Origin of the sequence: Peribacillus deserti (assembly GCF_002863585.1) — a bacterium.
Taxonomy (GTDB): domain Bacteria; phylum Bacillota; class Bacilli; order Bacillales; family DSM-1321; genus Paraperibacillus; species Paraperibacillus deserti_A.
Map to the genome: position 1 here is coordinate 1 of NZ_PGUY01000002.1, position 57,671 is coordinate 57,671.

The 57,671-nt window shown below is 44.2% G+C and carries 50 protein-coding genes (1 of these 50 running past the window's edge); 46 read left to right on the top strand and 4 right to left on the bottom strand.

Features of this window, described 5'->3' with window-relative positions:
• The first annotated feature begins 237 nt into the window (after positions 1-237).
• Complete coding sequence (locus CUU66_RS00375) at positions 238-888, top strand: site-2 protease family protein (protein ID WP_101639891.1); 651 nt, start codon at positions 238-240, stop codon at positions 886-888.
• A gap of 224 nt (positions 889-1,112) precedes the next feature.
• Positions 1,113-1,625 (top strand): YwhD family protein, encoded by a 513-nt coding sequence (locus CUU66_RS00380; protein WP_101639705.1) that lies wholly within the window; start codon positions 1,113-1,115, stop codon positions 1,623-1,625.
• A gap of 140 nt (positions 1,626-1,765) precedes the next feature.
• Here the strand turns inward: CUU66_RS00380 and CUU66_RS00385 are convergent, their stop codons facing one another.
• Positions 1,766-3,829 (bottom strand): transglycosylase domain-containing protein, encoded by a 2,064-nt coding sequence (locus tag CUU66_RS00385; RefSeq protein ID WP_101639706.1) that lies wholly within the window; start codon positions 3,827-3,829, stop codon positions 1,766-1,768.
• 847 nt (positions 3,830-4,676) lie between these two features.
• On the opposite strand from CUU66_RS00385, the gene speE reads away from it, so the two are divergent.
• From speE to argS, 4 genes are all read left to right on the top strand, one after another.
• Complete coding sequence (gene speE, locus CUU66_RS00390) at positions 4,677-5,504, top strand: spermidine synthase (RefSeq protein WP_101639707.1); 828 nt, start codon at positions 4,677-4,679, stop codon at positions 5,502-5,504.
• 455 nt (positions 5,505-5,959) lie between these two features.
• A complete protein-coding gene (gene speB, locus CUU66_RS00395; RefSeq protein WP_101639708.1) occupies positions 5,960-6,835 on the top strand; it encodes an agmatinase in 876 nt (291 codons plus the stop codon).
• A gap of 157 nt (positions 6,836-6,992) precedes the next feature.
• Positions 6,993-7,433, top strand: a complete 441-nt coding sequence (locus CUU66_RS00400) for a DUF1934 domain-containing protein (protein ID WP_101639709.1) — start codon at positions 6,993-6,995, stop codon at positions 7,431-7,433.
• A 4-nt stretch (positions 7,434-7,437) separates the two neighbouring features.
• The gene (gene argS / locus CUU66_RS00405) at positions 7,438-9,111 is read left to right on the top strand and encodes an arginine--tRNA ligase (protein WP_101639710.1); all 1,674 of its coding nucleotides are present in this window, start codon (positions 7,438-7,440) and stop codon (positions 9,109-9,111) included.
• 828 nt (positions 9,112-9,939) lie between these two features.
• Here argS and uvsE read toward each other — a convergent pair.
• Together uvsE and cls are read right to left on the bottom strand one after the other, a co-directional pair.
• Positions 9,940-10,893 carry a UV DNA damage repair endonuclease UvsE gene (gene uvsE, locus CUU66_RS00410; protein ID WP_101639711.1) on the bottom strand — a complete coding sequence of 318 codons (954 nt, stop codon included), beginning with the start codon at positions 10,891-10,893 and terminating at the stop codon, positions 9,940-9,942.
• A gap of 60 nt (positions 10,894-10,953) precedes the next feature.
• A complete protein-coding gene (gene cls / locus CUU66_RS00415; protein ID WP_101639712.1) occupies positions 10,954-12,156 on the bottom strand; it encodes a cardiolipin synthase in 1,203 nt (400 codons plus the stop codon).
• Positions 12,157-12,368: 212 nt separating this feature from the next.
• Between cls and CUU66_RS00420 the strand changes: the two genes are divergently transcribed.
• From CUU66_RS00420 to CUU66_RS00465, 10 genes are all read left to right on the top strand, one after another.
• Positions 12,369-14,477, top strand: a complete 2,109-nt coding sequence (locus CUU66_RS00420; RefSeq protein ID WP_101639713.1) for a heterodisulfide reductase-related iron-sulfur binding cluster — start codon at positions 12,369-12,371, stop codon at positions 14,475-14,477.
• Positions 14,478-15,123: 646 nt separating this feature from the next.
• A complete protein-coding gene (locus CUU66_RS00425) occupies positions 15,124-16,314 on the top strand; it encodes an acetyl-CoA C-acetyltransferase (RefSeq protein WP_101639714.1) in 1,191 nt (396 codons plus the stop codon).
• Positions 16,315-16,348: 34 nt separating this feature from the next.
• Positions 16,349-17,200: a 3-hydroxybutyryl-CoA dehydrogenase gene (locus CUU66_RS00430; protein WP_101639715.1), complete on the top strand. Its 852-nt coding sequence runs from the start codon at positions 16,349-16,351 to the stop codon at positions 17,198-17,200.
• A 102-nt stretch (positions 17,201-17,302) separates the two neighbouring features.
• Entirely contained in the window at positions 17,303-18,433 is a 1,131-nt protein-coding gene (locus CUU66_RS00435; RefSeq protein WP_101639716.1) for an acyl-CoA dehydrogenase, read from the top strand.
• Between the two features lie 36 nt (positions 18,434-18,469).
• The gene (locus CUU66_RS00440) at positions 18,470-19,612 is read left to right on the top strand and encodes an acyl-CoA dehydrogenase (protein ID WP_101639717.1); all 1,143 of its coding nucleotides are present in this window, start codon (positions 18,470-18,472) and stop codon (positions 19,610-19,612) included.
• A 486-nt stretch (positions 19,613-20,098) separates the two neighbouring features.
• Positions 20,099-20,737, top strand: coding sequence for a TetR/AcrR family transcriptional regulator (locus CUU66_RS00445; protein ID WP_101639718.1), 639 nt, complete (start codon positions 20,099-20,101; stop codon positions 20,735-20,737).
• Positions 20,738-20,741: 4 nt separating this feature from the next.
• Entirely contained in the window at positions 20,742-24,002 is a 3,261-nt protein-coding gene (icmF, locus tag CUU66_RS00450; protein ID WP_101639719.1) for a fused isobutyryl-CoA mutase/GTPase IcmF, read from the top strand.
• Between the two features lie 291 nt (positions 24,003-24,293).
• Positions 24,294-24,509: a hypothetical protein gene (locus tag CUU66_RS00455; protein ID WP_257967857.1), complete on the top strand. Its 216-nt coding sequence runs from the start codon at positions 24,294-24,296 to the stop codon at positions 24,507-24,509.
• A 222-nt stretch (positions 24,510-24,731) separates the two neighbouring features.
• Positions 24,732-25,322, top strand: a complete 591-nt coding sequence (rpoE, locus tag CUU66_RS00460; protein ID WP_101639720.1) for a DNA-directed RNA polymerase subunit delta — start codon at positions 24,732-24,734, stop codon at positions 25,320-25,322.
• Positions 25,323-25,978: 656 nt separating this feature from the next.
• Positions 25,979-27,586 carry a CTP synthase gene (locus CUU66_RS00465; protein ID WP_101639721.1) on the top strand — a complete coding sequence of 536 codons (1,608 nt, stop codon included), beginning with the start codon at positions 25,979-25,981 and terminating at the stop codon, positions 27,584-27,586.
• Positions 27,587-27,789: 203 nt separating this feature from the next.
• Here CUU66_RS00465 and CUU66_RS00470 read toward each other — a convergent pair whose 3' ends face one another.
• Positions 27,790-28,317, bottom strand: a complete 528-nt coding sequence (locus CUU66_RS00470; RefSeq protein ID WP_101639722.1) for a DUF2529 domain-containing protein — start codon at positions 28,315-28,317, stop codon at positions 27,790-27,792.
• Positions 28,318-28,825: 508 nt separating this feature from the next.
• On the opposite strand from CUU66_RS00470, the gene CUU66_RS00475 reads away from it, so the two are divergent.
• From CUU66_RS00475 to atpA, 30 genes are all read left to right on the top strand, one after another.
• Positions 28,826-29,188, top strand: a complete 363-nt coding sequence (locus CUU66_RS00475; RefSeq protein WP_101639723.1) for a response regulator — start codon at positions 28,826-28,828, stop codon at positions 29,186-29,188.
• 238 nt (positions 29,189-29,426) lie between these two features.
• Complete coding sequence (locus CUU66_RS00480) at positions 29,427-30,284, top strand: class II fructose-bisphosphate aldolase (RefSeq protein ID WP_101639724.1); 858 nt, start codon at positions 29,427-29,429, stop codon at positions 30,282-30,284.
• Positions 30,285-30,414: 130 nt separating this feature from the next.
• Positions 30,415-31,065: a fructose-6-phosphate aldolase gene (gene fsa / locus CUU66_RS00485; protein WP_101639725.1), complete on the top strand. Its 651-nt coding sequence runs from the start codon at positions 30,415-30,417 to the stop codon at positions 31,063-31,065.
• A gap of 497 nt (positions 31,066-31,562) precedes the next feature.
• Positions 31,563-32,849: a UDP-N-acetylglucosamine 1-carboxyvinyltransferase gene (locus CUU66_RS00490; protein WP_101639726.1), complete on the top strand. Its 1,287-nt coding sequence runs from the start codon at positions 31,563-31,565 to the stop codon at positions 32,847-32,849.
• 95 nt (positions 32,850-32,944) lie between these two features.
• Positions 32,945-33,907 (top strand): class II fructose-bisphosphatase, encoded by a 963-nt coding sequence (gene glpX, locus CUU66_RS00495; protein ID WP_101639727.1) that lies wholly within the window; start codon positions 32,945-32,947, stop codon positions 33,905-33,907.
• 742 nt (positions 33,908-34,649) lie between these two features.
• Positions 34,650-35,936 (top strand): transcription termination factor Rho, encoded by a 1,287-nt coding sequence (gene rho, locus CUU66_RS00500; protein ID WP_101639728.1) that lies wholly within the window; start codon positions 34,650-34,652, stop codon positions 35,934-35,936.
• Positions 35,937-36,087: 151 nt separating this feature from the next.
• A complete protein-coding gene (gene rpmE / locus CUU66_RS00505) occupies positions 36,088-36,288 on the top strand; it encodes a 50S ribosomal protein L31 (protein ID WP_101639729.1) in 201 nt (66 codons plus the stop codon).
• Between the two features lie 280 nt (positions 36,289-36,568).
• Complete coding sequence (locus CUU66_RS00510; protein WP_101639730.1) at positions 36,569-37,186, top strand: thymidine kinase; 618 nt, start codon at positions 36,569-36,571, stop codon at positions 37,184-37,186.
• Positions 37,187-37,393: 207 nt separating this feature from the next.
• Positions 37,394-37,726 (top strand): hypothetical protein, encoded by a 333-nt coding sequence (locus CUU66_RS00515; RefSeq protein ID WP_101639731.1) that lies wholly within the window; start codon positions 37,394-37,396, stop codon positions 37,724-37,726.
• 153 nt (positions 37,727-37,879) lie between these two features.
• Positions 37,880-38,950 (top strand): peptide chain release factor 1, encoded by a 1,071-nt coding sequence (gene prfA, locus CUU66_RS00520; RefSeq protein ID WP_101639732.1) that lies wholly within the window; start codon positions 37,880-37,882, stop codon positions 38,948-38,950.
• Positions 38,937-39,821, top strand: coding sequence for a peptide chain release factor N(5)-glutamine methyltransferase (gene prmC, locus CUU66_RS00525; protein WP_101639733.1), 885 nt, complete (start codon positions 38,937-38,939; stop codon positions 39,819-39,821). Before prfA ends, prmC begins: the two co-directional genes overlap by 14 nt.
• Positions 39,822-40,957: 1,136 nt before the next feature.
• Positions 40,958-41,857 (top strand): stage II sporulation protein R, encoded by a 900-nt coding sequence (gene spoIIR, locus CUU66_RS00530; RefSeq protein ID WP_101639734.1) that lies wholly within the window; start codon positions 40,958-40,960, stop codon positions 41,855-41,857.
• A 113-nt stretch (positions 41,858-41,970) separates the two neighbouring features.
• The gene (locus tag CUU66_RS00535; protein ID WP_101639735.1) at positions 41,971-42,405 is read left to right on the top strand and encodes a GNAT family N-acetyltransferase; all 435 of its coding nucleotides are present in this window, start codon (positions 41,971-41,973) and stop codon (positions 42,403-42,405) included.
• A 199-nt stretch (positions 42,406-42,604) separates the two neighbouring features.
• Positions 42,605-43,651: an L-threonylcarbamoyladenylate synthase gene (locus CUU66_RS00540; protein WP_101639736.1), complete on the top strand. Its 1,047-nt coding sequence runs from the start codon at positions 42,605-42,607 to the stop codon at positions 43,649-43,651.
• Positions 43,652-44,044: 393 nt separating this feature from the next.
• A complete protein-coding gene (locus CUU66_RS00545; RefSeq protein WP_257967865.1) occupies positions 44,045-44,602 on the top strand; it encodes a manganese efflux pump MntP in 558 nt (185 codons plus the stop codon).
• 119 nt (positions 44,603-44,721) lie between these two features.
• The gene (locus CUU66_RS00550; RefSeq protein ID WP_101639737.1) at positions 44,722-45,162 is read left to right on the top strand and encodes a low molecular weight protein arginine phosphatase; all 441 of its coding nucleotides are present in this window, start codon (positions 44,722-44,724) and stop codon (positions 45,160-45,162) included.
• Between the two features lie 24 nt (positions 45,163-45,186).
• The gene (locus tag CUU66_RS00555) at positions 45,187-46,476 is read left to right on the top strand and encodes a methyl-accepting chemotaxis protein (RefSeq protein WP_101639738.1); all 1,290 of its coding nucleotides are present in this window, start codon (positions 45,187-45,189) and stop codon (positions 46,474-46,476) included.
• A gap of 147 nt (positions 46,477-46,623) precedes the next feature.
• Positions 46,624-47,070: a ribose 5-phosphate isomerase B gene (gene rpiB / locus CUU66_RS00560; RefSeq protein WP_101639739.1), complete on the top strand. Its 447-nt coding sequence runs from the start codon at positions 46,624-46,626 to the stop codon at positions 47,068-47,070.
• Positions 47,071-47,107: 37 nt separating this feature from the next.
• Positions 47,108-47,674, top strand: coding sequence for a TIGR01440 family protein (locus tag CUU66_RS00565; RefSeq protein WP_101639740.1), 567 nt, complete (start codon positions 47,108-47,110; stop codon positions 47,672-47,674).
• A gap of 169 nt (positions 47,675-47,843) precedes the next feature.
• The gene (gene glyA / locus CUU66_RS00570; protein WP_101639741.1) at positions 47,844-49,085 is read left to right on the top strand and encodes a serine hydroxymethyltransferase; all 1,242 of its coding nucleotides are present in this window, start codon (positions 47,844-47,846) and stop codon (positions 49,083-49,085) included.
• Positions 49,086-49,492: 407 nt separating this feature from the next.
• A complete protein-coding gene (upp, locus tag CUU66_RS00575) occupies positions 49,493-50,122 on the top strand; it encodes a uracil phosphoribosyltransferase (protein WP_101639742.1) in 630 nt (209 codons plus the stop codon).
• Positions 50,123-50,142: 20 nt separating this feature from the next.
• Positions 50,143-51,288: a non-hydrolyzing UDP-N-acetylglucosamine 2-epimerase gene (gene wecB, locus CUU66_RS00580; protein ID WP_101639743.1), complete on the top strand. Its 1,146-nt coding sequence runs from the start codon at positions 50,143-50,145 to the stop codon at positions 51,286-51,288.
• Between the two features lie 249 nt (positions 51,289-51,537).
• Positions 51,538-53,718: a S8 family serine peptidase gene (locus CUU66_RS00585; RefSeq protein WP_101639744.1), complete on the top strand. Its 2,181-nt coding sequence runs from the start codon at positions 51,538-51,540 to the stop codon at positions 53,716-53,718.
• 222 nt (positions 53,719-53,940) lie between these two features.
• The gene (locus CUU66_RS00590; protein WP_101639894.1) at positions 53,941-54,162 is read left to right on the top strand and encodes an AtpZ/AtpI family protein; all 222 of its coding nucleotides are present in this window, start codon (positions 53,941-53,943) and stop codon (positions 54,160-54,162) included.
• Positions 54,163-54,169: 7 nt separating this feature from the next.
• Complete coding sequence (locus CUU66_RS00595; protein WP_101639745.1) at positions 54,170-54,541, top strand: ATP synthase subunit I; 372 nt, start codon at positions 54,170-54,172, stop codon at positions 54,539-54,541.
• 19 nt (positions 54,542-54,560) lie between these two features.
• On the top strand, positions 54,561-55,271 hold the full coding sequence (atpB, locus tag CUU66_RS00600; protein WP_101639746.1) for a F0F1 ATP synthase subunit A: 711 nt from the start codon (positions 54,561-54,563) through the stop codon (positions 55,269-55,271).
• 79 nt (positions 55,272-55,350) lie between these two features.
• Positions 55,351-55,575: a F0F1 ATP synthase subunit C gene (atpE, locus tag CUU66_RS00605; protein WP_101639747.1), complete on the top strand. Its 225-nt coding sequence runs from the start codon at positions 55,351-55,353 to the stop codon at positions 55,573-55,575.
• Between the two features lie 165 nt (positions 55,576-55,740).
• Positions 55,741-56,259 (top strand): F0F1 ATP synthase subunit B, encoded by a 519-nt coding sequence (gene atpF / locus CUU66_RS00610; RefSeq protein WP_101639748.1) that lies wholly within the window; start codon positions 55,741-55,743, stop codon positions 56,257-56,259.
• Positions 56,256-56,792, top strand: coding sequence for a F0F1 ATP synthase subunit delta (locus tag CUU66_RS00615; protein WP_101639749.1), 537 nt, complete (start codon positions 56,256-56,258; stop codon positions 56,790-56,792). Before atpF ends, CUU66_RS00615 begins: the two co-directional genes overlap by 4 nt.
• A 24-nt stretch (positions 56,793-56,816) precedes the next feature.
• A protein-coding gene (gene atpA / locus CUU66_RS00620; protein WP_101639750.1) for a F0F1 ATP synthase subunit alpha crosses the window boundary here: on the top strand, positions 56,817-57,671 show its 5' portion. Its footprint extends 654 nt past the window's final position; 855 of the gene's 1,509 nt are visible here — the first part of the coding sequence; its start codon is at positions 56,817-56,819; the stop codon falls past the right edge of the window.

Genomic DNA, 57,671 nt, shown 5'->3' on the forward strand with positions numbered 1-57,671 from the left:
CAGCATAAGACGAGCGGGCCGTGAGAAGCGCTTTTTCTTCTCATGGACCGATTGGCTTATGACGGGAGGATGGCAGTTCGCAGCTAGATAGAAAGAAAAGCGGAGAACGGTACCTTCCGGAATGATCTAGCCGCAAACAGCATAACAAATAGATAAGTTTTCTACTTTTATAAATAAAATGGTACCACTCAGCTGTTAATCAGGATATAAAATGGGGGAAAATAATAAGTGGATACACTGCAAAGTTTTTTAAGATTTCCGTTAGAAGAAATACCATATGTTGTGGTAACTCTGATGATTGCTTTTACCCTCCATGAATTTGCACATGCCTACGTTGCCTATAAATTTGGCGATCCGACGGCGCAGAAGCAGGGCAGGCTTACCTTAAACCCGGCTGTTCATCTAGATCCGCTTGGAACACTGCTGCTGCTTATTGCAGGATTTGGGTGGGCCCGGCCGGTTCCTGTTAACCGGCATTATTTCAAAAATCCCAGGCTGGCCGGCATTCTCGTTTCGATAGCAGGGCCATTGAGTAATCTGCTCATTGCGGCTATTGGGTTTATGCTCTATTTTGGTTTTATGAGTGCAGGTATTCTGGGCAATGAATATGTTATTAATTTCTTACATACTCTGATTGAAATCAATGTGGTGCTGTTTGTTTTCAACCTCCTGCCGGTTCCTCCACTGGACGGCTACAGGGTACTTGAGGATCTGGCTCCGGATAATGTCCGTGCTAAAATGTCACAGTTTGAAATGTACGGGTCTCTGATTTTCCTGGTGATTGTCATTACTCCGCTTGGCGACTATATCATTACCCCAATCTTTCAAACAGTTATTCCGTTGATCTACAGTGTGTTAGCAAATTTCTTTTCAGGAATATTTCTATAAAAGGATGAGGCCTCTGCCGCTAGGCTTTGTCACAAATTTTACACAAGTTGATTGAAGTATAGGCGTGAGACTCCTGCGGGAAAGCAGGTCAAGGGAGACCCCGCAGGCGTCAAACGCCGAGCGCTCCCGGACCGCCCGCGGAAAGCGGGTGCCTGCAGCGGAAATAAACACCCATGTTTACAGAGGTTTTGTTTAAGCGACTAATTTTAAAGAAGGTGAATGTTTTGGAAGAAAAACCGAAAAAAAAGCTAGGGTTCAATATTATAAAAAATGATCCGACGGACGGGCACGGCGGGTATGGCACAGGTGCCCTGAGCCTTGAAAATGTTTCACCGGTCTTCGTGGATGTTGAAGAAGGGGAAGCATTCGTGGATATCGGAGCCATGCATGCAAGAAGTGCTGTCGAAAAAGGGATTAAGTTTCTAAAAAGTAAAGAAGAAGTCCCAAACGGAAAGCCTTACTGGCTTGTATGGGTCACCGTTGAAAGAAAGCCGGAAGGACCTTATTATGCAGGTGTAACGGCGTGCGAAATGACGGTTGACCGTTCGATCAGAAGAGGCTACAAATCTCTGCCTGAACACGTAAACCGCATGGATAAGTCCATGAAGCGCCATATTATTGTCGATCATATGGATGAAAAGTCAAAAGTGGTGCTGAGAGAATTCTTACAAAATCATAATCTTGATATGTGGAATAATTCAACTGCTGAATTAAAAAGTGCCCTTCTTGAAAATTGATGGATCATCCTCATGCAATTTGCACTTGTCGAATATTAAGAAAATAAGTAATATTATGTATAGCGAGTATCGCTGTAAAACAAGGACAGAAAAACCCCGGGGAACTGCTTCCCGGGGTTTTTCATTATGTTCCTAAGAATTTACTCATGCCCCCAAATACGTTTGTACCATGGGACCTTCTTTTCCTTATGGTGTTTTTCCTGCTTGGAATGCTTATCACCTAAATGCTCTGTGCAATATTCCGAAGGCTCTGTGCCTTTTACATAATAAGTAAGGCGGGAAACCGGGCAGTTCTCGGTTGCCAGCTTGCCGCTAGCCGGATTTACGTACACACCCACCACATTAGCCGATGGTTTAAATTTCTTCACTGGCTGATCAGCGAGGGCGTTTTCCATAAACCCGGCCCAGATGCTTTTCGAGTACCTTTTCTCTATTGAAGATACAATTTTCTTTGAATCATCATATCCGGTCCAGACGCCGGTTACCAGCTGGGGTGTGAAGCCGATCATCCAGCTGTCATATTCGGTGGAACCTGATTTTCCGGCGTACGGCCTTGTCAGCTGCGAAGCGATTGTACTGCCGGTTACCGACGAATAGCCATTTAGCTTTTGATCGAACATTCCAGTTAGAAGAGAAGTCATTTCAAATGCCAGGTCAGGATCAAGCACTTTCTCCTTTGCTGGGGTATGTTCGTAGATAATCTCACCTTTGTGATTCACAACTTTACTAATGAAAATAGGTTCGACTTTCTTTCCGCCATTCGCAAACATGCTATAGGCATTGACCATTTCCAGCACCTTGACTCCCGATGTGCCCAGAGCAAGGGAAGGAACGTTCGATAACGGAGATTCAATGCCGAAGCGGCGTGCCGTATTGATCAATGAGTTTTCCTTTAAAAATAAGTGTGTTTTAACGGCATAGACATTATCTGAAAGAGCCAGCGCCTGGGCCATGGTTATATCTTCATCGGCGTACTGATTATTAAAATTATGCGGTGTATAAGAAGATTTCCCTTCATCATATGTAAACGTCGTGAGCTCACTTCTGAGCTGAGTAGAGGGAGTGAATCCCTGCTCCAAAGCTGCATAATACAGGATTGGCTTCATGGTTGAACCAGGCTGTCTGGAAGCCTGTGTGGCCCTGTTGAACGAGCTCTGGCTATAATCCCTGCCGCCGACCATTGCTTTGACTTCCCCTGTTTTTGGGTTCATGGAAACAAGCGAGCCCTGTATGTCCGTGTTCTTCGAGATGACTTCCTCAAAGTTTTTTTCAGCCTCTTTTTGCATGTTAGCATCGAGGGTAGTATAAATGCTCAAACCGCCCAGTTCAATGCTTCTTTCATCCAAATGAAGCTGAGTTCTTAAGGCTTGTTTAACCGCATCCTGGAAATAGGGAGCAAACTGGTCATCAGCTGCTTCTTCCTGTCCCTTAAAATCCAGTTGTTCTGAATAAGCCTGTACGGTCTCGTTCTTGTTTAAGTAGCCATTACTTTGCATGGCTCCTAAGACAATTTTTTGCCGTTCTTTAGCATTTTGCTCAGACACAAAAGGGGAGTAGCGGGACGGGCCTTTCGGGATTCCGGCGAGCATGGATGCTTCAGCCACTGTAAGGTTCTCCGCAGCCTTGCCAAAATAATATTTGCTGGCTGCCTGGACCCCGTATGAGCCATGCCCGTAATAAATCGTATTTAAATATCCTTCCAGAATTTCTTCCTTGGAATAATTCATCTCAATCCTGATTGTATAAAACGCTTCTTCAAGCTTCCGCTTCCATGTCTTGTCATGCTGAAGAAATAAGTTCCGGGCATATTGCTGAGTGATGGTGCTGGCACCCTGCACCTTGGCCATAGCATGAAGATCGGCAAGGATGGCACCGGCGATCCGCTTAGGATCGAAGCCTCCATGCTCAAAAAAATGCTGGTCCTCAACGGATACGGTTGCTTCTACCAGTGCAGGGGAAATGTCTGATAGCTTCACCCAGTATCTTTTCTGCGAAGTATTCGTTTCGCCGAGGACAGAACCATCTGCCGAATAAAAAATAGAAGACTTCGGAACAGAAAGTGGCGGAGGTCCAAGCAGCTTGGCATAGCCAAGAATCGATAGATAAATCAAAAAGATAATCATTAGGGCTAATCCTGATAAGATAATGAAGGCCCTGATGTATTTAAAAGATTGCTTAAAACGCTGTCCTGTAATTGCTTCCATGTCATTCACCCCTAACAAATTAGTTCTTGATCCTGAACAAATTCTTTTTGAGATAAGCTCGGGCAGCCCTTTTTTCGAAGTGTTCCCAGGCGTCAAAATTTACGCTCTATGTTGATTGGAGTGGAAGGCGCGAGACTCCTGCGGGAAAAGCGTGTCAAGGGAGACCCCACAGGCGTATGAACGCCGAGGAGGCTCCCGGACCGCCCGCGGAAAGCGAGTGCCTGGAACGGAAATCAACAGGCGAGTTTAACAGAGCTATTTTAAAAAGGCTCATTTCTAAAAGATTGTTGTATTATAATAAGTTTTGTTACATAACCCTATTGTTAAATCAGGTTGATTGGAGCGGAAGGTGCGAGACTCCTGCGGGAGCAGCGGGACAGGTGAGACCCCGCAGGCGAAGACGAGGAGGCTCACCGTCCGCCCCGCGGAAAGCGAGCATCCTGAAGCGGAAATCAACCTCTTGTTCAATAGCAACAGAGTTTGCGAAAACAGCCTTTAAAAAAGAACCTAATACCTTTGTCCATCTATTTACAAAAACAACAATCTAGCGAAAAGAAGGAACGCAGTGTTTTAACAAAATTAATTAAGGTAATAGAGTATTAATCAGTATGAAAAAACAAATGCGTTTTTAAACATGCGAATCAAAAAAACTAAAAATTAATATTGCATTTTTGCTAGATTGTTCTATACTTTTTCTGATGTGGACTTTTAAAGAATAGAAGCCATGAGAGGAACTTATGGTTTAAAGTGGAAAAAATGATTTTTGTTAGGGAACTTTCAGCCGATTGGGGTATACTAACAAAAGATTTCAATAGCAGATAATCGATACACGGAAGGGATGATTTAAATGGGTTTATGGTTTACAGAAAAGCAGACTGAAAACTTTGGTATAACAATGAAAGTGAATAAAACTTTACATACAGAGCAAACCGAATTCCAGAAGCTTGATATGGTGGAAACAGAAGAATGGGGCAATATGCTTCTATTGGATGACATGGTCATGACATCTGTCCGGGATGAGTTTGTTTACCATGAAATGGTTGCACACGTACCGTTATTTACGCATCCAAATCCAGAAAACGTTCTTGTAGTAGGCGGCGGAGACGGCGGCGTCATCCGTGAAGTCCTTAAACACCCAAGCGTGAAAAAAGCGACTCTAGTAGAAATAGACGGAAAAGTGATCGAATATTCAAAGGAATACCTGCCTGAAATTGCAGGCATGCTTGAAGATCCCCGCGTAGAAGTAAAAGTGGATGACGGTTTCATGCATATCGCAAAAAGTGAGAATGTATATGACGTAATCATGGTAGATTCAACAGAGCCTGTTGGACCGGCTGTTAACTTATTCACTAAAGGCTTCTATGCAGGAATTGCAAAAGCGCTTAAAGAAGATGGGATCTTCGTTGCCCAGACGGACAACCCATGGTTCAAAGGAGATCTAATCACTGAAGTACAAAGAGACGTGAAAGAAATCTTCCCGATTACAAGCCTATATATAGCAAACATCCCGACATACCCAAGCGGCATGTGGACATTCACGATCGGATCCAAAGTCCATAACCCATTGGAAGTAAACGAAGAACGCTTCCATGAAATCGACACAAAGTACTACACAAAAGAACTTCACAAGGCAGCTTTCGTATTGCCGAAGTTTGTTCAAGACTTGATTAAATAATATCCGCCTTATCTTCAGGCAATTTAGAAGCCCGTTGTTGACTTCGCACTATGTTGATTGGAGCTGCAGGCGCGAGACTCTTTCGGGACAAGCGGGTATTGTCTAGCTACGGACTGACACCTTCGGTCATAAGCCAATCGCCATCAAAAGGCCAAAAGCGCCTTTCGCTGCCGCTCGTCTTATGTCTGTCAGGTGTCTGACTTTCCATATTATGTAGTTTTTTAAAAAGTTTGTTCATCACTGTTCCCTTATTAAAAAAGTACCTAGAAAGTCACCGTCCTCCACTTTTCTATTAAGGGAGATCCCACAGGCGGTTATAGCCGAGGAGGATCCCGGACCGCCCCGCGGAAAGCGAGTGCCTGCAGTGGAAATCAACAGACAAGTTTAAAAGAAATTATTTTTGAAAAAGGGGAGTCCATCTCCCCTGTTATTTTTTAAGAAATGGGGAATGCTCCTTGCGTTTTGATGAAGCGTATTCAGGTAATGTTTTTATAAAAAGCCATCCAAGTTTTGAGGATGCAGAGGCGGTCATCTACGGAATGCCGATGGACTGGACAGTCAGCTACCGTCCAGGCTCCCGTTTTGGTCCGGCGCGAATCCGTGAGGTATCGATTGGCCTTGAGGAATACAGCGCTTATTTAGATAAAGAGCTGGAAGAAGTGAAGTATTTCGATGCGGGCGACATTCCGCTTCCGTTCGGAAATGCACAGCGCAGTCTGGATTTAATCGAAGACTTTGCAGATAAAATCTTTGCAGAAGGTAAATTCCCGCTTGGGATGGGCGGAGAACATTTAGTTTCCTGGCCGGTTATGAAGGCAGCAGCTAAAAAGTACCCGAATCTTGCCATCATTCACATGGATGCTCATACAGATCTTCGTGAAGAGTATGAAGGAGAGCCTCTCTCTCATTCTACGCCGATCAGAAAAATCGCTGAACATATCGGGCCGAAGAATGTTTATTCCTTTGGCATTCGTTCAGGAATGAAAGAAGAGTTTCAATGGGCGAAGGAAAATGGCATGCACATTTCTAAATTCGAAGTGCTTGAGCCGTTAAAAGAAATTCTGCCGACGCTTGCTGGCAGACCTGTCTATGTGACGATCGATATCGATGTCCTGGATCCGGCGCATGCTCCAGGAACAGGTACGGTTGATGCCGGCGGAATCACATCTAAAGAATTGCTGGCTTCCATTCACGCTATTGCCAAATCAGATATAAACGTAATTGGCTGTGACCTTGTTGAGGTAGCTCCAGTCTATGACGTATCGGAACAAACGGCAAACACAGCCAGCAAATTAATCCGTGAAATGCTTTTAGGCTGGGTACAAAAATAATTCAATTTAAAGTCCAAATTCGATCAGAGTTTGGGCTTTTTCCCATTAAAGGTTATTTTTTAGCAGAAAAGCAGCAGGATCCTTGGGCCTGCTCTTGAATCTTGTGCCAGGAATCCTTATACTTATAGAGTTATTTTAAACTTGGAGGTGCTGATGAATGCACGAAACAGACTCCGGTAAAAGAAGTGTGAGAGTAACTGTTCATACGAAAATCACAAATGGATCAGAGACGGAAACCTTTGAATTGGTGACACTGGGACATTTACATAATAAAGCGAGTGCTGATTATCTTCAGTACGAGGAAAATGATGAGAACGGAATCATTAACACCTATGTAAAATTTACGGATACCGAGCTCATGCTGATGAGAAGCGGATCGGTGAAAATGAAGCAATATTTTCGTGAAAATGAAAAAACTTCAGGATATTATGAAAGTATGTATGGAAGACTGGAGATGCTGACTGATACAAAAAAGATTATAAGAGAATGGAATGAGCCCGCAAAAGAAGGGAAGCTTGCGCTTTATTATGATTTGAGCATGCAGGGAAACCGCTTGGGAAGCTATCAAATGACGATTATGTATAAGGAGGAAGCCTGAACGTATGAATGTGGCAGAGCAGGTTCAAGAAAAGATTAAGCAGGAAATCAAACAGGCAGTAATAAAGGGAAGTTTAGCAGCTGAAGAACAGATACCAAATGTGGTTTTAGAAGTACCGAAAGAAAAGGCACACGGAGATTATTCAACCAATATGGCTATGCAGCTGGCGAGGGTTGCCAAAAAAGCTCCAAGAGTCATTGCAGAAACTATTATTGAACATTTTGATGCTTCTAAAGCAAACATTGAAAAAATTGAAATAGCGGGACCTGGATTCATTAATTTCCATATGAATAATTCATACCTGACTGAAATTATCCCGGCTGTGCTGGAACAGGGCGACAGATATGGCGAAAGCAGCTTCGGCGGGAAAAAGAAGGTCCAGGTTGAGTTTGTTTCTGCCAATCCAACGGGAGATCTTCATTTAGGGCATGCAAGGGGAGCCGCTGTCGGTGACTCCTTATGTAATGTGCTCGAAAAAGCTGGCTTTGAGGTTTCGCGTGAGTATTATATCAATGATGCCGGAAATCAGATTAATAATCTTGCAAAATCCGTTGAAGCCCGCTATTTCCAAGCTCTTGGCAAGGACTTCCCGATGCCTGAGGACGGCTATCATGGTGAAGATATTATTGGAATTGGAAAGAAGCTGGCTGAAGACCATGGAGACAAATTGGCCGGCATGGACGAAAACGAACGGTTCGATTTCTTTAGAAAATACGGCCTTGAAGTTGAAATGGATAAGCTGAAGAAGGATCTAGAGAACTTCCGCGTGCGATTTGATGTATGGTATTCAGAAACCTCTCTTTACCATAACGGAAAAATAGATGATGCATTAAAGGTTCTTCGTGAAAGAGGGCATATTTACGAAGAAGATGGAGCTACCTGGTTCCGTTCTACGGAGCTTGGCGATGACAAAGACCGCGTGCTCATTAAACAGGACGGTTCATACACCTATTTAACTCCAGACCTGGCCTATCACCGAGATAAGCTCGAGCGTGGTTTTGAAACAATCATTAATATATGGGGAGCTGACCATCACGGCTATATCCCTAGAATGAAAGCAGCTATCGAGGCTCTTGGCTATAACCGGGAACAGCTTGAAGTGGAAATCATTCAGCTAGTGCATCTGTTTAAAAATGGTGAAAAGATGAAAATGTCTAAGCGTACCGGCAAGGCTGTTACGATGAGAGATTTGATCGAAGAAGTAGGTCTGGATGCAGTCCGTTATTTCTTTGCCATGAGAAGCGCTGATACCCATCTGGACTTTGATATGGATCTTGCCGTATCTGAATCAAACGAGAATCCGGTCTACTACGCTCAGTATGCACATGCGAGGATCGCAAGCATTCTTCGCCAGGGCAGCGAGCTTAAGCTCGATCATACATCTGGAGATATAGATTACAGCCTGATCTCTTCCGAAAAAGAATTTGATCTGCTTAAAAAGGTCGGGGACTTCCCGCAGGTCGTTGCGGAAGCAGCAGAGAAACGCATACCGCACCGCATCACTAACTATATCAACGAACTGGCAGCAACCTTCCACAGCTTCTACAATGCAGAAAAAGTACTGGAGCCGGAGCAGGCGGAACGAAGCAAAGCACGTTTAGCCCTTATCAAATCAGTTCAGATCACGATTAAAAATGCTTTATCACTAATTGGGGTATCTGCTCCAGAAAAAATGTAATATAAAAGCCGAATGGAGGGAGCTTCATTCGGCTTTTTTGCTGTGTATGAAGGTGGATTACTCAAATTAGGAACCGTTCGTTTAATAACCCTTAACAATGAAAAGCTACCTTAAAAGGAAATTGCTACGTTTAAATTTGAAAAGCCGCTCTTAGAAAATTCCGCACTTAAAATTGAAAAGTTGCTCTTAAAAAGAGAATTTCGCACTTAAATCTGAAAAGGCGCTCTTAAAAAGAGAATTTCGCACTTAAATCTGAAAAGCCGCTCTTAAAAAGAGAATTCCGCACTTAAATGTGAAAAACTGCTCTTAAAAAAGAATTCCGCATTTAACTTAAAAAGCCGCTCTTAAAAGAGAATTCTACACTTAAAATTGAAAAGCTGCTCTTAAAAAGAGAATACCGCACTTAAAATTGAAAAGCCGCTCTTAAAAAGGGAATTTCGCACTTAAATATGAAAATCCGCTCTTAAAAGAAAATTCCACACTTAACATTGAAATACTGCTCTTAAAAAGAAATTCCGCACATAAATATGAAAATCCATAATTCCGCCCTTAAATTAAAAAATCCGCTCTTAAAAACAGAATTCCGTTCTTAGATTTGAAAATGCGCTTTGAAAAGATAATACCGCACTTAAATATGAAATCCGCTCTTAAAAAGTGAAATCTACACTTAAATTTGAAAATCCACTCTTAAAATAAGAATTCTGCTCTTAAATTTGAAAATCCGCTCTTAAAAAGAAAATTCCGCACATAAATGTGAAAATCCGCTCTTAAAAAGAGAATTCCTTACTTACCTGAAAATCATAGATTACCAAAACTCGTAAATATCACTCACCACTTAATACTCGCCCCGCTTATCCGTTTGATCCCGCGGATTTTAGATACATCCTCGACAAGCTGCAGTGCGGCTTTGTCTTTCGTTTTTGCCTCAATCATAAAATCTACATCCAGGTCCATATCTTTTAATGTCTTTAAAAGAGGCATGATAAAGTCAAGATCCACATAATCTGCATGATGGCGATAATCTTTTTCGTTTTTAGGAGAGGAGATATGGATTTTGGGCACCCGCCCAGTCCGCTCCCATGTTTTAGATACTCTTCGGAGGATCTCTTCAATGGGCATGTCCGTTGGATTTGCCATATGGTGATGATAGTCAAAGGCGAGCGGTATGTCTTCTTTTTCACATACGGCCAGTGTTTCCTCGGTTGTGTAGGTTTTATCGTCATTTTCCAGGGTCATCGCCTCCTTAATATGATGGGGAAGGCTGACGATATTTTCATGGAATCTTTTCACACTTGCAATTTTATCTCCATAGGCACCGCCAACATGAATGTTAATATTAGAATCATTCTGGACTCCCATTGCCTCGAGCATCTGATAATGGTAGACCATATCTTTTACGGAATTAGCCGTAAGCTCCTCTCTGGTACTGGTAAAAAGCGTGTACTGGCTCGGATGGAAGCTCACACGCAGGGCATGTTCTTTAATCATGGTGCCCAGCTGTTTCCATTCTTCTTTGAAGGGAGTAACGAAGTCCCACATGATTTCGGGATGGGTCGCTAGCGGAACGAGCGAGCTGGATAAGCGGTACACCTCTATTTCATGGGCAATATTGTAGTGGAAAATTCGGAGTGTATTTCGTAAATTTTCCCGGGTGACCTCCAATAGCCTCCGGTCACCCTCTTCCTTTCCCAGTTGACCATATCTTTTAAAAGTAAGAGTCCTGGAGGGGGAAGCCTCCCAAAGATTAAGGGCGGTAGACACATAGCCAAATCTGATTTTCATAGGCTGCTCCTTTAAAGAATTAATACTTGTACATAGCCGTTTCGTTTGATGCCTAAACGTCTACAAGAAGTGGGAAATGGACGAGGCGATCCACTCTTTTACCGTTCTGGCCGGGTTGATATCGGAAATCTGCTTTAAATCCAATGGAGTTGAATTTTGCAGATCGTTCTGTATGGCCTTTTCAAGCTGGCTGATACAGTCAGGATCATAGATATAACAGTTCAGCTCGTGATTTAAAAACAGGCTTCTTTTATCAAAATTCGAAGTCCCGACATCGCATAGCTGGTTATCAACTAAGAGGATCTTTGGATGATAAAATCCGTTCTGAAACTGAAATACCTGGGCTCCCTTCGGAATGAGCTTTCGGAAATACTTATAGGAGGCCTCTTTGACAAAGGGGTGATCGGCTTTTCCCGGTACAATGACGGTTAAGTTGACTCCACTTTCCAGTGCCTTGCAAAGCTCAGAAAGCAATAGTTTGCTTGGGATAAAATAGGGTGTGCCTATGATGATCTTATCCTTTGCCATCCGGATGAGCTTTATATATCTTTCTTCTAAAAAAACTCCTTCATATGGAACGATAAGATGCTTGCATTTGCCTTTTTGAGGCTCTAAATGAAATAGATTTGTTTTACGGTAATCCTTGCCGGTAGCTTCAAACCAGTCCTCGAGGAATTCTTCCTGAAGATCACGTACTCCTTCACCAGATATTTTTAAATGGTAATCTCTCCACGGTGAAAGTTTCTTATCTTCATTGACATATTCTTTTCCAATATTAAATCCACCAAGATAAGCAATTTCTCCATCGATGACGGTGATTTTTCGGTGATTCCGCTCCTGGGATGAATAGAATAAGTAAGGAAGCTTTGGTACCTGACAGAATGAAATATCTATCCCGTACTTCCGAAGCTCGCGGATCGTTTTCTTCTTTAAGCCAAAACTGCCCATCCAGTCGAGAAGCAGCCGGACTTGGACTCCCTGGGCGGCTTTTTCCTTGAGGAGGCTGAGGAATTCCTTGCTGAAATGATCTTCTTTTACGATATAAAACAGAATATGGATATGAAATTCTGCCGCTCTTATTTCTGAAAACATATCCTTAAATAAGCTGATGCCATCCGTAAAGAGGCTGATGTCACTGTGACGGAAGGGGAAATCCCGTCTGTGTGCCTGCCTTAGATGCTGTTTGCGGCCTAGTTTAAAATCGATCCGAATCCATACAAGCAAGAGGAGTAAATAGAAGACTGAATATAAAAGTATTTTCAAAAATATCTCCTCCTAGTCTGCGTATATGTTATTTTAGTGTGGCACAAAGAGAGTGAAAGTATGATGGCAAAGAGGATAGAAGTGGAAATAAATCAGCTTTAGGAAGTTTTAGAAAAATAGTTGACTGAACGCTCATTCATTATATAATGGAAATAAGAATAAATTCAGAAAAATAACACTCTTCTGTCGTCTCAGAGAAAGGGGAAACACCGGTGAATATTTTACTATGGATTAACCTCATTGCCTTCCTTGTTGTAACCGCTTACGCTGTTAGTCTCTTTGTTTACCTGATCAAAACAAGGGTCGCATACATCAAGCTCGGAAAAAAAGAGGAATTTGACAGCAATGTGAAAGAGAGACTGCAAAAAGTCTGGGTCAACGTCTTCGGGCAGAAAAAACTCCTAAAGGATAAAAAGAGCGGAATCATCCATGTCATGTTTTTCTATGGCTTTATCCTTGTGCAGTTTGGTGCGATCGACTTCATTATTAAAGGGCTGGCTCCAGGTGCACATTTACCGCTTGGCCCATTATATCCAGGTTTTACGTTCTTTCAGGAAATTGTAACGCTGATGATATTGGTAGCCGTAGTATGGGCTTTCTACAGACGTTATATTGAAAAGCTTGTACGATTGAAAAGGGGTTTTAAGTCCGGTCTGGTTTTATTGTTTATCGGCGGTTTGATGCTCTCCGTACTTCTCGGAAACGGTATGTCATTAATCTGGCATGGCGAAGAAGGTTCGTGGACTGAACCCGTTGCATCCCTGATTGCCGTTGCATTTGGCTGGATAGGCAAAACAGGAGCGGTTGCTGTGTTTTACATCGCATGGTGGATCCACTTGATCTTCCTGCTGGCCTTCCTTGTATATGTACCGCAGTCCAAGCACGCCCATTTGATTGCTGGCCCTGCAAATACCTACTTCAATCGTACAACCACACCAGGAAAACTGCGTGCGGTAGACTTTGAAGATGAAACACAGGAATCCTTTGGAGCCGGGAAGATTGAAGATTTTACCCAGCTTCAGCTGATTGACTTGTACGCCTGTGTAGAATGCGGAAGATGTACCAATATGTGTCCGGCTACAGGGACAGGAAAAATGCTTTCCCCAATGGATATCATTCTTAAAATGAGAGATCACCTGACCAATAAAGGAGCAGCCATCACTTCCAGGCAGCCTTGGGTACCGGCACTGGCGTTTGCCAATACCAAGGGGAATCAGCTTGCGCTGGCGGGTGCTTCGCAGGGAGCAAAAGAAGCTGCGGCCACACTTGAGTACAATCCGGCTCTAGTCGGTGAAGTCATCACAGAGGAAGAGCTATGGGCCTGTACAACCTGCCGGAACTGTGAAGACCAGTGTCCAGTAATGAATGAACATGTCGATAAAATTATTGATATGCGCCGCTATCTGGTTCTGACAGAAGGGAAAATGAATCCTGATGCGCAAAGAGCCATGACCAATATCGAACGCCAGGGAAATCCATGGGGATTAAACCGCAAAGAGCGTGAAGACTGGCGTGAAGCACGCGAGGATGTCACAATCCCGACTGTAAAAGAAATGAAAAAAGCCGGTGAAGAATTCGAATATTTATTCTGGGTTGGATCCATGGGTTCATATGACAACCGAAGCCAGAAAATCGCGCTTTCCTTCGCTAAGCTGCTAAATGAAGCAGGGGTGAAGTTTGCGATTCTCGGCAACAAGGAAAAGAACTCCGGAGATACACCAAGAAGGCTTGGAAACGAGTTCCTATTCCAGGAGCTGGCCACGAAGAACATTGAAGAATTCGAGAAAAATGAAGTTGCGAAAATCGTAACCATTGACCCTCACGCCTATAATATTTTCAAAAATGAGTACCCAGACTTTGGCTTAAAGGCAGAAGTGTATCATCATACAGAACTGCTTGCCAGCCTTGTTAAAGAGGGCAGGCTGGTACCGACAAAAGAAGTGAACGAAACGATTACCTTCCATGACTCGTGCTACCTCGGAAGATACAACGAAGTGTATGATGCGCCACGCGATATTCTTCGGTCCATCCCAGGAGTCAAACTCGTGGAAATGGAACGAAACCGGGAAAATGGAATGTGCTGCGGAGCAGGCGGCGGCTTAATGTGGATGGAAGAAGAAACAGGCCACAGAATCAACGTAGCTCGCACAGAGCAGGCTTTGGCTGTCAATCCTTCTGTCATCAGCTCAGGCTGTCCTTACTGCCTGACCATGATCACAGATGGAACCAAGGCCAAAGAAGTAGAAGACGATGTGAAAACCTATGATGTAGCCGAACTTCTCGAAAAATCGATTATAGGTGAACAAACCACTGTCGCATAACATATAATTTGGAAAGCTGCCTGGAGAAATGCCGATGACGGAATGGTTCAGGCAGCTTTTTCTTATGATGCTGGGGGTGGCCTTGCATACCTAGGGCGGGAAGGAGCAATTGGAATTTAAGGCGCGCATAAAGTTGAAGGAAAACGCAATTACTGGATTTAAGCGCAATCGGTTACTTTGGGAACAAAGAGATGAACCAAACTGACCCTATTCTTGGTCATTTTTAACTGAACGCGCAATTAATTTTTTATGTGATGCAATTATTTTGTTATACGTTGCAATTAATTTCTTATGTGATGCAATTATTTTGTTATACGCTGCAATTAATTCTTTATGTGGTGCAATTATTTCGTTATGCGCTGCATTTAATGATTTATATGGTGCAATTCTGTGAGTGAACGAAGAAACGACGGTAGATCGGGCCTGACGTAAGAAAAGTTAAACCATCTTTGATCTAATTTTTTTACACCACTAGTTAATAAATATTTTGAATATCCTAATAAATCAGTTAAAATATGTATATAAAGCGCTTACATATTTTTTTGGACTCGCTATGAGCGAGCGTTCAGTCGTCAGCAGAACCGGAATCCAGAGTGACATATAAACACCACATATAAAACCAGAGGAAAGTATAGGAGGAATATGTATGGCAAAAACAGTTATCGTCAGCGGAGTCAGAACACCTTTTGGGAAATTTGGCGGAGGATTAAGCAGCTTCACAGCTTCTGAGCTTGGTGGAAAGGTGATTAAAGAGGCGATTAATAGAGCAGGCATTTCACCTGACTCCGTGGATGAGGTGATCATGGGGACGGTGCTGCAGGGCGGACAGGGACAGGTGCCTTCACGCCAGGCTGCACGTCATGCCGGCCTGTCCTGGAGCATAAAGACTGAAACGATTAACAAGGTTTGTGCATCCGGCATGAGGAGCGTTACGCTTGCGGATCAGATCATCCGCTCAGGAGATGAGGAGGTCATCGTGGCTGGCGGTATGGAATCAATGAGCAATGCGCCATATTTCGTGCCTAAAGCCAGATGGGGTCTGAGAATGGGCGATTCACCTATGAAGGATTTGATGATTCATGATGGCTTAAGCTGCAGCTTTACCGGAGCGCATATGGGCACATATGGAAACAGCACAGCTGTAGATTTAGAGATTTCGCGGGAAGAACAGGACCAATGGGCTTTCAGAAGCCATCAGAGGGCTATTCAGGCGATGGAAAATGGCATTTTCGCAGAGGAAATCATTCCTGTAGAGGTGCCGCAGCGCAAGGGAGAGCCGATCATCGTTTCAGATGACGAATCTCCTAGAAAAGATACATCCGTCGAAGTTCTTGCAAAGCTGAAGCCGGCCTTTGGTGCTGACGGAACGATCACAGCAGGTAATGCACCAGGAGTGAATGACGGTGCAGCTGCCCTTGTCCTCATGAGTGAGGAACGTGCGGAAAAAGAAGGCAGAACACCGATGGCATATATTATCGGCCATGCTGAAGTGGCTGTGGAAGCAAAAGATTTTCCGAAAACGCCGGGCCTTGTTATTAATGAAATTTTAAAGAAAACCAATAAGTCAGTTGAAGATATAGATTTGTTTGAAATAAATGAAGCATTTGCAGCAGTTTCTCTAGCAAGCAGTAAAATTGCCGGCCTTGACCATGAAAAGGTAAATGTGAACGGCGGAGCAGTGGCTTTAGGTCATCCTATCGGTGCCAGCGGTGGAAGGGTCATTATCACGCTGATTAATGAATTAAAACGCCGTGGGGGCGGAATTGGTGTGGCTGCCATCTGTTCAGGCAGCGGCCAGGGAGACGCGATCATGGTCGAGGTGCCTAAACAAGCGTAACAGATTACTAGAATGGTAGAGAGGCGGTAAGCATATGGGGATACAAAAGGTAATGGTGATCGGGGCTGGCCAGATGGGCTCCGGCATAGCCCAGGTTTGCGCTGCGAGCGGGTATTCAGTTGTATTGCATGATTTAAAAGAGGAATTTGTGGAACGCGGGATCAGCACCATTCATAAAAACCTGAACAGACAGGTGGATAAAGGGAAGCTTTCGCAGGAGGATATGGCTGAAACGGTGCAGAAGATCCAAAGATCGACCGACCTGCAGAATGCTAAGAATGTAGACTTGGTAATTGAAGCAGCTGTAGAAAATATGAGAATTAAGACAGAGCTGTTCGCCGAGCTGGATAAAATCTGTCCGGAAGGCACGATTTTAGCAACGAATACCTCATCACTCCCCATTACAGAAATAGCGGCCGCCACCAGCAGGCCGGAAAAGGTGATCGGCATGCACTTTATGAATCCGGTGCCGGTGATGAAGCTGGTTGAAATTATTAGAGGGCTTGCGACAGCTGATGAAGTGTACCAAACCGTAGAAGACATGGCAAAGGCACTGAATAAAGTGCCGGTCGAAGTCAATGATTTCCCTGGCTTTGTTTCTAACAGAATCTTAATGCCCATGATCAACGAAGCCATTTATACCCTTTATGAGGGGGTTGCCACGAAGGAAGCCATTGATGATGTGATGAAGCTGGGAATGAACCATCCGATGGGTCCGCTGACTCTGGCTGATTTTATCGGTCTGGATACCTGTCTGTATATCATGGAAACACTCCACGAAGGCTTCGGCGATGACAAATACCGTCCATGTCCGCTCCTAAGAAAGTATGTGAAAGCAGGCTGGCTTGGCCGTAAATCCGGAAGAGGATTTTATAGCTATAGTTAATCAATGAACGCAAAGGCATACCAGTCGTTACCGAGGATCCAGAGGTTGCAGAAATGCTAATAAAAGTATGTTTAACAAGAACGAACTCCAGGAGGAGCCAGCATGAACTTTCGGTTTACTGAAGAACAAGAAATGATGCGGAAGATGGTTCGGGATTTTGCGCAGGCGGAGATCGCCCCGTTTATAGAGAAGATGGAGCAGGGGCATTTTCCAAGAGAGATTATTAGGAAAATGGGAGAACTGGGGCTGATGGGAATACCGATCCCTGAAAAATATAATGGCTCAGAAATGGACTACATTTCTTATATTATCGCCGTTAACGAAATATCCAAGGTGAGTGCGACAGTCGGCGTGATATTGTCCGTCCATACGTCTGTGGGTACGAACCCGATTCTGTACTTTGGTACAGAGGATCAGAAGAACAAGTATATTCCTAAGCTTGCCACAGGGGAGTATCTTGGTGCGTTCGCACTGACTGAACCTTCAGCAGGTTCAGATGCCGGCAGCTTAAAGACTAGGGCAGTAAGGGATGGCGGGCATTACATCTTAAATGGCTCTAAGATGTTTATTACGAACGGCGGTGAAGCAGATACGTATATTACCTTTGCTTCAACCAGTCCGGAAAAAGGATCTAAAGGAATCACGGCATTTATTTTAGAAAAAGACACTCCAGGCCTCATTATCGGTAAGAACGAGCATAAGATGGGTCTTCATGGTTCCCAAACGGTTTCACTGACCTTTGAAGATATGCGGGTTCCGGCCGAAAATGTGCTGGGTGATGTAGATGAGGGTATGAAGGTCGCTATGGCAAACCTGGAGGCAGGGAGAATCGGGATAGCCGCTCAGGCCCTTGGTATTGCAGAGGGAGCCTTTGCACATGCGGTGAAGTACGCAAAAGAACGGCATCAATTCGGCAGACCAATTGCGGCCCAGCAGGGAATTGCCTTCAAGCTTGCTGAAATGGCCACTAATATTGAAGCCTCCCGTATGCTTTTGTATCGGGCAGCCTATCTGCGGTCGGAAGGGATACCATGCCGGAAAGAAGCTTCCATGGCAAAATTGACGGCATCAAAGACGGCGATGGAGACAGCCATAGAGGCCGTCCAGATCTTCGGCGGCTACGGCTATACAGAAGAATATCCGGTAGAACGGTATTTCCGGGACGCTAAAATTACGGAAATATATGAGGGAACCAGTGAAATTCAGCGAATTGTGATCAGCAAGGAGCTATAAAGCGACTAATACAGAACGAAAGCTGGGGGATTATCCATGCAATTTAAACTAACAGAAGAACATGAAATGATCAGAAAAATGGTCCGCGACTTTGCAAAAAACGAAGTAGCTCCCACTGCGGCTGAACGTGATGAAGAAGAGCGGTTCGACCGTGAAATTTTCGATAAGATGGCTGAACTTGGGCTCACGGGAATTCCTTGGCCAGAAGAATATGGCGGCATCGGCAGTGATTATTTAGCTTATTGTATCGCTATTGAAGAGCTTTCACGGGTATGCGCATCAACGGGTGTGACACTTTCCGCTCATACATCGCTTGCCGGCTGGCCGATTTACAAATTCGGGTCAGAGGAACAGAAACAGAAATATCTGCGTCCAATGGCAGAAGGAAAGAAAATCGGTGCTTACGGATTAACGGAGCCCGGCTCAGGGTCTGATGCTGGCGGGATGAGAACAACAGCTAGACTTGAGGGTGACCACTATATCCTTAACGGTTCAAAAATCTTTATTACGAATGGCGGGATCGCTGATACGTACGTGGTATTCGCACTGACGGACCCAAGCTCCAAACAAAAAGGAACAAGCGCCTTTATCATTGAAAAGGATTTTGAAGGCTTCAGTGTCGGCAAGAAGGAAAAGAAATTAGGAATCCGTTCATCTCCTACAACAGAAATTATTTTTGAAGACTGTAAGGTTCCTAAGGAAAATCTACTTGGCAAAGAAGGTGAGGGCTTTAAGGTTGCCATGATGACCCTGGACGGAGGAAGAAACGGCATTGCGGCACAGGCAGTAGGGATTGCCCAGGGAGCACTCGATGCTTCCGTTGCCTATGCAAAGGAACGCCATCAATTTGGCAAACCAATCGCGGCCCAGCAGGGTATCGGCTTTAAGCTTGCAGATATGGCCACACAGGTGGAAGCGTCCAGACTGTTAACCTACCAGGCGGCATGGCTTGAATCAGAAGGCCTTCCGTATGGCAAAGAATCTGCCATGTCAAAGCTGTTTGCCGGGGATGCAGCCATGAAGGTGACCACTGAGGCTGTACAGGTATTTGGCGGCTATGGCTATACAAAAGACTATCCGGTTGAACGCTATATGAGGGATGCGAAAATCACCCAAATCTATGAAGGCACACAGGAGATACAGAAGCTCGTCATCTCCAGAATGATTACAAAAGATTAAAGACAAGGGGAAGGATATGATTTCAATGTCTTTCCCTTTTTAAAGATGGCTTTGCTAATGCTCTATGCTGTTTTTTCACTGTGTTGATTGGAACGGAAAGCGCGAACTCCTGCGGGAAAAGCGAGTCTTGTCTAGCTGCGGACTTACACCTTCGGACATAAACCAATCGCCATCAAAAGGCCAAAAGCGCCTTTCGCTGACGCTCGTCTTATGTCGGTCAGGTGTCTGACTTTTAATAATATTGTTTTATTAATGAGTTTGAGTATCACAGTTTTTTAAAAAAAATATCTTAAAAGTCACCGTCCTCCGCTTTTCTATAAGGGAGACCCCACAGGCGCGTAGTGCCCCGAGGAGGCTCCCGGACCGCCCGCGGAAAGCGAGTGCCCTTCGCTGCAATCAACAGGCAGATTTAACAGAGATAAAGGATGCAAAAATCTCTGTGTAGGGATGGAAATGCACAGAAACTAGCATAAAGGCGGGGTAACCATGAAAAGGGACGTTCACGCCACGGTCAAAGATGAGCGGCTCATTCTGAAAAGAAGAAATGAGATGATCAGAGGTGCCGTTACACTGTTTAAGGAAAAAGGCTTTCACCGCACCACCACCAGGGAAATTGCCAAAGCAGCGGGGTTCAGCATCGGCACGCTCTATGAATATATTAGAACAAAGGAAGATATTCTCTACCTTGTCTGCGACCATATCTATGAGGAAGTCAGAGACCGGCTTCAGAAGGACGTGGATACCAGTAAGGGTACACTGGAATCGCTTAAATTAGGTATTTATAACTTTTTTAAAGTGATGGATGACATGCAGGACGAGGTACTGGTGATGTACCAGGAAGTCAAGTCGCTGACTCGTGATGCTCTTCCCTATGTCTTAAAAAAAGAAATGGAAATGGTCGCGATGTTTGAGCAGATTATTCACCTCTGTAGAGAAAATGGGGAGATCGACTTGACCGAGTCTGAAATCAAAATGATTGCCCATAACATTTTTGTCCAGGGACAGATGTGGAGTTTTAGAAGGTGGGCTCTGCGGAAAATGTTCACACTTGAGGAATATGTGGAGCATCAGACTAAGCTGTTGTTTCACGGGCTGCTTGCGGGCCGGAAACAGGAGGGGAGATAAAATAATGGCAGAAACTTACCAGCCAAAGCATCATATCAGGTTTGTTACGGCATCGAGTCTGTTTGACGGGCATGATGCTTCGATCAATATCATGAGGCGGATTTTGCAGGGCAGCGGTGCAGAGGTCATTCACTTAGGGCATAATCGTTCCGTCGAAGAGGTTGTCAATGCAGCGATTCAGGAGGATGTACAGGGTATAGCCATTTCTTCTTACCAGGGCGGGCATGTGGAATATTTTAAATACATGTATGACCTTCTGAAGGAGAAGAATGCTTCACACATCCGTATTTACGGCGGCGGTGGCGGAGTCATTATACCGAAGGAAATTAAAGAACTGCATGATTATGGAATTGCCTGGATCTTTTCGCCTGAAGACGGCAGGAAATACGGCCTTCAGGGAATGATTGAAATCATGATGAAAGAATGTGATTTTGCGACCGCTTCTTCAGACCTGCATGAGAAGATGGATTTGCTGAAAGAAGGCGATCACAAAACGATTGCCCAGCTGATTACGCTTGCGGAGAACAGAGTGGGCATTCAGGATGAAGCGGCGGCCGCGGCAGAAAAAATCCTTGAAGAAGTAAAGCAGTATGAGAAAAATATCCCGATTGTCGGAATTACCGGTACTGGCGGAGCCGGAAAAAGCTCGTTAACCGATGAGTTGATCAGGCGTTTCCTCAATGAGATTCCTGAAAAGAAAATCGCCATCCTTTCCATTGACCCGACCAAGAGGAAAACAGGCGGTGCTTTGCTTGGCGACCGGATTCGGATGAATTCAATTTTTAATTCGAGAGTCTATATGAGAAGCCTCGCTACAAGGGATTCCGGAAGTGAAATTTCACTTGCTCTCAAAGATGCACTCGCTGTTGTAAAGGCTGCTGGTTTTGATTTAATTATTGTGGAAACGAGCGGGATCGGCCAGGGGGACGCAAGCATAACGGAGGTCACGGATCTATCCATGTATGTAATGACCAGTGAATTCGGGGCACCTTCCCAGCTGGAAAAAATCGATATGATTGATTTTGCTGACCTCATTGTCATTAATAAATTTGAACGTAAAGGATCTGAAGATGCTAAGCGCCAGGTTCAGAAACAGTATCAGCGCAGCCGCATGCTTTTTGACCAGGATATCGATCGGATGCCTGTCTATGGGACGATTGCAAGCCAATTTAATGACGTTGGGACAAACGCTTTATTCGCGGCCCTTGTGGAAAAGATCAATGAAAAAGTAGGAAAGGACTGGACGACGGGTTTTTCAAAAGAGGCAGATGTGAAGAAACAAAATATCATTATCCCGAATGACCGCCGTTACTACTTGCGGGAAATCTCGGAAACGGTAAGGAATTATCACTCTAAAGCAGAAGAGCAGGCAGCAATTGCCCGGCGGCTGTTCCAGCTGGAGGGTGCCATTTCAGCTGTAAAAGAGAAAGAATTGAATGGGGAGGTTCTCTCTTCTCTGGAAGCACTGAGAGATGAAACAGTCACAAAACTGACCGAAGAATCGAAAAGAATTATTTTTGGCTGGGATGAATTTAGAGGGAAATATGCAGCCGACCGATTCATCAGCAAAGTCCGGGATAAAGAAATTGTCACTGAACTTAAGACGGTGTCATTATCCGGCCTTCAAATTCCTAAAGTGTCTCTTCCAAAGTACGTGGATTATGGAGAAATTCTTAAATGGGTATATAAAGAGAATGCACCCGGGTTCTTTCCTTACACAGCTGGTGTGTTTCCGTTCAAACGGGAAGGAGAAGATCCGAAACGGCAGTTTGCCGGTGAAGGAACCCCGGAAAGGACGAACCGCCGATTCCACTATTTATCCAAGGATGACAATGCTAAGCGCTTGAGTACGGCCTTTGATTCCGTGACTCTGTATGGCGAGGACCCGGATTACCGTCCGGACATCTATGGGAAGGTAGGAGAAAGCGGGGTAAGCATTTGTACACTGGAAGACATGAAGAAGCTGTACGACGGCTTTGATTTATGCCATCCATCCACATCCGTTTCGATGACGATCAATGGACCTGCGCCAATCATACTTGCGATGTATCTGAATACAGCCATCGAACAGCAGAGAGCGAAAAAAGAGGAAGAACTGGGAAGAGGGCTGACCCAGGAGGAATATGAGCAGGTAAAAGCGTTTACCTTCCAATCAGTAAGGGGAACCGTACAGGCGGATATCCTAAAAGAAGATCAGGGACAGAATACCTGTATTTTCTCTACTGAATTTGCACTCCGTTTGATGGGGGATATCCAGGAATACTTTATTGAGAAAAAAGTCAGAAACTACTATTCTGTATCGATCTCAGGCTATCATATCGCTGAAGCGGGCGCTAACCCAATTTCCCAGCTGGCATTTACCCTGGCGAATGGATTTACGTATGTAGAGTACTATCTCAGCAGAGGGATGAATATAAATGATTTTGCACCAAACCTGTCATTCTTCTTTTCTAATGGCTTAGACCCTGAATATACGGTGCTCGGCAGGGTGGCCAGAAGAATTTGGGCAGCGGTGATGAGAGATAAATATGGTGCAAATGAACGAAGCCAGAAATTAAAATATCACATTCAAACATCCGGCAGATCTCTCCATGCGCAGGAAATCGACTTCAATGATATCAGGACGACGCTGCAGGCTTTGATGGCTCTCCAGGATAATTGTAACTCGCTTCATACCAATGCATATGATGAAGCGATCACCACGCCTACGGAAGAATCCGTCCGAAGGGCCATGGCGATCCAAATGATTATCACGAAGGAACTAGGCCTTGCCAAAAATGAAAATCCGCTCCAAGGTTCTTTTATAATAGAAGAATTGACCGACTTGGTGGAGGAAGCTGTCCTGCAGGAATTTGACCGCCTTAATGACCGCGGAGGAGTTCTCGGGGCGATGGAAACGCAATATCAGCGCGGGAAGATCCAGGATGAATCCATGCATTATGAGATGAAAAAACATTCCGGGGAACTTCCGATCATTGGGGTCAATACCTATCTGAATCCAAATCCTCCTTCTGAAGAGGACTTAAACAGTATGGAGCTTGCGAGAGCGTCCAAAGAGGAAAAAGAACAGCAGATCCGTAATCTAAGGGGATTCCAGGAGCTTCACAGGTCAGAGCTGAGTGAGAAGCTTTCCCGCCTGCAGGAAGCAGCCTACAGCGGCGGCAATATCTTTGCTGAATTAATGGAAACCGTTAAAACAGCAAGCCTTGGCCAGATTACAAAAGCTCTTTACGAGGTTGGCGGACAGTATAGAAGAAATATGTAAGTAAAAGCTGTTAGAGCAATGTTGATAGAGGAATGCGTGCGACTCCTGGATGAAGTGCGCAGTCAAGGGAGAGCCAGCAGCAGAATTAAGTGTTGAAAAACACCATCCTCCGGTTTCTTGTAATCAACTGGCTGATTTTACAGATCAGACAAAAAAGATATAAATGATCCCTTCACTTAGAGTAACCCCTGTCAAAGTTGATTTGGCGGGGGTTATTTAGGCGAAATTGGTCTGACTCCTATAAAATATGGGTAGAATGGGAAAGAGGAGATCTGAAAAGCGGGTGGAAGAATGAAAATAAAAAAGGTAATGCAGGCTTTATTGCTCTGTATGGCTGCAGCTCTTTCCATACTCTTGTATCAAAAGCAGCTGGGAGCGATTCCTTTTCTTTTACTCTCTTTCTATTGTTTTTACATGGCGTACAGGCAAAAGAAAGGGCTGAACAAGAGGGTGCTTAAGGCTGCATACCCACTTGAAAAACAAGAGGAATCTATAAGATTGAACTAGCATAAACTTAGCACTATTGTTTATAATGTTATATATGTCTAGCAATATCGCTGCTAGTACTAACATATTACTGCTACTACAAACGTATCCAATTGACTTTAGGGTGCGTAACCATTTTTCTAATCTTAGCCATAGAGCTGATGCAGCATACATATAAAATTTCTGTTCTGATTCAGTGCAGGAATATGATGGTGCCCCATTATAGAAAGGAAGTGCAGAGGGTTGAGTTTAAGCCAATACTCTAAAGAAGAAATAAAAGAAATGTCCTTATTAGAGCTTGCTTATGAGTTCCTTGTAAGCCAGAAGCAGGCAGTGCCATTTTCAGAAATCGTGCAGGAGCTGAAACGCCTTCAAGATTTATCTGATGCCGAACTTACGAATAAATTATCACAATTTTATACAGATCTTAATGTGGATGGCAGATTCACTTCCATCGGTGAAAACCGCTGGGGCTTAAAAGCCTGGTACCCTGTTGACCAAATCGAAGACGAAGTTCTTCCAGCTGCAAAACCGAAGAAGAAGAAGGCCAAAAAGGCTGACGACGAAGAACTGGAAGATTTCGATGAAGTGGAAGAAGAGGATCTGGATTATGATGATCTGGATGACTTCGAAGAAGAAGAAGAGGATCTTGTCGAAGATGATGATGATCTTCTGGATGACGATGACGATGATGATGCCGAGGAAGAAGATCTCGAGGAGGCTCTTGAGGAGGGCGGCTTCATTATTGATGATGAGGACGCAGACCTTGATGAGGAAGATGAAGACGAAGACGAAGGCCTCGAAGATGAAACAGAGGACGACGATAAGCTTTAATTTCTCATTATTTGCTTGACTTTTTATATCGATATTTGTAGAATCATTTTTGGGCTCCTTAAAAAGGGCACAAGAAACGACTATATCGCTCCCTTACTTTTGTAAGCGGAGCGTTTTTGTTTTTATGGCAATTGGGTAACGTGACACGTTTCATTCTCATAAGGAAAATACGATAAACATTCACTGCCAAATTTCGATGGAAACAAGATTTTATAAAAAGGCTAAGTTAAAGTTCATTTTGGATTTTGGCACTTTGTTGATTGTTAGCGGATATGCGAGACTCCTGCGGGAAAGCGGGTCAAGGGAGACCCCACAGGCATAGACGCCGAGGAGGCTCCCGGACCGCCCCGCGGAAAGCAAGTGCCTTTCGTTACAATCAACAGGCAAGTTTAACAGAGCTTATAAAAAAAGTCATAAGTTTTCTGGTTTGTGGCAAACTTTCTCAGAGAATGTTTTTATGTTTGGTCGAGCCACCTAAGCAGGTAATTGTGAAAATAGATGCAGGTATACAGAAACCGAATGTCTTTATCTTCCGTTTAGGATTTCACTCATATTGGAAACTGGTATTATTCTTTTTTACTATTGAGAGTATTCTATTCGCGGGTGTAAGGGTTTGAAGTGGATGTTCAGAAAGATTCGAAGGGGGAAGTAAACAGATGACAAAGTATATTTTCGTAACAGGCGGTGTAGTTTCTTCTCTAGGTAAAGGGATTACAGCTGCGTCATTAGGCAGACTTTTAAAGAATAGGGGTCTAAGCGTAACGATCCAAAAATTTGATCCATACATTAACGTAGATCCGGGGACGATGAGTCCGTATCAGCACGGTGAAGTATTCGTTACTGACGATGGAGCAGAAACAGATTTGGACTTGGGCCACTATGAGCGCTTCATCGACATCAATTTAGGAAAACACAGCAACGTGACTACAGGGAAGATTTACTCTACTGTACTGAAAAAAGAACGCCGCGGTGACTATTTAGGCGGAACTGTACAGGTAATCCCTCATATCACGAATGAAATTAAAGAGCGTGTGTTCCGTGCCGGCCGCGAAACGAATGCGGACGTAGTCATCACTGAAATTGGCGGGACAGTAGGAGATATCGAGTCGCTTCCATTCCTTGAAGCAATCCGCCAGATTAAGAGTGATATCGGCCGTGACAATGTGATGTACATTCATTGTACGCTTGTTCCCTACATTAAAGCAGCTGGAGAAATGAAAACAAAACCAACTCAGCATAGCGTTAAAGAATTGCGCAGCTTAGGCATTCAGCCAAATATCATTGTAGTTCGTACGGAAATGCCGATTTCACAGGACATGAAGGATAAGATTGCCTTATTCTGCGATATCGATACAAAAGCAGTCATCGAGTGCCGTGATGCAGAGACTCTTTATTCCATTCCATTGACCCTTCAGGAACAAAATATGGATCAAATTGTCTGCGATCACTTGAAATTAAATTGTGCAGAAGCAGAAATGACGGACTGGAAAGCTCTTGTAGAACGAGTGACAAGCCTGTCAAAAACAGCAAAAATCGCCCTTGTAGGTAAATATGTAGAACTTCAGGATGCTTATATCTCTGTAGTGGAAGCTTTGAAGCACGCAGGCTATCAGTTTGACTCTGATATTGATATCAAATGGATCAATGCAGAGCTTGTAACAAGAGATAACGTGGCAGAATTGCTGGATGAAGTGGATGGAATATTAGTTCCTGGCGGATTCGGCGACCGCGGAGTGGAAGGAAAGATCCATGCCATTGAATATGCACGTATCAACAAGAAGCCATTCTTCGGAATCTGCCTTGGAATGCAGCTGGCATCTGTTGAATATGCCCGCAATGTGCTGAACCTTGAAGGAGCTCATTCTTCTGAGCTTGACCCAGAAACAAAGTATCCAATCATCGACCTTCTGCCTGAACAAAAAGATATCGAAGATCTTGGCGGAACTCTAAGACTAGGATTATATCCTGCTAAGCTGACAGAGGGTACTCGAGCTTATGAAGCATACCAGGACGAAGTGATCTATGAGCGCCACCGCCATCGTTATGAATTTAACAATCAGTTCCGTCAGGACATGGAAAAAGCCGGATTTATCTTCTCCGGTACAAGCCCGGATGGCCGCTTAATCGAAATCATCGAGCTGGCTGACCACCCATGGTTTGTCGCATCCCAATTCCACCCGGAATTCACATCCAGACCAACACGCCCGCAGCCGCTGTTCCGCGATTTTGTTGAGGCATCATTGAAATTTAGCGAGAAGTTATAAAAGCGGAAGTTTCCTGGTCAGCCTTGGCATAATCCTAAAAGGGGCTAGGAGCTGGATATAAAAAGAAAAAGCTGAACCGTCTGGTTCAGCTTTTTCTATTGTGATTTTATTTGCCGCTCCCTATATGTCCTGCTGTAAAAGCGGTCATGGAGCAGCTTCCACCAGAAACGTTGGTGCTTCAGCGGGGACAGTCCCCCATTTCCCTATTCTTCGTGGTATTCTTTGAGGATTTCTTCAATGCTGAATTTGAGTCCATGATAGGCAAATAGGGCGGCCATGAGGGATGGAAAGCCGAATCTTGTGCCTGATTCGTCAGGAAGGAGGGCTCTTGTCAGCTTCGTGTCGATATGGACATCGGCAAGTTGAGTTAGTTCATTGGGCTGATCTTTTTGGACGGCAGAGACGGCGACGAAGGCGATATCTTTTGCCTGCAGCTCTTTTCCAAGGGCTACCGCTTCTGCATCGTCGGCAAACCGGGTGAACAGCAGCACTCTGTCGGCGGAGGTTATATCTGCAATGTTTTCTAAAGGCTTAACGAAAACAAGCGGTTCGGCTCCATACATCGCTTCATCCAGAATTCCCTGCATTTCGCCGAAGCCATGAAGATATAGTGTTCCTTCACTGACCACCGCCTGGCATAGCAGCCTTGCGCCATCCTCCAGTGAAAACTCTTCCTGATCGATCATCTTTTTATATACACCTGTAAGCTGGGTGGAAAATATTTTTAGCATGATAAAACCCCTTTTATATAATCTATCTCTTCTATATATCATATCCCTATCTATTTCGCATTAGTTGTATACTGATATAGATGGATAACAGCCAGAAAGTAAAGCTGATAAATCAATTGCGCCGCTTTTTGAGATAATTGCTGCAGATAAAAAATAATGATGCCGAAGTTCAAAATAATGAAAAAAATACTTCACCAACCCTGGTATCGGCTCTCTGGTAAAGTATGATTTCATTTCTTGCAAACAAAATGAATGAATTTGTCGGCAATCAAAGGCCATTACATCGCTTTAGGTGATATTTGCACCAAACCAGATTACCACACAGTTTTGAGGGAAGAGGCTAGCGCAAATTTCAGCACATCAACAAAAAACTCATAAAGAATGACAGCCATAAGCAGGAATTTTAGGGAAATGGAGCGAAATAATTAAGATATGCTCTGCGATTAAGGATTATTTACATATCTCAAGCGCCTATGCGAGATTTATACAGGGAAAAGGGGTTAACAGAATGGGTAGAAGAGTTTTAATAGTGGACGACCAATTTGGTATACGAATACTCTTGAATGAAGTTCTCCAAAGAGAAGGATATGAAACCTTTCAGGCGGCTAATGGTCCCCAGGCACTGGACATCGTGAACAAATATCCGCCAGACCTTGTTCTTTTAGATATGAAAATTCCAGGGATGGATGGAATTGAAATCCTGAAACGAATGAAGCAGATCGACCAGAATATCAGAATTATTATCATGACAGCCTACGGTGAATTGGATATGATTCAGGAAGCGCGGGATCTCGGAGCGCTGACTCATTTCGCAAAACCGTTTGATATTGATGACATCCGCAAGGCGGTAAGGGAGAATATTTTAGTGTAAGCCCTGTCAATATTTTCAATTTTCGAGCATCGTTCACATTTCGGGGGAAATCCTTAAATTTTGCAGAACTAGCGCGGCTAATTTGTTGCTCATTACACTATCAATTGATATGCTTAGATTGATTTTTGTAATCCTTCTAAATTCTAAGCGTATAGCAGCCTTTCTTTAAAGGTAAAATTTTAGAAGGGAACTCTGCAATTGCAGTGTCATTTAGTTCTACTTTTAAGGAGGAAACAACATGCCTTTAGTTTCTATGAAAGAAATGCTGAACAAAGCACTTGAAGGTAAGTATGCAGTCGGCCAATATAATATTAATAACCTAGAATGGACACAAGCCATTTTAGCTGCTGCCGAGCAGGAAAAATCACCAGTTATCCTTGGTGTATCTGAGGGTGCTGCACGCCATATGGGCGGATTCTACACAACTGTTATGATGGTAAAAGGATTATTGGAAGATATGAAAATTACCGTTCCGGTTGCAATCCACCTTGATCATGGTTCAAGCTTTGAAAAATGTAAAGAAGCGATCGACGCTGGATTCACTTCTGTTATGATCGATGCTTCGCACCATCCATTTGAAGAGAATGTTGAAACTACTTCTAAAGTGGTTGAATATGCTCATTCAAAAGGCGTTTCTGTTGAAGCGGAACTTGGTGTTGTCGGCGGACAGGAAGACGATGTAGTAGCTGCTGGCGTTATCTATGCAGATCCAAAAGAGTGTGCTGAGCTGGTTAAACGCACTGGCGTTGACTGCATTGCCCCAGCACTAGGATCCGTTCATGGACCTTACAAAGGTGAACCAAACCTTGGCTTTAAAGAAATGGAAGAAGTTCGTGATTCAACTGGTATTCCATTGGTTCTTCACGGCGGAACTGGAATCCCGACTCATGACATCCAAAAATCTATCTCTTTAGGTACTTCAAAAATTAACGTGAACACTGAGAACCAAATCTCATTCACAAAAGCCGTTCGCGAAGTACTTAATAAAGACCAAGAAGTATATGATCCACGTAAATTCATCGTGCCTGGCCGCGACGCAATTAAAGAAACAGTTGTCGGCAAAATGCGCGAGTTCGGTTCTAGCAACCAGGCATAATTTGACAAGAATCGAAACCACTGTACGGTGGTTTCGGTTTTTCATATAAAGCAGTCGTGAACAGGGAGCATATCCTTTTTATTTTTGGTATCATCTGATTGAAAATTCCGACAAAAAGCGAGGGAATACAATGAAATTTTTTATTGATACGGCAAATATAGAAGAAATCCGCGAAGTCCATGCTCTTGGCCTGCTATCAGGTGTAACCACTAATCCTTCTCTTGTGGCTAAGGAAAAGAATGTCTCCTTTCACGATCGATTAAGAGAAATAACCAGTCTGGTAAAAGGATCGGTCAGTGCGGAAGTTATTTCATTGGATTCAGAAGGAATGATCAAAGAAGCAGAGGAACTGTCAGCGATCGCGCCTAACATCACCATAAAGGTACCCATGACACCAGATGGACTGAAAACTGTTCATTATTTAGCCCAAAAGGGAATTAAAACGAATGTAACTCTTATCTTTAATGCAAATCAGGCACTGCTCGCCGCGCGTGCAGGAGCTTCTTATGTATCCCCATTTTTAGGGCGCCTGGATGATATCGGGCAGGACGGGCTTCAGTTAATTTCGGATATAGCTGATATATTCAATATTCATGGCCTTGAGTCTGAAATTATCGCTGCATCCATACGCCATCCTCTGCATGTGACAGAAGCGGCCATCAGAGGGGCCCACATCGCAACCATCCCATATAAAGTGCTAATGCAATTATTCCATCATCCGCTGACTGATAAAGGAATTGACGCATTCCTCGCTGACTGGAAAGCTAGAGAAAATAGGTAAAACGCTTTCAAATCAGGCTGTTTTCGCTTAGACTGGTGTATGTAGTTCCATTCCGAGCGTACAGCCTGAGCTTCTTGGCTCTATTAAAATAAATGTATTCATTGTTGATTCTAGCTCTATGTATTGCCGCTGCATGCGTGTCAAGGGAGACCCAAAAGCGTGAAAATGTGGGGGGCTCCCGGACCGCCCGCGAAAAAGCTAGTGCCTGCAATCAACAAACGGGTTTAACAATAATACAAAGGGCCATCATTTTTAACCACTTAATTCTCCCCGGGTGTTCTCTCATTTCAGAAAGAAGCAAAAAGGCTGCCCTTGTGAGCAGGAACTGCATTTCTGGTAAAATTTATATTTTCGGTACATGAATTCCTGTTTTTTGTGTAAACTAGACATTAAAGAATGCTGTCGTTTTATGCATGTTGGAAATGGAAAAATATACCTCGGACACAAGCCGATTTTGCAGGTATTTGTACTGCTTTGGCATAGAAGGGAGTTATACCATGGAAAAACTAAAAATCGCTGGCGGTTATCCACTCAAAGGGTCTATAAGAGTAAGCGGCGCTAAGAATAGTGCGGTAGCCTTGATTCCAGCCACTATACTGGCCGATTCGCCTGTTACAATAGAAGGTCTTCCCGAAATTTCTGATGTTGAAATATTAAAAGGATTGTTAGAGGAAATTGGGGGAACCGTTACATTTTCGGATAATGAAATGTGCGTGGATCCATCCACGATGGTTTCTATGCCGCTTCCTAATGGCAGAGTGAAGAAACTCCGCGCCTCTTATTATTTGATGGGTGCCATGCTTGGCCGTTTCAAAAAGGCAGTCATTGGTCTGCCGGGCGGCTGCCACTTAGGTCCACGCCCTATCGATCAGCACATTAAAGGGTTTGAAGCACTAGGTGCGCAGATTACAAATGAACAGGGCGCCATCTATCTAAGGGCAGATGAACTTAGAGGTGCCAAAATTTATCTCGATGTTGTCAGTGTCGGCGCAACCATTAATATTATGCTTGCAGCTGTACTGGCTAAAGGCAGGACCACAATCGAAAACGCAGCGAAAGAACCGGAAATTATTGATGTAGCCACACTCCTGACGAATATGGGCGCACGGATCAAAGGGGCAGGTACGGATATCATCCGTATTGATGGAGTAGAGAGCCTTCACGGCTGCCGCCATACCATCATCCCTGATCGAATTGAAGCAGGAACCTTTATGGTTCTGGCTGCTGCGGCAGGAGACGGCATACTTATAGATAATGTGATTCCCCAGCATTTAGAATCACTTACTGCAAAACTTAGAGAAATGGGAATCTCTGTGGAAACCGGTGATGACCAGATTTTTGTATCACCTGGACCAAAGCTGAAGACCGTTGATATTAAAACTCTGGTATATCCAGGCTTCCCGACAGATCTTCAGCAGCCTTTCACCACTCTGCTTACAAAGGCGGAAGGCTCAGCAGTCGTTACAGATACCATTTATGGAGCCCGCTTTAAGCATATCGATGAATTAAGGCGCATGAATGCCAATATTAAAGTGGAAGGCCGGTCCGCAATCGTTTCAGGACCTGTCCAGCTTCAGGGAGCGAAAGTGAAAGCAAGCGATCTTCGTGCTGGTGCAGCTCTTGTTATTGCAGGCCTGATGGCGGAAGGTATAACTGAGATTACAGGCCTTGAGCATATTGACCGCGGCTACAGCAATCTTGAGGAGAAGCTGACAGGGCTGGGTGCGACCGTCTGGCGGGAAAAATTAACTCCTGAAGAAGCGGAGCAGCTGAAAAGTTCTTAATTAGGACACATATTCCCTTTAATGTGTTACAATTAATTGTATAATGTGTTATACGATTAAAAATCTATTTTAGATGTAGTGCAGGGGGAATTGCAGTGGAAAGAAGTTTATCAATGGAACTGGTCAGAGTTACTGAAGCAGCAGCACTTGCTTCCGCACGCTGGATGGGAAGAGGCAAAAAGGATGAAGCGGACGGCGCCGCCACTTCGGCGATGCGTGACGTTTTTGATACCGTGCCCATGAAAGGCACCGTGGTGATCGGCGAAGGAGAAATGGACGAAGCACCCATGCTTTTTATCGGCGAAAAGCTTGGCACAGGATATGGCCCAAGAGTTGATGTTGCAGTAGATCCGCTTGAAGGAACAAATATTGTCGCTTCAGGAGGATGGAATGCTCTGGCAGTTTTAGCTGTTGCAGATCACGGAAATCTGCTTCATGCACCTGATATGTATATGGACAAGATTGCAGTCGGTCCTGAAGCTGTCGGGAAGGTCGATATCAATGCTTCTGTTATAGATAACTTAAAAGCTGTGGCAAAAGCAAAAAATAAGGATATTGAAGATTTGGTTGCTACTGTGCTGAACCGGCCGCGCCATCAGGAAATTATCAATCAGCTCAGAGAAGCGGGAGCCAGGATTAAGCTAATTAATGACGGGGATGTAGCTGGCGCAATTAACACTGCATTTGACACCACAGGTGTGGATATCTTATTTGGCTCTGGCGGAGCACCAGAGGGCGTTCTTGCGGCCGTTGCCTTAAAATGTTTAGGCGGCGAAATTCAGGGGAAATTATTACCTCAGAGTGATGAAGAATTAGCAAGATGTTTGAAAATGGGCTTAGATGTCAATAAAGTACTTAGGATGGAAGATCTCGTAAAAGGGGATGACGCTATTTTTGCTGCCACAGGCGTTACAGACGGCGAGCTGCTTAGAGGCGTTCAGTATAAAGGCTTTTATGGTGAAACACATTCATTGGTTATGCGAGCTAAATCAGGGACAGTCCGGTTTATTGATGGCCGCCACAGCTTAAATAAAAAACCTAATCTAGTAATAAAATAAGGCTCTTTTCTAAAAGATTGTTGTTTTTTAATAAGTTTTGTAACGTCACCCTATTGTCCAGTCAGGTTGATTGGAGCGTAAGGTGCGAGACTCCTGCGGGAACAGCGGGACAGGTGAGACCCCACAGGCGAAGCCGAGGAGGCTCACCGCCCGCCCCGCGGAAAGCGAGCATCCTGAAGTGGAAATCAACCCCTTGTTCAATAGCAACAAAGTTTGCGAAAACAGCCTAAAATAAAGAGGCAAGCGGGCGGAATCGCTCGCTTCCTTGGTTTTCATAAAGAGCCTTACGGTAATTGTCGAAAGCTGGCTTACGGTCCTTCATGAATTCAGCAGGAAAAAGTTTCACTTCGGTAGAATTAAAATAAAGGCTATGTTAGTGTTGATGATTTTTGCAGATGACCCTTGCTAAAGGCGCGGTAATGCCTTAGGGGGAATGTTAAGGGAAAACCTGCGGAGATCAACTGGCTTGTTTAACAAAGCTCCTGAAAAGTAATTCTAATGAGGGAGGAAACTGCTGGAAAACTCCTTGATAGCCGCCCCTGTTAGAAGGCATTAACAAAAAACTCCTAAGCTTCCTAAGTTTTTCAGCCCTTTTCTTAAAAGTTGAATATTTATTTTAAAGCAAGTAAAATAAAGCTTGTTTTTAATCCTGTGAAATTTCTTCAAACTTACTCCAAGTTAAAGAACCTTCCTTCAATTTTTCTTTCCTGGTGTTAGCTAATCTAAAAAGAGTGGTGTCATAATGAACTTAACAATTTCAAAATTAGAAACAATGAAGCTTAAAGAGCTATATGAATTAGCACGTGAATTTAAAGTATCCTACTATAGCAAATTGACAAAGAAAGAGCTTATTTTTGCTATTTTAAAAGCGAGAGCTGAACAAGACGGTCTGTTATTCATGGAAGGTGTATTAGAAATCATTCCTTCTGAAGGATTTGGGTTCCTCCGTCCGATCAATTATTCGTCCAGCTCTGAAGATATATATATTTCAGCATCACAGATCCGCCGCTTTGACCTGCGGAACGGTGACAAAGTTTCAGGTAAAGTCCGTCCGCCAAAGGAAAATGAAAGATATTACGGTCTTCTGCATGTTGAAGCTGTAAATGGCGACGACCCTGAATCTGCGAAGGAACGGGTCCATTTCCCTGGTCTGACTCCATTGTATCCGGACCGCCAGATGATGCTCGAAACAACGCAGAAAAACCTATCAACCCGCATTATGGATTTGATTGCTCCTGTCGGCTTCGGCCAGCGTGGATTAATTGTTGCGCCTCCGAAAGCAGGTAAGACCATTCTTTTAAAAGAAATAGCCAATGCTATCACTGTGAACCATCCTGAGGCTGAATTGATTGTTCTCCTGATTGATGAGCGCCCGGAGGAAGTAACCGATATTGAACGTTCGGTTGCAGGTGACGTTGTCAGCTCAACATTCGATCAGGTACCGGAAAATCATATCAAAGTAGCTGAATTGGTATTAGAGCGTGCAATGCGTCTCGTAGAGCATAAACGGGATGTTATCATCCTTATGGACAGCATTACCCGTCTTGCCCGTGCATACAACCTTGTTATCCCTCCAAGCGGCCGTACACTGTCCGGCGGTATCGATCCTGCGGCATTCCATAGACCTAAGCGGTTCTTCGGAGCAGCCCGTAACATTGAGGAGGGCGGAAGCTTGACCATATTGGCTACCGCACTTGTCGACACAGGATCACGGATGGATGACGTCATTTATGAGGAATTTAAAGGGACGGGGAATTTAGAGCTTCATCTTGACCGTTCTCTTGCAGAGAAGCGTATCTTCCCGGCAATCGATATCCGCCGGTCTGGAACACGTAAAGAAGAGCTTCTTATTCCTAAAAATCACTTGGACAAATTATGGGCGATCCGTAAATCCATGTCTGATTCACCTGATTTTGCAGAGAGATTCCTTCGCAAGCTGAAATCTACCAAGAGCAACGAAGACTTCTTCAGCGTCTTAGATGATGAAATGAAGAAAAACCAGAGCGGTTCTTCTAAACGTTCATTGTAAATTTTTGATAGACTCTTGCAAAATAGAAGATACCTTGCTATAATTAAGCTAATGTGTTTTGAATAAATTATGTGGCAAGCGATTGAGCAAACCGCATTTTGAGTAATAAACTCTGTTTCAGCATGACTCAGGGCGGAAGGAGATGAAAAGAATGAAAACAGGAATTCATCCAAATTACAACAAAATTACTGTAACTTGTGCTTGCGGTAATACTTTTGAAACTGGTTCTGTAAAAAATGATATCCGCGTAGAAACATGTTCAGAATGTCATCCATTCTACACTGGACGTCAAAAATTCGCTGAAGCTGGCGGACGTGTTGACCGTTTCAACAAAAAATACGGCATTAAGTAATCAACAAAGATATGTACAAACAGGCAAGAACGTTACTTGCCTGTTTTTTTAAGCCTTGATTTACATATTTCTGCTGTTTTTATGCTTATTTACGTCCTATTTAAGTCGAATATACTCATAAACCCGCCGGGGTGGCGGGTTTTCGTTTTTAGATGGTTCACTCCGCCTTCATTAAGAAGGACAAATGGGGAATCATAAATATAAACAATATTTTACTGCTGAACTTATCCTTTATTTTTGTTAACATATAGATTCAAAGTGTGGAAGGGAGAGCCTATTCATGTATGTAATGAAACAAACAGGCTGGTTGGAACTAATCTGCGGAAGCATGTTCTCGGGGAAATCTGAGGAGTTAATCAGGAGAGTACGCCGTGCGCAATTTGCCAAGCAAAAGATCATTGTGTTCAAGCCTGCCATTGATAATCGATATAGCGAAGAATCTGTAGTCTCTCATAACGGCTCTTCTTTCACAGCAAGACCCATTTCAAAATCCACTGACATCTTTAAAGCGATTGAACCGGACGTGGATGTAATCGCGATTGATGAAGTGCAGTTTTTTGATGAAGAAATTATTCATGTTGCTGAGCATCTGGCAGACAGCGGCTATCGTGTAATCGCAGCGGGACTCGATCAGGATTTCCGCGGGGAGCCATTTGGCCCTGTACCGATGCTTATGTCTCTTGCTGAATCAGTAACTAAGCTGCAGGCCGTTTGTGCTGTCTGTGGTTCGCCAGCTAGCAGAACGCAGCGTTTGATCGACGGCAGGCCAGCTTTATATAACGATCCGGTGATCCTGGTAGGTGCTTCAGAGGCTTACGAGCCGCGCTGCAGACATCACCATGAAGTGCCTGGGAAAGACGAGATTCTTAAAGAACAGACCAATACGCTTACAAAATGATGTGAAATGGTGAAGGGATGGTTCCTTCATAGCTGAAGGAGCGGCCCTTTATAAAGTGGGGCTGTTCCTTTTTTATTTTATCCCCTTACACGTATCAGGGTTTCTGTCTGAATCCACATAAAGAATTAGTATATTTCTGGTAATTCATTTTTTTCGGGTAGTAACCCTCCCTATTTTTGGAAACAATAATAAGAGGAGGTGTGCACGGTGAAAAAAATAAATACTTCAGTATGTATCCACTTTTCCCACTGGCTGAAAATGTCCAAAAAAACACATTCCGTATTAAACGGGCAAAAAGGTCTTCTCCTTCCTTTTAAACCAAAAATGACTGAATATGAAAGAATTCAAAATATCGTGTCAGCGGCATCTGAATACCCCCTGGGTCCTCTTTTCATAAAGGATGATCAGCTATGGGTTACCTATCATGGAGCAAATGGCAGGCAGGGCGGGTCCAGTCTTGCCAAAGAGGAAGATCTGCTGCAAAAACGATTGGCACGAAAACTGGCAAATTATCGTATTACGGTCCGGATAGAAGCTTAAGCCAGCCTTAAATGGTTTTGACGTGTTAAATCTGCCATAATATAATGGAGTATGGTAATTCTTATATAATTGGCAAGGTTAATAGATTTTAAATACATTGAGACGTCAAGCGCCGACTAGGCTCTTTGATATAAAAATTTGAGGTGAAATATCGTGTTAGATCGTTTACAGGCAGTTGAGGACCGATATGAAAAATTAAATGAATTGCTGAGTGACCCGGCCATCATTAATGATGCAAACAAGCTGCGGGAATATTCCAAGGAACAGTCAGGCATCCAGGATACAGTGGAGGCTTACAGAGAGTATAAATCAGTCCGCGAACAATACCAGGACGCGAAGCAGATGCTCGAAGAAAAGCTGGATCCTGAAATGCGTGAAATGGTAAAAGAAGAAATGGGCGAGCTGGAAGAACAGCTGGAAAACCTGGAAGGAAAGCTTAAGCTTCTTCTTGTTCCAAAGGACCCTAATGATCAGAAAAACGTAATTATGGAGATCCGCGGTGCAGCCGGTGGAGACGAGGCGGCCTTATTCGCAGGCACCTTATACCGTATGTACAGCCGCTTTGCTGAGGTACAGGGCTGGAAGACGGAAATTATTGAAGCGAATCCTACAGGACTAGGTGGTTATAAAGAAATTATCTTTATGATTAACGGGAATGGTGCGTATTCAAAGCTCAAGTTTGAAAATGGCGCCCACCGCGTTCAGCGTGTTCCGGAAACTGAATCTGGAGGACGGATTCATACGTCAACGGCAACCGTAGCCGTTTTGCCGGAAGCGGAAGAGGTAGAAGTGGAAATTCATGAAAAGGATATCCGTGTCGATACCTTCGCATCCAGCGGACCAGGCGGACAGAGTGTTAACACGACCATGTCAGCCGTGCGTTTAACGCATTTGCCTACTGGAACAGTTGTATCCTGCCAGGATGAAAAGTCCCAGATCAAGAATAAAGAAAAAGCGATGAAGGTTCTTCGTGCCCGAGTATATGATAAATTCCAGCAGGAAGCACAGGCGGAATATGACCAAAACCGTAAAGCGGCTGTCGGTACAGGCGACCGCTCTGAACGGATTAGAACTTATAACTTCCCGCAAAATCGTGTAACCGACCACCGTATTGGTTTGACAATCCAGAAGCTGGATCAAATCATTGAAGGAAAATTGGATGAAATTCTAGATGCGTTAATTTTAGAAGATCAATCCAAAAGACTCCAAAATGAAGAAGACTGATTCATTTAGCAAGGTATATGAAGCCCTGAGCTGGGCTTCTTCTTTTTTAACCTCAGAAGGGCGCGACGGAAATGCGGGAGAGCTGCTTTTGCGGCACTTCATGAACATGGACCGCAGCCGACTTTTGGCAGATCTGCACATGGAGATTCCTGAGGACGTAAAAAAGCGGTTTGTGGAAAGTGTCCATGAACATGCCCGTGGAGTCCCGGTTCAGCATATCATCGGCTTTGAAGAGTTTTACGGAAGAACCTTTGAGGTAAATCAGGAAGTATTAATCCCGAGGCCTGAAACAGAAGAGCTGGTATATCATGCATTAAATAAGATTGCGGTTCTCTTCCAAGTGGAGAGTTTGATTAGTCTGGCTGATATAGGAACGGGCAGCGGGGCTATTGCAATCTCGATGAAACTGGAGAACTCCCGGTTAGAAGTAACGGGTACAGATATTGCTGACGAATCCCTGGCTGTCGCCAGAAGGAATGCAGAGCGTTTGGGGGCAGACGTGACATTCGTGAAGGGTGATCTGCTTGCACCTTTTATCTCAAAAGGTAAGAAGCTCGACGTAGTCCTGTCAAATCCGCCTTATATTCCGATCGGGGATGAAGCGGAGATGTCAGTCGTCGTAACCGGTCATGAACCGCACCGCGCCTTGTTCGGGGGTGTTGACGGACTGGATTTCTACCGCCGGTTCATGGAGGAACTGCCAAAGATTCTTAACGTTAAGGCCTTGGTGGGCTTTGAAGTAGGTGCAGGGCAGGGGCCGTCCGTCCAACACCTTCTGCAGCAAACCTTTCCGGAAGCCCAAACCGAAATACAATACGACATAAACGGCAAAGACAGAATGGTCTTCGCCATCCTGGGAAATAGGGACTGACCCCTATTTCCCTTTTTTTTAAGGTATAAGATCAAATGCCGGATTCTGCTTACCGGTGGAAAATGACTTTTTCTAAAAAGATTACCTGATACAACAGGTAAACTGTTGTATTTTCGCTAGGGATGTTAGTGAAGTTTTAAGTTTTTAGTTCTTCATGCAGCGATGAAGGACAAAAAGAGGGAATGGGGCTGTAGAAACGTCCTTCATACAGGCGATGAAGGACGAAAAAAGGGAATGGAGCTTTAGAAACGTTCTTCATAGGGGCGATGAAGGACGAAAAGAGGGAATGGAGCTTTAGAAACGTTCTTCATACAGGCGATGAAGGACGAAAAGAGGGAATGGAGCTGTAGAAAAGTTCTTCATAGGGGTGATGAAGGACGAAAATTGGGAAAGGAGCCGTAGAAACGTTCTTCTTACTGGGGATGAAGGACGAAAAGAGGGAATGGAGCTGTAGAAACGTTCTTCATACAAGGGATGAAGGACGAAAAGGGGGAACGAAGCTTTAGAAACGTTCTTCATTCAGGGGATGAAGGGCGAAAAGAGGGAAAGGAGCTGTAGATCCACGTTCGAATAGTTCCTTATGAGTGAAAGGGGCGTTGAAGAGTAGCATGTGGCCTACTGACAAGCGTCAGAACGTAATGCATTTTTATTAACGGACGCAGCTCCTCCTAGACATCTATCGGTAGAGATAAGCATAACTTGTCTATAGCTAAGCCATACAAACGGTAGATAAGCATATAAACAATATGATAAGCATATAAACGATGAGATAAGCATATAAGCGATAGGATAAGCAAAGAACCTTGGCCCATAAGCATAAATCACCGAAACATAAGCATAATTCTAATAAACCTAAGCATAAAAGCTCCCAACATAATCATAAACCTCCAAAACCTAAGCATAAATTTCCACTCCGTTTTCAAAACCTGTAAAAAAATTAAAAAAAATAGTATATAGAGGGAAAGAGCCGCTGTGTGACACGGGTTTTCCGTAAAAAAAGTAAAATACGTTCAAAAAAGGCAGGGCGGAAAGCTTTTTTCCTGTTAGTCAGTCGAGTTCCACCGTTTTTTTAATTTTACTAGTTTAAGATTCTTCATTCCTGGCCAAAATGGGTGTTGTAAGGGAGGAATGGGGAAATGAAATTACTTAGAAAAAATATTGCGCTGGTTTATTTGTTAGTATTGGTGATTGGAACAATTCTTAGTTTATATATACCGAAGACGGAAAGTGCACAGGCAAAGGACACGGTTATTATCCCGAGTGATGCCATCAGGCTTCGTATCCTGGCAAATAGTGATAAAACAGAAGATCAAGATCTCAAGCGATTAGTACGGGATGAAGTGAATAAGGAAATTACAAAGTGGGTTCAGGATTTAACTTCTAAAGAAGAAGCCCGCAAAGTAATTGAGGGTAATCAAGGCCAGATCCAGGAAATCGCAGAGAACGTGGTAAAAGAGCAAGGCTTTACACAAGAAGTCAAAGTAAAATTCGGGCCGGCAAAGTTTCCTACTAAATTATACGGACAGTATTTGTATCCTGCCGGAAGCTATGAAGCTATCGTTATCACATTAGGAGATGGAGAGGGAGCAAATTGGTGGTGCGTGCTGTACCCGCCCCTGTGCTTCCTGGATTTTTCAAATGGGACGGCAGTAAGCCAAAGTCCGTATGAGGAGGAAGCTGCACATGACAATGTCGATCCTGTTGAAACAGACCAAGCAGACGGAAAGCGGGAAAAAGAGCAAGAGCCATCTGAACCACAGCAGCAACCAGAAGAGCAGACAGTTGAAACAGAGCAATCAGAAGAGCAGCCAGTTGAAACAGGGCGCACAGATGAACAGCCAGCTGAAACAGAGCGCTCAGAAGAACAGTCAGTTGAAGATAAGCAAGAACAGCCTGTCGGCACAGAGCTGCAGCCACAACAGGAATCTCCAGTCAGCACCACAGAAAAATCCGCTCCGGTCTACACTACACAAGATGAAGAGCCGGTCAAAGTTAAATTCCTTTTAGTAGAGTTATTCACAGATCTGTTCAGCTAATTTTAGAGCCGCTATCCTGCATCGGAGGCGGCTCGCCTTAGTTTTGCTGGTTCTATCAACTCTATCTCTTGCATATTAGTGAAACAAAGGGATAAGAGAGAGGGTTGATAGTTATGATAAGATGTGCAGGCAAAGAGGATAGTGTGCTGATTGAACAATTTTTAGCGGAAGCACATATAAGTGCTGATGGAGTAAAAGAGAATATAGAGAATTTTTTAATAGCAGAAAACCAGGCAGGAAAACTGATTGCTGTGATTGGCATTGAGCCTTTGAATGAGACAGGACTGCTGCGATCTCTAGCTTTTTCACCAGAGTTTCATACCCGCAACCTGCCTGTTTTACTGGAACAAGTGATCATTTTAGCCAGGGAAAGAGAATTGAGAACTCTATATTTAGCGACGAATAGTGAATCTGCCGCGGGGTTATTTCAGTGGATGGGTTTTGAAACCGTCCCCAAAGGCCGTATTTCCGCAGATTTGGAGTTATCCACCCATGGAAAACACTTAATGGGGATAACTTCCTGTGAATTTCTATGTAAAACGCTTTAGTTTTTCAACATATCCACAAAGTTACCCACAATTTTCAAATAGTTATACACATTTTGTGGATAACGCTTGTGTTAGCGTCTAACATCTTTTATACTTTCAAAGTACCTTTTTGCTTCCAAATAGGAAAAAAGGTCTATTATCCTCATAAAATAAAGACTTTTACACATAGATATAGAAACGATGAATGAAGGTGCTGAATATGCAGACAAAATACTGGACAGTGGATAAAAATGTGGACAACTCAGAAAGTTATTCACAGCTTGAAGAAGCAGCCGAATTGCTTCAGCAGAATGAGACAGTCGCTTTTCCTACTGAAACAGTATACGGACTTGGCGCTAACGCAAAAAGTGATCAAGCTGTTAAGAAAATTTTTGAAGCAAAAGGCCGTCCCAGTGACAATCCTTTAATTGTACATATCGCTTCAAAAGAGCAAATGAACGAGATTGTAGAAGAAATACCAGAACAAGCCGAAATGTTAATCGAGCGATTTTGGCCGGGGCCGTTAACGCTTATTTTTAAAATAAAGAAAGACACTTTATCCAGTCTCGTAACGGCAGGACTGCAGACAGTCGGAATCCGGATGCCTGACCATCCTGTCGCGCTTGAATTGATAAAGAAATGCGGCCTGCCGATTGCAGCGCCGAGTGCCAATACATCAGGAAAACCAAGCCCGACAACTGCGGATCATGTATTTCAGGATTTGAACGGCAGAATAGCCGGAATTGTGGACGGCGGCGCAACAGGCGTAGGAGTCGAATCGACTGTGCTCGATTGTACAGAAGCGGTGCCTGTCATATTAAGGCCGGGCGGGATCACGAGAGAACAGCTTGAAGACGCAATCGGACAGGTCTCCTATGATCCCTCTCTTTCCAATATAAAAGAAGCTCCGAGATCACCGGGAATGAAATATACCCATTATGCCCCGCAGGCAAAGTTCAGCCTGGTGAAGGGGAGTCCGGAATTTTTACAAACCCTGGTCAACGAAGCCAAAGCGGAGGGCCTGAGGGTGGGTGTGTTCACAACAGAGGAACATGCTGCGTTCTATGAAGCTGACCATGTCTTGTCTGCTGGGACGAGTCAGGACCTGGCGACCGTAGCAGCCGGCTTATATGATACTCTTAGAAAATTCGATACACTCCCAGTGGACTGCATTTTTGGCGAAGTCTTTCCCGTAGAAGGAATCGGCCAGGCTATTATGAATAGGCTGACGAAAGCGGCAGGGCATCGGATTATTGAAGAGAAATAACGAATAGGATTCCTTATTAGGGATCCTTTTTAGTATGGAGGTAAAAGGCCAAATTTCTAAGCCTGCCGGCGTAGTATTTATGCTGTTTGGGATTAGCCATATGTTAATTACAGAACCTAGCACTCTGATTAAGTTAAATTTTATAAAATGGGGGCAATAAAGGTATCAGCAGCTTCTTGATAATTAGAGGCTAGAAAACTCTGCCAGCCAGCCAAAAAGCCCAAAGCGAAATCGCCGAACAGCCCCAGCCCAGCCTACCCTCCCAACAACACCATCCCATTTCGCCCGATGGGAAATAATCCGGGAAATGGGGGACAGTCCCCATAGTTCTATTTGGGGTGGGACGGGCATATGTATAAAGCAGGCTAGTCCGAGGGGGTAGGGTTTGTGGGGATGATGGGTGAGTTGTTTGCCTTGATGTCTATGGCGTTTGCGCTGGGAATGGATGCGTTTTCGATCGGCCTGGGCATGGGGATGTTCCGTATGGGATGGAGAAGGGTTCTTTTAATTGGGATGACAGTGGGTCTTTTTCATATATTAATGCCGCTTTTGGGCATGGCGGGCGGGAGGTTCCTTTCTGGGACGTTTGGAACGTTTGCGGGGTATGCGGGCGGTATTTTGCTGATAATATTAGGAATCCAGATGCTGATTACGGGTCTTAAAGGGAGCGGCGATTCGTTGATCGCTCCGGTCGGATTTGGGATGATTGTCTTTGCTTTGAGTGTGAGCCTGGACAGCTTTTCTGTTGGACTGACACTTGGGATATACGGAGCGAAAACCGTATTGGTGCTGGTTTGCTTTGGAACAGCTGCAGCGTTATTAACCTGGGCCGGCCTGCTGCTCGGCAAAAGGGTTCAGGGTATGCTTGGGAAATACAGCGTGCTTCTTGGCGGGGCCATTTTGTTTGCGTTCGGTATTAAACTGCTGGGAATTGAACGATTGTTTTTATGATAAAGAGCCTTATCGATCATTTACATACTACAGAATAAATGGACAGCTAAAGACAAGCTGTCTTATTTTTTTATATAATATGTTCTAGGGAATAATGGAATCTAGAAGGAGGTCCGATTATGAATATACTATTTGTATGTACAGGAAATACTTGCAGAAGTCCGATGGCTGAAGCCATTTTGAAGAATATGAATCTGCCGGGAGTCGAGGTTCGGTCAGCCGGGGTCTATGCCATGGAAGGGCAGGAGGCGTCGTATAATGCCAAAGTTGTACTGGATGAAAACTCGATTGAGCATAATCACTTTTCCAGACAAATCAATGTACAGGACCTGAAGTGGGCCACTTATATCCTCACCATGACTGAAAGCCATAAATCCACCCTGATCATTAATTACCCGGATGCAGCGGGCAAAACGTTCACTCTAAAAGAATTTGCAGGAAAAGATAAAAAAAGCTCCGATATAGTTGATCCTTTTGGTGGATCTGCCGATATATATAGGGAAACCTTTTCAGAATTGCAGGCTGTGATCAAAAGTATGGTCCATAGACTGCAGGAATAATCGGCATTATTGGGGGAGAAGAGAGTGGCGGGGAAGAAACGGTATAAATTTGGATTACGGAAGAAGCTTGTAATTTTTACAACGCTCCTTGCAATTATTACGTATTCTACGAGTGCATTATTCATCTATGGAATCTATCCTTTTGTAAGTAACTATTTAAATGAAGGGTTATTTAACATAATTATTTTACTGCTGGGAATTGCCTGGTCAGGTATTCTAGCGTTTTTTGCGGCAGGTTTTTTGACAAAACCGCTTCAAAGATTAGAGCAGGCCGCCTTAAAGGCAGCGAGCGGGGACTTGTCAGAAGACCTTAAGCTTTCAAAGTCTGATGATGAAATCCGTTCATTAGGGGAAGCCTTCAATAATATGCTCTATAACCTGCGCGACATGGTGCAGAAGATCGACCAAAACTTTAAAGAGACAAATGATAAAGTGATTTATATTTCCCAAGAATCATCGAGGGCAGCTGAGCAGGCAGAAACGATTTCAAGGGCAATCAGAGAAATCTCACTTGGGGCAGATAACTCGGCTGCATCCATCCAAACAACGGCAGAGTCGGTAGAAGAAGTCATTACCCTGGCAAGAGATGTGCAGGATAAGGCCAACTCTTCATCAGAAAAATCATCTGAAATGGTACAGGAATTAGTTCAAAGCAAACAGGTCATCCATTCCTTGATATCCGGTATCCAGCAGCTGGCAGACGACAGCATCCAATCTCTTGACGCTGTTAAGCGCCTTGAGGAAAATGCCAAAAAAGTCGAGCAGATCATTCAGCTTGTGGGTGATATTGCAGGACAGACCAATCTGCTGGCTCTGAATGCTTCCATTGAAGCAGCCCGTGCCGGGGAACATGGCAAGGGATTTGCCGTTGTAGCTGAGGAAGTAAGGAAGCTGGCTGATGAAAGTGCCAAAGCTGTACAAGGAATTTCCTCGCTGATCCAGAACATTCAGCAGGATGTGCAGGGTGTGGTTAAACAAATCACTGAACAAGTCGAGTCTGCAAAGACAGAAGCGAACAAAGGTACAAAAACTAATGAAGTGATAGAAGAGATGACGGTATCTGTGAATAATGTGGCAGAAGCGGTCCGTGATATTACTAAACTTGTGGATCAGCAGATGGAAAGCATCAAGGAAACCTCCGCGCAGTCCCAGGAAGTAGCGGCTATTGCCCAAGAAACATCAGCAGGAGCGGTGCAGGTGGCTTCTGCAACTGAAGATCAAGCACGTGTGATTACCAATGTGGAAGGATTGGCCAGCGAGCTGAGACAACAAGCTGAACAGCTGAAAGAAACCATTACCCGCTTTCAAATGTAAGAATATGCCTGGATAAAGGGATTGCCCTTTATCCAGGCTTTTTTGTTCCCGGGAATCATCAGAGCTTCAATCCAGCCAGCTTTATATTTTCAGAGAGCTGTGGCAAAATAAATGTAGGATTAATAGAACTAAATCGGAGGGGACAGCATGAAGGTAGCGATTGCTTCAGATCATGGCGGTATCCAGATAAGGGAAGAGATTAAGAAACTATTGGACGAGATGGACATTCCATACGAAGATTTTGGGTGTGAATGTGATACATCGGTAGACTACCCAGACTATGCGCTTCCCGTAGCGGAAAAAGTTGCAAATCATGAATTTGACCGGGGAATTTTGATATGCGGTACAGGAATTGGAATGAGCATCGCTGCAAATAAAGTAAAAGGAATCCGCTGTGCCCTGGTACATGATACCTTTAGTGCAAAAGCGACGCGTGAACATAATGACAGCAATGTTTTAGCGATGGGAGAAAGAGTCATAGGACCGGGACTTGCGCTCGATATAGCGAAAATTTGGCTGACCACTGAGTATCAAGGCGGCAGGCATGAAAAGCGTGTTGGAAAAATTACCGAATACGAGGCGAAAAATCTATAAAAGTAGCCCCGCACTCTAAAGGGAGGCAGTTCACTGTATGGAAGAATATAGAATAGCAGAGGAAGAGCTTACACTGTGGCAGCAGCAGCTTCTTGAGGCACTCGATGATTTACAGGAACATGCAAACTTAAATGAAAAAAAACTCCTCGTGGTCGGCTGCAGTACGAGCGAGGTAATCGGCAAACATATTGGAACAGCCGGAACAAATGAGGTAGCGGAAATGCTTTTTCACGGACTGAAGCAGTTCCAAGCAAAAACTGGCGTGCAGCTTGCTTTTCAATGCTGTGAACATTTGAATAGGGCTCTCGTTATAACGAGGGAAACAGCCGAACAACGAGGGCTGGATGAAGTGACAGTGATTCCGATCAGACAAGCGGGCGGTGCACTGGCTACATGCGCTTTTAACAGTCTGGATCAAGCCGTAGTCGTAGAACACATAAAAGCGGACGCCGGAATTGATATTGGGGACACCTTTATCGGTATGCATTTGAAGCATGTAGCTGTTCCTGTCAGAAGCAGGCAGAAACAGGTAGGGCATGCGAATATCACAATGGCAAGGACGAGGCCAAAGCTGATTGGCGGGAACCGGGCTTGTTACTCCTGATCCGTTGGTGGGCAGGATCGCAATAGTTAACTCAGGTTAGCGTTGTCGCAGTCGTTATATTGATGGTAAAATAAAAAGTGAGTTTTAAAAAAGTCGCACGATTATAAGTGGTGTTAATAGAAATGTGCGGGTTTTACTGATTATTAGCGGAAAGATGAGGGGGATTTACATGAAACATTTAGCTCAGCAGGATGAAAAGGTTTTTAGTGCCATTCAGGATGAACTGAAGCGCCAGCGGACAAAGATTGAATTGATTGCCTCAGAAAACTTTGTCAGTGAAGCAGTTATGGAAGCCCAAGGCTCTGTTTTGACTAATAAATATGCAGAAGGATATCCTGGCAAACGTTATTACGGCGGCTGCGAGCACGTTGACGTGGTTGAGGATATTGCCCGTGACCGTGCAAAAGAAATCTTTGGTGCCGAGCATGCTAATGTACAGCCCCATTCAGGTGCGCAGGCAAATATGGCCGTATACTTTACGATTCTTGAGCCTGGCGATACGGTTCTTGGTATGAATCTTTCTCATGGAGGTCATCTTACACACGGAAGCTCGGTAAATTTCAGTGGTGTTCAATACAATTTCGTCGAGTATGGTGTGGATGAAACGACTCATCGCATCAACTATGATGACGTACTGGAAAAAGCACGTGCAAATAAACCGAAGCTGATTGTCGCTGGAGCAAGCGCGTATCCCCGCGAAATTGACTTCAAGCGTTTCCGGGAAATCGCTGATGAAGTGGGAGCATACCTAATGGTCGATATGGCTCACATTGCCGGTCTGGTAGCAGCTGGCCTTCATCCGAATCCAGTTCCGCACGCTCATTTTGTTACCACTACGACTCATAAGACACTTCGCGGCCCCCGCGGCGGTATGATTTTGTGCAAAGAAGAGTTTGCCAAGAAGATAGACAAATCTATTTTCCCTGGAATCCAGGGCGGTCCGCTTATGCACGTCATTGCTGCCAAGGCTGTTTCTTTCGGTGAAGTTCTCCAGGATTCCTTTAAAGAGTACTCCGAAAACATTATTAAAAATGCAAAGCGCCTTGCGGATGGTCTTAAGAAAGAAGGCTTTACACTTGTTTCTGACGGAACAGATAACCACTTATTGCTGGTTGATGTCCGTTCCATGAACTTGACCGGTAAAAAAGCAGAGCATGTTTTAGATGAAATCGGGATTACGGTTAATAAGAATACCATCCCATTTGATCCCGAGAGTCCATTTGTAACGAGTGGAATCCGCATTGGTACGGCTGCTGTAACTTCCCGTGGATTTACAGAAACAGATATGGATGAAATCGCGTCCATTATGGCTCTTGCTTTGAACAATCCTGAGGATGACTCAAAGCTGAATGAAGCGAGAATCCGCGTTGAAAATTTAACAAGCAAATTTACTTTATATAAAGAGCTGTAAAATGAAAGCCGGCCTGATTGTGAAGTGACCCCGTAAAGTCATTAACTCAGGTTAGGCATCTAGTAAGGCCTGAACTCGGTACTGAACCGGGCTCAGGCCTTTTAGTTTTGCCCTATATAATTTCTCCTGGGTTGTAAATTTTGCCAAAATAAACACCTCCAATTGTTAGGGATGTCTAAAAATTGGGGTAGAGTTCATGTTAGGCCGGCTTTTGTATATGATAAGAAATGTGCAATTTTATTTATTTAGCCGATTGAAGGAGGCGCTAGCGTCTTATGTTGCCAGGGGAATTGGTTTTTTTACCCAACTATTAGGATCTTTATCGGCATGATTGATGAAATGAATTTTTTTCTGTAAAATAAGTCGGAAGCGTTGCAAGTTAAAATAATAAAAAGGGAGCGATCTCCATGGGTAAGGTTTTTGTATTTGATCATCCGTTAATTCAGCACAAGCTTACATACATTCGAGATAAAAAAACTGGTACAAAGGAATTTCGTGAGCTGGTAGACGAAGTGGGCTCATTGATGGCCTTTGAAATAACACGTGATCTTCCACTGGAAGAGGTTGAAATTGACACACCGGTACAAAGAGCCACATCAAAAGTATTGGCAGGAAAAAAACTTGGACTGGTTCCAATTCTACGTGCCGGCATCGGTATGGTTGACGGCATGTTGAAGCTGATCCCTGCTGCAAAGGTTGGACATATCGGGCTCTATCGCGATCCAAAGACACTTCAGCCGGTAGAATACTATGTGAAGCTTCCAAGCGACATAGAGGAAAGGGACTTTATCGTAGTAGATCCGATGCTTGCAACAGGAGGATCAGCAGTGGCTGCTATTCATTCTTTGAAAACGCGCGGCGCTACAAGTATCCGTTTCATGTGCCTGATCGCTGCTCCAGAGGGAGTAGAAGCGCTGAAGGAAGCACATCCAGATGTAGATATTTATATTGCGGCCCTTGATGAAAAGCTGAATGAAAAAGGATATATCGTACCTGGACTTGGAGATGCAGGAGACCGTTTGTTCGGCACAATGTAATACAGATTGGGGATAAGAAGATGAAAAAGCCTATCAAGGTAATGACCATCTTTGGGACAAGGCCGGAAGCCGTTAAGATGGCGCCCCTTGTGCTTGAGATCGGGAAAGATCCAGAAAGCTTTGAATCCATTGTGACCGTGACAGCACAGCATCGCCAAATGCTGGATCAGGTATTGGACATGTTCTCCATTACACCTGATTATGATTTGAACATCATGAAGGACAGACAGTCACTTGTGGATATTACAACAAGGGGACTGGAAGGTCTGGATGGAATCATGAAAGAGGCAAAGCCTGATATCGTTTTGGTTCATGGAGACACGACGACCACGTTCATTGCCAGTCTGGCCGCTTATTATAACCAGATTCCCGTGGGACATGTAGAAGCTGGCCTAAGGACGTGGAATAAGTATTCTCCTTTTCCTGAAGAAATGAACAGGCAGCTGACCGGGGTGCTCGCGGATCTTCACTTTGCCCCCACATCAAAGTCAGCCCATAATCTCCTGGATGAGAATAAAAAAGAAGAAAGTATCTTCGTTACAGGCAATACGGCGATAGACGCCCTAAGCACAACAGTGAGGGATACATATGAACACAGTGTTCTGTCTAAAGTCGGAAACGATCGGCTGGTCCTTCTTACCGCTCACCGTAGAGAGAATATCGGGGAACCGATGGAGAATATGTTCCGGGCGGTTAAGCGGATCGTCGAGGATCATAAGGATATCCAGGTGGTGTACCCTGTCCATCTGAATCCGGCAGTAAGAGAAATTGCAAACCGTATTCTCGGCGGAGATGAGCGTATTCATTTGATTGAGCCGCTGGATGTATTTGATTTTCATAACTTTGCATCACGTGCACACCTGATTTTGACTGATTCAGGAGGAGTCCAGGAGGAAGCCCCGTCCCTTGGCGTGCCGGTGCTCGTATTAAGAGACACCACGGAACGTCCCGAAGGAATTGCGGCAGGCACTTTAAAGCTCGCCGGTACTGATGAAGAAGTCATATACAGTATGGCGAAAGAACTGCTGACAAACGAAGAAGTGTACGAAAAAATGTCCAGAGCCTCCAACCCTTACGGTGACGGCCGGGCATCCAAGCGAATCTGCGAGGCCATCCGCTACTACTTCAACCAAACCAGCAAACGGCCTGAACCGTTAACATTGTAAAGATACCGAGCCGCCCTCAATATGTGAGGGCGGCTCTTGTAATTTTATAAAACGAGCTAAGATAACGGTACAGCTGCGGACAAGCGCCAACAAGCAATCACGGCCAAACGCTAACGGGGGCAGTCCCCATTTCATTATTTCCCGAACCCAAAACCTTGCTATATCAACGGGAAATGGGGGACAGTCCCCCATTTCCCGTATACTCTCGCAAAAGGTGCAGATTCTATGGGAAGGAAGGGGTTTTTATTGATGAAGCGGTTGTTGGTGTTTGTGTTTGTGTTTTTGTGTTTGCCGCAGACGTATGTGTCGGCTGAGGTCAGGATTCCGCCGATTGGGGCTGAGTTCGCCGAAGAGCGGGTTATTGCGATTGCCGTATTTGATAAAGTTTCAGCCGATCCTGGCGTCATCCTGAAGCAGTATCCTTCACTTAGATTAAGAAGGGTTTTTTCCCATGCCTTAAATGGGTTTTCTATAGAAGGCAGGCGAAAAGATGTGGACCGGCTAAAAAGGGACTCCAGAATCTCAAGTGTTTCAGAATCTGCTGTTTATGAGGCCGATATCGAGGATAGTGTTCCTTTTATCGGCGGTGATGCCATAAGAGGGCTGTTTAATAAAAAGAACGAGCGGCTTACCGGCAGGGGGGTGAAGGTAGGCATCATCGATACAGGTATAGATTATCATCACCGGGATTTAAGGAGGTCCTATAAAGGGGGATATGATCTGGTGGATGGAGATCGAGACCCTATGGAGGCGAAAGGTAATAAAGGTACGCTGCACGGTACCCATGTAGCTGGGATTATTGCGGCAAACGGTAAACTGAGGGGCGTGGCACCTGAAGCGGAACTTTATGTGTACAGAGCGCTTGGTCCAGGCGGTAAGGGGACAACGGAAAAGGTTCTTCAGGCTATTGAACTTGCGGTTAAGGACAAAGTGGATGTGCTGAATCTTTCCCTTGGAAATAGGGTGAATGGGCCGGACCTTCCGATCAGCAAAGCCTTAGACCGTGCCGCAGCATTAGGAATCACGGCAGTAGCCTCCAATGGGAATTCTGGACCGGGTATGTGGACTGTCGGCTCTCCCGGCACCTCTTCAAGGGCCATTTCAGTAGGTGCCTCTACACCACCCGCCAAGGCGCCGTTTATTTCTGCAGGATTAGGAGGATCCCGAAAAACCATCCCCATTTTCCCTATATCCGGCTCCAGGCCCTGGCTTGCAAACTATTCCGGAAGACTGATAGACGGAGGGCTGGGGCTGCCAAAACAGCTTAAACAGGCGAAAAACAAAATGGTCCTCATAAAAAGAGGAGAAATTTCATTCGCCGAAAAGATAGAAAATGCAGCCGAAGCAGGAGCTTCTGCGGTTCTCATTTATAACAATACGAAAGGCAGTTTTTTTGGAAGAGTTGAGAAGAAAGCCGAAATTGCCGCAGCTACACTCTCAAGAGAAGAGGGGAAGCTGCTATTGAAAACGAAGCCCTACTATATCCATACAGTCATGAAAATACAGAAAGATCAGATTGCAGATTTCAGTTCAAGAGGTCCGGTCACCTCTACCTGGATGATCAAACCTGATATTGTGGCACCGGGTGTCGGGATTAAGAGCACCATTCCGGAAGGATATCTTTCCTTGAATGGAACGAGTATGGCAGCCCCGCATATTGCGGGGGCATGCGCGCTTTTAAAGCAGGCGCATCCTGACTGGACTCCGGACCAGATGAAATCCGCGTTGATGACGACGGCCACACAGCTCAAAAGGAATCAAAACAAGTACCATACCTATGAACAGGGGGCTGGGAGAGTACGGCTTCAGGAAGCGGCGAAAGCGGACACTTTCTTTTATCCCAGTTCTTTGACGTTAAAATTCGATCGTAAAAGGAGAACCCGGACAGCTGCCATAATAATAGAAAATTCTTCTTCAAGCGCAAAGCATTATTCAGTCATACAGCCTCCGCTTCAGCCCGGAATGGTCTGGAGGACGCCATTTGCGTTTACCCTTGAAGCGGGAGAACGGAAGAAAGTTACGATTGAGCTTGCACTTGATACAAGGAAAAGGAAAGCAGCCGTCTGTGACGGATACCTTACGGTTATGGAAGGCGCAAAAAAGATTTCTCTTCCTTATTTATATACGATCCATGAACCCAATTACCCGCGGGTGATGGGCTTCGAATTTGTTCCCGGTGATAGAGCGGCCGATTACAGATATGAATTATATCTCCCGGGCGGAGCTGATGAGATGGGAATTGCCTTATATGCAAAGGACAGCTATAGATTTGCCGGCTTCCTGGACTGGCTGCCAAATGCGCCAAGAGGAATGATCAGAAAGGAAGTCAAAAAGGAAAAGCTGCCGCCAAAAGGAGAGTATATCGCAGTAATTTTTGCCAGAAAAGCGGGCAGGGAGGACCGGATTGAACGTGCTATTTCCATTAACTAGCACAGAAAAGTTGTAAAAATGATAAAAATGTGAACAATTGTTAAAAACCCGTTATACATCTAGATTTTCACCCTATCATTCATTGACATTAAAAGGTACCTATTGTATGCTTTTAAGGGTATGAATGGTAGGGTTTTCATGGAAATTCTCCTTTTTTCTGTCTGTGGAAAAGTAGAATGGAAAATACAGCCTCTGCCCACTAATAACCGCGAGGAAACAAAGATGAGCAAGAAAGAACGCCACCCATTAAAAGCGATGGCTCTAATGTCTGCCATCCTTTCTCAATTAGTAGGTTCCGTCGTGATAGGCATCTTCGGTGGAAGATGGATCGATAAGACGGCACATACCGAACCGCTTTTTCTAATCATTGGCCTTCTTTTAGGGCTTGCGGCCGGAATTTATTCCATGCTCCGCACAGTCCGGCACTATTTCTCGGGAGATTAAAATCCAAATGTTTGATCTTGATAAGATGTTTTACAGAGAGCTTAAGTACATCATCTACCTAGTAGCTTTTTATGTATTAGGCTGGGGGTTCACACCCTATAAACCTGTTTTTCTTGGATTGGCTTTCGGAACCTGCTTAAGTTTGTTCCTTTTATGGACAATGGTCAGCAAGAATCGAAAACTGACGAAAGCAGCTATGGAAGGCACAAAGATGAAATCCGTAGGAACGCTTTCCAGGATGGCAACCGCAGCCCTTGCTGTATCGGTGGCCCTTCAATTTCCGGATGCCCTGCATTTAGGAAGTGTAATCATTGGATTAATGACAATATACTTTGTCATTATTATAGATTTTTTTATCCAACACTTACGTCAAAAGTAGATAAGAGAGGTGAATACTGTTGAATCATGAAGCTCCTATATGGGAATTTTTGGGACTTAATTTTAATCTGGCAAATATGCTGATGATCACAATTGCAAGTCTCATAGTCTTCATTATCGCTCTGGTTTCTACTCGCAAACTTGCCATGAAGCCTACCGGCGCCCAGAACTTTATGGAATGGGTAATGGATTTTGTTAAGGGACTTATTAATAGTACTATGGATTGGCAGACAGGCGGTCGATTTTTACTCTTGGGAATGACATTGCTTATGTACATATTTGTTTCAAATATGTTAGGATTGCCATTTTCCGTTGTAATAGGCCATGAGCTTTGGTGGAAATCCCCTACAGCAGATCCGGCAATAACAATGACGCTTGCTACAATGGTGGTAGGTCTGTCACATTATTACGGCATCAAGATGAAGGGTACTAAAGCATATTTACGAGGCTATGTGGAACCAATGAAATTCTTGTTTCCAATCAAGATTATCGAAGAGTTTGCAAATACCCTTACAATGGGTCTGCGGCTATACGGTAATATTTATGCAGGTGAAATCCTGTTAGCTTTGCTTGCCGGTATGGCGACAAGCGGAATTGGCGGAACACTTGGTGCCATCGTTCCTATGCTTGCGTGGCAAGGATTCAGTATCTTCGTAGGTGCAATTCAAGCGTTTATTTTCACTATGTTAACAATGGTTTATCTTGCTCACAAAGTAGCGGACGACCATTAATTATAAACCTGTTCAATTCTGAACAAATGCAAGAAAAAATACAAAATTATTATTTACTTTTCGAGGAGGAAATTTTATCATGACAGGTTCATTAGGTCTTATAGCAGCTGCTATCGCAGTTGGTTTAGCAGCAGTAGGTGCTGGTATTGGTAACGGTCTTATCGTTGGTCGTACAGTTGAAGGTATCGCTCGTCAGCCGGAAGCTCGCGGAATGCTACAAACTACAATGTTCATCGGTATCGCACTAGTTGAGGCACTTCCTATTATTGCAGTAGTTATCGCGTTCATGGTTATTGGACAATAATTTTAACTTTAAGACGCTGGGCAAATGGCGAAGATCATTCCATTGTGAACCTTCGCCATTCCTTTATGCCCTAAAAGCGGTTTTTAAAAAACAGGCTGTTCTGAAATAATGATGTAATTTCTTATAACTCATAGTAGAACGACTCTTGAAGGGAGTGAACCCAGGGTGTTAACAGAAAGTTTAGTACTTGGTGAAGCTATGCACTTTAATGGCGGAGATATCATTTTCCAATTAATCATGTTTATCATATTGCTGGCACTGATTAAAAAATTTGCGTTCGGTCCTTTAATGGGAATCATGAAAGAACGTGAATCTCACATTGCAGGCGAAATCGAAGCTGCTGAGAACAGCCGTGCGGAAGCTAAAAAGGCTTTGGAAGAACAGCGCGAGCTTATCAAGCAGTCTCGTACAGAAGCTGCACAGCTTATCGAAAATGCTAGAAAACAAGGCGATGCACAGCGTGAAGAAATCATTTCTGCTGCCCGTGCTGAGTCTGAGCGTATCAAAGAATCCGCTAAGATTGAAATAGAGCATCAGAAGGAACAGGCGATTGCTGCATTGCGCGAGCAGGTTGCATCACTGTCTGTCATGATTGCTTCTAAAGTAATTGAAAGAGAATTGTCTGAAGCAGATCAGCAAAAGCTTATCAATGAATATATCAATGGGGCAGGAGATCAGCTATGAGCAATACAACCGTAGCACAGCGCTATGCGGTTGCTCTCTTCCAAATTGCGAAGGAACAAAATCTTTTAGTTCAGTTTGAAGAGGAGCTGCGCACTGTGAGAACAGTGTTTTCTCAAAATAGCGAACTTCAGGGCTTTCTAAGCCATCCTAAAATTACAATTGACCAAAAGAAACAGTTTATCCAATCTGTTTTCGGCGGTGCTTCAGCAGGCGTGCAAAACACATTGATGCTTTTAGTCGAGCGTCATCGTGAGAACATCATCCCTGAAGTTGCAGAGGATTTTATCCATCTTGCAAACGAAGAACGCGGTGAAGCGGAAGCTAAGGTTTATTCCGTACGTCCGCTTACTGATGATGAGCGCCAGGCTATCAACTCTGCTTTTGCTAAAAGAGTAGGGAAACAATCACTTATTATTGAAAATATTATAGATCGCACTTTACTGGGCGGAGTTAAGATCCGAATTGGCAACCGTATTTTTGACGGCAGCGTGAGCGGAAAGCTTCAGCGCCTGGAAAAGCAATTACTAGTTTAACATTCACAGTTAGGGGTGAAATTCATGAGCATCAAAGCTGAAGAAATCAGTGCGCTGATAAAAAAGCAAATTGAAAACTATCAGTCTGAAATAGAAGTAAACGACGTGGGTACGGTAATCCAGGTTGGTGATGGTATTGCACGTGTTCATGGTCTTGATAATGTAATGGCAGGGGAACTGGTTGAGTTCTCTAATGGTGTTATGGGTCTTGCTCAAAACCTTGAGCAAAATAACGTAGGTATCGTTATTCTTGGTCCTTTCGCTGATATTCGTGAAGGCAGTGAAGTACGCCGTACAGGAAGAATCATGGAGGTTCCGGTTGGTGATGAACTGATCGGCCGTGTAGTTAACCCTCTTGGACAGCCAGTTGACGGCTTAGGCCCGATCAACGCAGTTAAGACTCGTCCTATCGAGAGCCCTGCAACAGGCGTTATGGATCGTAAATCGGTTCATGAGCCGCTGCAGACAGGTATTAAAGCGATCGACGCTCTTGTTCCAATCGGACGCGGACAGCGTGAACTTATCATCGGTGACCGCCAGACTGGTAAAACATCTGTAGCGATCGATACAATCCTGAATCAGGCTGACCAAAACATGGTATGTATTTACGTAGCAATCGGCCAAAAAGAATCTACGGTACGTAATGCAGTTGAAACTCTTCGTAAGCATGGTGCACTAGATTACACTATCGTAGTAACAGCATCTGCATCCCAGCCGGCTCCGCTATTATTCTTAGCTCCTTACGCTGGTGTTACAATGGGTGAAGAATTCATGTTCAACGGCAGACACGTTCTTGTTGTTTATGATGATCTATCTAAACAAGCATCTGCATACCGTGAACTTTCCCTATTATTACGCCGTCCTCCAGGCCGTGAAGCA

Excerpts from the sequence above, each read along its gene's own strand:
- CUU66_RS00385 (WP_101639706.1), bottom strand. The coding sequence starts at position 3,829 with ATGGAAGCAATTACAGGACAGCGTTTTAAGCAATCTTTTAAATACATC.
- speE (WP_101639707.1), top strand. The coding sequence starts at position 4,677 with ATGGGTTTATGGTTTACAGAAAAGCAGACTGAAAACTTTGGTATAACA.
- CUU66_RS00400 (WP_101639709.1), top strand. The coding sequence starts at position 6,993 with ATGCACGAAACAGACTCCGGTAAAAGAAGTGTGAGAGTAACTGTTCAT.
- argS (WP_101639710.1), top strand. The coding sequence starts at position 7,438 with ATGAATGTGGCAGAGCAGGTTCAAGAAAAGATTAAGCAGGAAATCAAA.
- uvsE (WP_101639711.1), bottom strand. The coding sequence starts at position 10,893 with ATGAAAATCAGATTTGGCTATGTGTCTACCGCCCTTAATCTTTGGGAG.
- CUU66_RS00425 (WP_101639714.1), top strand. The coding sequence starts at position 15,124 with ATGGCAAAAACAGTTATCGTCAGCGGAGTCAGAACACCTTTTGGGAAA.
- CUU66_RS00430 (WP_101639715.1), top strand. The coding sequence starts at position 16,349 with ATGGGGATACAAAAGGTAATGGTGATCGGGGCTGGCCAGATGGGCTCC.
- CUU66_RS00435 (WP_101639716.1), top strand. The coding sequence starts at position 17,303 with ATGAACTTTCGGTTTACTGAAGAACAAGAAATGATGCGGAAGATGGTT.
- CUU66_RS00440 (WP_101639717.1), top strand. The coding sequence starts at position 18,470 with ATGCAATTTAAACTAACAGAAGAACATGAAATGATCAGAAAAATGGTC.
- CUU66_RS00445 (WP_101639718.1), top strand. The coding sequence starts at position 20,099 with ATGAAAAGGGACGTTCACGCCACGGTCAAAGATGAGCGGCTCATTCTG.
- icmF (WP_101639719.1), top strand. The coding sequence starts at position 20,742 with ATGGCAGAAACTTACCAGCCAAAGCATCATATCAGGTTTGTTACGGCA.
- CUU66_RS00455 (WP_257967857.1), top strand. The coding sequence starts at position 24,294 with ATGAAAATAAAAAAGGTAATGCAGGCTTTATTGCTCTGTATGGCTGCA.
- CUU66_RS00465 (WP_101639721.1), top strand. The coding sequence starts at position 25,979 with ATGACAAAGTATATTTTCGTAACAGGCGGTGTAGTTTCTTCTCTAGGT.
- CUU66_RS00470 (WP_101639722.1), bottom strand. The coding sequence starts at position 28,317 with ATGCTAAAAATATTTTCCACCCAGCTTACAGGTGTATATAAAAAGATG.
- CUU66_RS00475 (WP_101639723.1), top strand. The coding sequence starts at position 28,826 with ATGGGTAGAAGAGTTTTAATAGTGGACGACCAATTTGGTATACGAATA.
- CUU66_RS00480 (WP_101639724.1), top strand. The coding sequence starts at position 29,427 with ATGCCTTTAGTTTCTATGAAAGAAATGCTGAACAAAGCACTTGAAGGT.
- fsa (WP_101639725.1), top strand. The coding sequence starts at position 30,415 with ATGAAATTTTTTATTGATACGGCAAATATAGAAGAAATCCGCGAAGTC.
- CUU66_RS00490 (WP_101639726.1), top strand. The coding sequence starts at position 31,563 with ATGGAAAAACTAAAAATCGCTGGCGGTTATCCACTCAAAGGGTCTATA.
- rho (WP_101639728.1), top strand. The coding sequence starts at position 34,650 with ATGAACTTAACAATTTCAAAATTAGAAACAATGAAGCTTAAAGAGCTA.
- rpmE (WP_101639729.1), top strand. The coding sequence starts at position 36,088 with ATGAAAACAGGAATTCATCCAAATTACAACAAAATTACTGTAACTTGT.
- CUU66_RS00510 (WP_101639730.1), top strand. The coding sequence starts at position 36,569 with ATGTATGTAATGAAACAAACAGGCTGGTTGGAACTAATCTGCGGAAGC.
- prmC (WP_101639733.1), top strand. The coding sequence starts at position 38,937 with ATGAAGAAGACTGATTCATTTAGCAAGGTATATGAAGCCCTGAGCTGG.
- spoIIR (WP_101639734.1), top strand. The coding sequence starts at position 40,958 with ATGAAATTACTTAGAAAAAATATTGCGCTGGTTTATTTGTTAGTATTG.
- CUU66_RS00535 (WP_101639735.1), top strand. The coding sequence starts at position 41,971 with ATGATAAGATGTGCAGGCAAAGAGGATAGTGTGCTGATTGAACAATTT.
- CUU66_RS00540 (WP_101639736.1), top strand. The coding sequence starts at position 42,605 with ATGCAGACAAAATACTGGACAGTGGATAAAAATGTGGACAACTCAGAA.
- CUU66_RS00545 (WP_257967865.1), top strand. The coding sequence starts at position 44,045 with ATGATGGGTGAGTTGTTTGCCTTGATGTCTATGGCGTTTGCGCTGGGA.
- CUU66_RS00550 (WP_101639737.1), top strand. The coding sequence starts at position 44,722 with ATGAATATACTATTTGTATGTACAGGAAATACTTGCAGAAGTCCGATG.
- rpiB (WP_101639739.1), top strand. The coding sequence starts at position 46,624 with ATGAAGGTAGCGATTGCTTCAGATCATGGCGGTATCCAGATAAGGGAA.
- CUU66_RS00565 (WP_101639740.1), top strand. The coding sequence starts at position 47,108 with ATGGAAGAATATAGAATAGCAGAGGAAGAGCTTACACTGTGGCAGCAG.
- glyA (WP_101639741.1), top strand. The coding sequence starts at position 47,844 with ATGAAACATTTAGCTCAGCAGGATGAAAAGGTTTTTAGTGCCATTCAG.
- upp (WP_101639742.1), top strand. The coding sequence starts at position 49,493 with ATGGGTAAGGTTTTTGTATTTGATCATCCGTTAATTCAGCACAAGCTT.
- wecB (WP_101639743.1), top strand. The coding sequence starts at position 50,143 with ATGAAAAAGCCTATCAAGGTAATGACCATCTTTGGGACAAGGCCGGAA.
- CUU66_RS00585 (WP_101639744.1), top strand. The coding sequence starts at position 51,538 with ATGAAGCGGTTGTTGGTGTTTGTGTTTGTGTTTTTGTGTTTGCCGCAG.
- CUU66_RS00590 (WP_101639894.1), top strand. The coding sequence starts at position 53,941 with ATGAGCAAGAAAGAACGCCACCCATTAAAAGCGATGGCTCTAATGTCT.
- CUU66_RS00595 (WP_101639745.1), top strand. The coding sequence starts at position 54,170 with ATGTTTGATCTTGATAAGATGTTTTACAGAGAGCTTAAGTACATCATC.
- atpE (WP_101639747.1), top strand. The coding sequence starts at position 55,351 with ATGACAGGTTCATTAGGTCTTATAGCAGCTGCTATCGCAGTTGGTTTA.
- CUU66_RS00615 (WP_101639749.1), top strand. The coding sequence starts at position 56,256 with ATGAGCAATACAACCGTAGCACAGCGCTATGCGGTTGCTCTCTTCCAA.